This is a genomic window from Mycobacterium sp. DHQP2018-32-09, from assembly GCF_058148405.1.
On sequence record NZ_JBYVYK010000004.1, the window covers coordinates 57,672 to 113,748 of the forward strand.

The window sequence follows — 56,077 nt, forward strand, 5'->3', positions numbered from 1 at the left end:
GGATCGAGATCAGGTAGCTCAGCAGGAACGTCGACACCGAGATCGAGAGCACGACCCCGAACACCGCCGCCGCGGATCCGCTGACCTGCATGGCCGCCAGCATGAACACCGTGCCCACCACACCCGAGAGCAGGTTGACCCGGACGGGGGTGCCCAGCTTCGGGTGGAAGCGCCCGAAGAAGCCCCGGAAGAACGCTCCGTCGGCAGCCGCCATCGCCTGCATGCGATCGCTGATGATCATCCACGCCGACCCCTGCGTCATGAGCACGAGGGCGAAGACGATGCCGGTCAGCGTCAGCATGAACGGCGCGGCCGAACCGTATACGCCGTACACGGTGGCGACGGCCTCCATGAGTCCGCCGATGCCCGTGATCTGCTCGGCCGGCACCACGAGGAGGATCGCCGCGATCGGGAGCAGGTAGGCGGCCGCCGCGATCGCCGCGGACCGGGCGATCGCGACGGGCACGTCGCGGGCCGGCTTCTTCATCTCCTCGGCGGCGCTGTTGCCCGATTCGAAGCCCAGGTAGGAGAACAGCAGCAGCGGCGTGACGCCCAGCAGACCGGCCAGCGTCGGCGAGAAGTCACTCGCGGTCAACCCGGCGAAACCGTGGCGCGCGGCGTAGATGCCCGCGGTCACGATGAAGCTGGCCAGGAACAGGATCTTCATGATGGCGCCGAGGTTGGGGATCCACTTGCCGTGCTTGAGGCTGACGACGGCCGCCAGCACCGTGAGCCAGATGAACACCACCTTGAACGCGTAGTCGGTGCCCGAGCCGTGTTCGAACGGCGTGACGTACTGGCTCCAAACCTCCGCGGCGATGAAGGTGCACGACCCGCCGACCCAGACCGGCTGCGTCACCCACGTCAGCAGGGCCGCGATGGCGGCCACCGGTCTGCCGAACGCGCGCCGCACCCAGACGTACACACCGCCCTCGTCGGTGAAGGTGCTGCCGATCTCGGCGAAGATCAGTCCGTAGGGCACCAGGAACGTCACCGCGAGGACGAGGGCCCACGTGAACGTCTGACCGCCGAAACTGGACACCTGGCCCAGCACTTCGATCGACACCACCGCGGCGACGATGAGGAAGATGACGTCGAGCCGACCCAGCGACTTCTGCAGGTGCTGGGTCTCGCTGGCGGCCCGCGCGGTTCGTTCGTTCGCGCTGACTTCGATTGGCTTGTCTGCGGCCATCTTTCATGCCTTTGCTGTCGGGTGGTCGGGACGCTGATCTGCTCCCGCGAGATAAGACACTGAGGCCCGGGTGCGGTGAAGTAAAGACGTCTTTTCCCACCTAGGAGATCGAATTCATCGATACCGCATCGGATCCGAATTCCGTTGTCGGACATGATGATGGACCCGTAGCCGCGTGCGGCTACGGGTCCATCTCCTCGAGGGTCAGCGCACGTGCGGGGCCACGTCGGAGAGCACGTCGTCGAGCACGCGGCGCACCCGGTCCACCAGATCGTCGATGTCGGATCGGGTGAACACCAGCGGCGGGGAGAACTGCACCAGGGGCGTACCTTCGTGATCGACCGCGGTGCGGCACAGGACGCCTGCGGCCATCAGCGCCGGCGCCAGGATGGTCTGCACGAAGTCGGTGGCCGCCGGCTCCGCGAGCCAGGCACGGCGCTCCTTGTCGGTCACCAGCTCCAGCGAGTAGTGATAGCCCAGACCGCGCACGTCTCCGACGAGGCGATGGTCTGCCAAGGTGTCCAACCGAGACCGGAAGTGGGCCTCGTTGCGGGTGACGTTGCCCAGCACGTCTTCTCGCTCCATGATCGCGATGTTCGCCAGGGCCGCCGCGCACGCCGCCGGATGCCCGCCGAAGGTCAGCCCGTGCAGGTACATGCCGTCGGGTCCGCCGTTGACGGTGTCCAGGATCGCGCTGGTGGTGATCATCCCGCCCAACGGCGCGTGGGCCGACGACACCCCCTTGGCGAAGGTGATGACGTCGGGCCGGACGTCGAAGCGCGTCGACCCGAACCACTCCCCCAACCTGCCGAAGCCACAGATCACCTCGTCGGCGACCAGCACGATGCCGTAGCGGTCGCACAGTTCGCGGACCCCGCGGTGATAACCCGCGGGCGGCACCAGGGAGCCGCCGGCGTTCTGCAGCGGTTCCAGGAAGATCCCGGCCACGGTGTCGGGCCCCTCCTGCACGATCAAGGTCTCGATCTCGTGCAGGAGCAGCTCGGTGAACTGCTGCTCGGTCTCAGCGGCGGGGCGCCGGTAGCGCTTGCTGTTGGAGATGTGCCGCACCCCGTACATCAGCGGCTCGAACTGCTTGCGCAGGTTGGTCATTCCGTTCAGCGACAGTGCGGCGTGCGACGTGCCGTGGTAGGCGGCGCGACGTGACAGGAACTTGATCCGGCCGTAATCGCCGCGCGCCTGGTGGTACTGCCGGATGAGCTTGACCGCGGCTTCGTTGGACTCACCGCCGCCGGAGGTGAAGTACACGCGGTCCAGTCCGGGAGGGGCCAGTTCGGCGATCTTGGCGGCCAACCTCACCGCGGGCGGGTGGGCCACGCCCCAATTGGTGTAGTACGGCAGCTCGGCGAGTTGATCGCGGACCGCCTCGCCGATCTCGGCGCCGAAGCCGTAACCCACGTTGACGCAGAACAATCCGGCCAGCGCGTCGACGTACTCGCGGCCGTCGGCGTCCCACAGATGGCTGCCCGCGCCGCGCACCATCACCGGCGGCGGGGTGTCGGAGGTGTAGGCGGTTCCCGGCGTGAAGCTCATCACCAGGTGGCGCTGCGCCAGGCGTCCGAGGTCGGCCCCCGTCGTGGACGGCGCTGCGGGGTCGCGCGTGGGATTCTCGGTGGGGTTCTCGATGGTGTCGGTCATGTCGGGTGTCGTCCTCTCTGGTGGTGATTCAGGGTCGGAGTTCGCGTGCGACGTCGTCGACGATCGCGCGTTGGTAGTCGACGACGCGCGCCGTCGGCTGCTGGGCGATGAAGGTGTCCTCGAACGGGTCGACCACCGCGGTGCGGATCCCGGCCAGCGTCTCGACGATCGCCAAACCGCAGAAGGGCACCGCGGATTCGGCGTAGCCGCCCTCGTGCACGGCGACGACGCGGCCGTCACACGTGCGGTCGGCGACGTCCATCACCAGCCGCGTCATCTCCCGGTAGGACCCCGAGTACAGCAGCTGCCGCGCCAGCGGGTCGACGGCGTTGGCATCGAGGCCGCTGGCCACGATGATCAGGTCCGGGTCGAACGCCTCCAGGGCGGGCACCACGATCTGACGCATGGCGTGCAGGTGGGTCTCGTGTCCCGATCCCGGGGGCAGCGGCACGTTGAGGTTGAACCCCAGGCCGCGGCCCACCCCGCGTTCGCTCGTGGCACCGCTGTCGACGGGGAAGCAGTTCTCCTGGTGCAGTGAGATCGTCAGCACGTCGTCGCGGTCGTAGAAGACGTGCTGGGTGCCGTTGCCGTGGTGGACGTCCCAGTCGAGTACCGCCACCTTGCCGAGGCCTCGCCGCGCCTTGGCCGCTTCGATCGCGATGGCGATGTTGGCCAGCAGGCAGAAGCCGAGACCCTGGTCGGGCAGGCAGTGGTGGCCGGGAGGGCGGGACAGCGCGTAGGCGTTGCGGCACGCCCCGTCGAGGACGTCGAGCACCGCGCGGGTGGCCAGCCCGGCGGACAGCGCCGCGATCTCGAAGCCGCCGTGGGAGAACACCGCCTCGGGGCCCATCGTGCCGCCGGAACCGGCGCTCAGTTCCCGGAAGCGCTCGACGTACGGGAGCGGGTGCACGCGCAGGATGTCCTCGAGCGGCGCCGGTTCGGCGCTGGCGACGGCGAGCCGGGCGGTCAGGCCGGACACGTCGAGCAGCGCCTTGAACCGGCGCTTCGACTCGGGCGATTCGGGTGCCCCGCCGGCGGCCATCGGCTGCAACCAACCGCCTACCGGGAGGAACAGCACCGCCTCACCCGCGCTGTGCCAGAGGCAGCGCTCGTCGTGGTAGAAGCCCGTCGGGGCGATCCGATCGCCGTCACGTTCCACCGTCACCGTCACGTTCCTCACATTCTCTGCGCTTAAGCGCAAAGAATGCACCCGCAACGGAGCGGCGTCAACCCCACCGGGGCGCTACGGGCGCATGAACGCGGGTCGAGTCAGAGATCGGCGCCGGTGACGGCGCGGGCGTAGCTGCGCAACAGGTCTTCGGCACCGGCGCCGGTGAGCGAGGAATTGCCCCCGTTGAGGTGCATGCCGAACGCGTCCTCCAGCGCCACGAAGTTCTGCGCGATCGCGAGCACGGGCTCGCCGAGCGTGAAGTCGCCCGTCGCACGACCGGCTTCGAGCACCGCGACGTAGAGCGACACCTCGCGGTCGAACAGCAGGGTCAGCAGCGTCCCGTGCGCCGGATCGCGACCCGCGTTGACGGCCAGTTCGAACAGGGCCCGATTGAGCCGGTCGTCGCCACCCGCGGGCAGGCCGGTCGCGATGAGGTTGGCCAGTCGGTCGATGGGCCGATCCAGCTTGTTGATCGCCTCGAGCCGCTGCCAGTAGTAGCGGTCGACGGCGGTGCGATAGACCTCGTCGATCAGCTCGGCCATGTCCGGGTAGTAGTACGCCACCAGGCGCGGCGAGATGTCGGCGGCCTCGGCGACGTCCTTGACGCGGACCGCGCCGACGCCGCGCAGGGCGATGACGTCGATGGCGGCGGCGACCAGTTGCCCACGACGCGCGTCCTGGTTGCGCACCCGCGCCATCCCGTGCCCCTCTCGCCGTCCGACCGCTTCGAGCGTACGACACCGGCCGCCGGCGCCTCATGGCTCCGTTGTTTGCGCTCGACCGCAAAGTCGGATGACGTGGGGGGACGCCGATTGTCCCGCGGGCCGCCCGGTGGGGTAGAGTCGCCGCCGTGATCGACGGCATGCGCGCCTATTGGCGCTTTATCTCGGCTCCGGGTGAGCCGTTGATGAAGCGTCGCACCGCCTGACGCGATCAGCACCCGGAGCCCGAGCAGTGACCATTCGGTCGCTGCTTTCGTCATGTCAGGGCTCGACATCGTCTCGCGCGGGTCCTGAACCTCAACCAGGAAGCCGCGACGTCATGACCCTCATCAGCGATACCCCCTCGACTACGAGCAGTGACACCACGAGCAGTGACACCAGCACCTCCGATCGGCGCATCGTGTCGTCGCGATCGCTGCCCGCGCCCGAGCGCATCCTCGCCGAGTTGCCCCTGAGCCATCGGCTCGCCGAGTCGGTGCAGGCCCACCGCGACGAGATCGCCGAGATCCTCGCGGGGCGCGACGATCGTCTGCTGGTGGTGGTCGGTCCGTGCTCGGTGCACGATCCGGTGGCCGCCATCGACTACGCCCGTCGCCTGGCACCGCTGGCGCAGCGCCACGCCGCCCGCCTCAAGGTCGTGATGCGCGTGTACTTCGAGAAGCCGCGTACCACCGTCGGATGGAAGGGCCTGATCAACGACCCCGGCATGGACGGCAGCTTCGACATCGAACGTGGGCTGCGCACCGCCCGGTCGCTGCTGCTCGACATCAACACCCTCGGGCTGGCCGTCGGGTGTGAGTTCCTGGAACCCACCAGCCCCCAGTACATCGCCGACACCGTCGCCTGGGGCGCCATCGGCGCGCGTACCACCGAGTCGCAGATCCATCGTCAGCTGGCGTCGGGTCTGTCGATGCCGGTGGGCTTCAAGAACGGCACCGACGGCAACGTCGGCGTGGCCGTCGACGGCGTGAAGGCGGCTGCGGCACAACACGTCTTCTTCGGCATCGACGACTTCGGTCGCGGCGCCATCGTGGAGACGGCGGGCAACCCGGACTGTCACGTGATCCTGCGCGGCGGATCGGCGGGTCCGAACTTCGGCACGGCGGAGGTGGCAGCGGCCTGCGCGACGCTCGCCGCCGCCGGGCTCCCCGACAACGTCATGATCGACTGCTCGCACGCCAACTCCGGCAAGGACCACGTGCGCCAGGCCGGCGTCGCCCTCGAACTCGCCGACCGCATCGCCGCGGGCGAGACCGGGATCAGCGGCCTGATGCTGGAGAGCTTCCTGGTCGCCGGGGCGCAGTCGCTGGGCGGCGACCTGGTCTACGGGCAGTCGGTGACCGACGCGTGCATGGACTTCGGCGCCACGGCCGACATCATGGAACGGCTAGCCAAGGCCCGCTGACGGCGCCCACAATGCGCCGGCGACGCGTTCGGCCGTGCGGATGCCGGCGCCGAGGTCGATGGTGGCAAGCAGTAACTCGGCGTCGGCGGCCGCGCCGACGCGGGGAGCCTGCGCGGCGACCGCGCCGTCGGGCGCGATGATCCGGCTCTTGCCCAGCAACTGCCCGCCGCACTGGTTCGCCATCACCCACCATTGCCCGTTGGCCAGCGCGTTGGCGGGATAGAGGACGTCCCACCAGGATTCGGTCTCGACCTCGTAGGCGCAGGGCGCCACGACGACGCGCGCGCCGAGATCGTGCAACCGGCGCGCGTAGCTCGGGTGGTCGCCGTCGAAGCACGTGGCGAGGCCGACGGTGCCGATCCCGTCGACGTCGACCGTGGTGGCGCGCTCCCCCGCGCGGAACACCCGATGCTCCCCGAGCGGGGTGTAGAGGTACACCTTGCGGTGCGCCGCGACGAGCCGGCCGTCGGGGGCGTGGACGACGGCCGTGTTGTAGAGGGCAGCATCCTCGTGGGCATCCCCGTGGGCATCCCCGTGGGCACCGTCACGGGCACTGCCGGCCCGCTCGGGGACCGTACCGGCGAACAGCCACACGGCGTGTTCCCGGGCCGCTTCGGCCAGCGCCCGGCCCCGCGGGCCGTCGAGTGGTTCCGCGGCCGCCCGCGCGTCCTGCGCGACGGTCCTCGGGTCGTAACCGCAGGGCCACAGCTCGGGGAGCACGACGAGGCCCGCGCCGCGGGCGGCGAGTTCGGCCACGTACCGCAGGGCGTCGTCGAGGTTGCGCTGCGGATCGCCGCACCGCGCCTGCCACTGCGCGATGCCGATGGTCACGGTGTCCGACACGGCCGCCAGTATCCGCCGCGGCACGGCGCGGGCAAAGCGCGCTTCTCCGATGCCGGAGTGCGATTCCTCCGATGCAGGGCCACGCCCGCCACCAGCCGTGACGCCCGCCGGGGCCCCGAGGAGATATCGTCGTCACGTCATGCAACCGCCGCACGTTCCCGGCCTCAGCGCGACCGGTACGGAGGACGTGCCGCGATCGCGCGGGCCCCGTCACCGCCTGCCGCCACCGGCCCGGCGGCGTCGCCTGCTGACCGCGGGACGGACGGCCGTGGCCGTCGTCGCCACCGCCGTCGTCGCGGCGACCGGGGTGGGCTGGCAGGGTTATCACGACCTGGCCGGTGGCATCACCACGTCGCAGGCCCTCATCGGGGCGCCGGTCTCCACCGGTGACGACCAGAACATCCTGATCATGGGCTTGGACAGCCGGCTGGACCAGCATGGCAACCCGCTGCCGCAGGAGATGTACGACGCCCTGCACGCCGGCGACGAGACCGTCGGCGGTTACAACGCCAACGTGCTCATCGTGCTGCACATCCCCGGCGGCGACGGTCCCATCACCGCGGTCTCGATCCCCCGCGACGATTACGTCACGCTGCCGGGGTGCCCCAGCGGCGAGTGCCAGGGCAAGGTGAAGCAGGCCTACGGGCTGGCCTACCAGCAGGCCATGGACGACATGGCCAATCGCACCTCCGGCACCGGTTCCGGCCAAGGTTCCGGCACCGGATCCGGCGCCGGTGCCGGCGCAGGTTCCGATGCGACCGGCCCCGAGTCCACCGCCGACGAGCAAGCCGCCCGCGAGGCCGGCCGCAAGGCGCAGATCGCGACCGTGCACCATCTGCTCGACGTGCCCATCGACCACTTCATCGAGGTCACGCTCGGGGCGTTCTTCCAGATCGCCGCCGTGGTGCAACCCATCACCGTGTGCCTCAACGCCGATACCCGCGACGACTTCTCGGGTGCCGACTTCCACCGCGGCGTCCAGCAGATCGACGCCGCTCAGGCCATGGCGTTCGTGCGGCAGCGCCGCGACGTCAACGACGCGTTGTTCACCGACCTCGATCGCACCCGCAGGCAGCAGGCGTTCATCGTGTCCCTGGTGTCCGCCATGCGCGACGGCGGCGCACTGTCGAGCCCCGCCGCGCTGCGCAACCTCGCCGACGTCGCCAAGCAGAACGTCGCGGTCGACGCCGGCCTGAACCTGGTGCACTTCGTCGACCAGGCGTCGTCGTTCGCAGGCCGCAAGATGTCGCTGTACACGTTGCCCATCGGCGAATTCGGCCAGGACCCGCTGGGGCAGGACGTCAACATCATCGACGTCCCGACGATCCGGGCCATCGTCCACGACCTGTTCACCACCGGGACGGCCACGTCGTCGACCGCTCCCGCACCACCCCCGCCGTCGGCCGAACCGGCGATCGTGGACGTGGTCAACGCGACCACGCACGCGGGACTGGCCACGTCGGTCTCCGACGACCTCGCCAAGCACGGCTTCATCCGCGGCGAGGTGAGCACCGGTCAGATCCTCGCCGAGGCCACCACGATCCAGTACGGACCTGGCGCCGAGCACGCCGCCACCGCGGTCGCCGACCGGCTGGACCTTCCGGTGACCGCCGCAGCCTCCGAGACGATCCCGGTCAACACCGTGCAGGTGACGCTCGGGGCCGACTTCCCCGCCGCCGACTTCCCGGCCGACGGCGCCACGACGTCGCCGCGCGCGCCGGTGGAGACCCCGGCACCCGTCGACGCCACCGCGGCAGGCGCCAACGCACCCGCCCCGACCGACCTCACGGCGATGTCGGCGGCCGGCATCCCCTGCGTCCGCTGAGATCTACCTCAGCAGGCCGCGCACCACGTCGGCCAGGGCGACGCCGAGGTCGTGATTGTTCTGCTCGGTGAAGTGAACGCCGTCGACGCCGTCGGTGGCGATCACCGAACCGGCGTCGAAGAACGGCACGCCGACGAAGTCCGCCATCGCGCCGTAGACGCGGGCCAGCTCGGAGGTCTTCTCGCGAGCGCCCTCGAAGATCAATTGGAACCACGGATGCGGCAGGGCCGCGACGGGCGGCGGTGCCACGACGAGTACCTGGGGCGCCGGGTACGTGGTGCCCACGCCGCCGGCACTGGTGAGCACCTGAGTCACCAGCACCGACATGCCCAGGGCCACGTCCAGCGGCGTCCGCCGCAGGTAGGCCTTGGTGTCGTTGGTGCCCAACATCAGGATCACCAGATCGAGTGGAAGCTGGCTGGCCAGACACGCGGGCAGGTACGCCGACCCGTTCAGCCGGGGGTCGGTGGGGTCGTCGGCCGTGGTGGTGCGGGCCGACAGGCCTTCCTCGATGACGACGTGCCCCGGTCCGAGTTGGTCGGCCAGCACGCCCGTCCAGCGCTGCTCACGCGAAAACCGTTGTGTCGGAGCGCCTTCGGCGACGGTTATCCAGCCCCAGGTGAGCGAGTCGCCGTAACAGAGGATGCGCCTGTCGGCCACGGTGGGCTCCCATCGGATCGAGCCGCCCGCGTCACCCGGGCGGGTCCGCCTCCACCGTACGCAGCCGGTGCCCTACTTCGGGTGGTTGCCGGGCAGGTTGCCCGGGGCGGGCGTGGGAAGACCCGGTGCGGTGACGTCGGGGGTGAAGAGGTTGCCGCCGGTGGGGTTGATGCTCTTCTCGGTGGGCGACGGGGCGGGTGCCGACGACGGCGCCGTGGTCGTCGTGGTGGTGGTCGTGGTGGTGGTCGTCGTGGGCTCGTTGCCGCCGCCCCCGCTGGAGCAGGCCATCAGAGCCGTCGAGATCGACGCCACCAGAAGCAGTCCGCCGGCTGCACGCTTGCGCTGCACCGCATTCATCATCGACATCCCTTTCTCGGAGCCGGCCCCCTCACAGATCCAGCCGGCCCGTGAAGTCTAGAACCACCGGGTCCACTCTGCGTCGTCTGCCATCGTCTTGCCCGCCGGCTCAGGTGACGGCGGCCAGCGTCGCGTGCACGGCGTCGGCGACGGCCGTCCGCGCGGACGCCAGGTAACCCCGCGGGTCGACGGCGGCGGCGTCGCCGGACAGGTACGCCCGCACCGCGGCGGTGAAGCGGACGTTCAGCAGCGTGCCGACGTTGATCTTGGTCATGCCTGCGGCGATGGCGCGGCGCAGGTCCGCGTCCGCCACGCCCGACGATCCGTGCAGCACCAGTGGCACCCCGACCGCGTCCCGCAGCCTGCCGATCAGCTCGAAGTCGAGGCTCGCGGTGCGCGACTGCATGGCGTGGGTGCTGCCGACCGCCACGGCGAGCGCGTCGACACCGGTGGCGGCGACGAAGGCGGCGGCCTGGGCCGGATCGGTCCTGACCCCTGGCGCGTGGGCGCCACCCTTGCCCCCGACCTCACCCAATTCGGCTTCCACGAACAGGTTTTGGGCTCGGGCCCAGTCGGCGGCGGCCCGGGTCGCAGCGACGTTCGCGTCGTAGTCGAGGCGTGAGGCGTCGAACATCACCGAGCTGGCGCCTGCCTCGGCGCAGCGGAACAGCAGGGCGTCGTCTTCCACGTGGTCGAGATGCACCGAGACGTCGACGGCGGCCTCGGCGGCGACCGCGGCGGCCGCGGTGGCGATGGGCCGCACCGCGCCGCCGTGGAACTTCACGGCGTTCTCGCTGATCTGCAGGATGACCGGGCGTCCGGCGCGCTCGGCGCCGGAGACGATGCCCTCGGCGTGCTCGAGGCTGATGACGTTGAACGCCAACAGCCCGGCGCCGCCCCGGTGGGCGGCGCCGACGAGGTCGGCGGTGGTCGCGAGCGGCATGCGTGATCCCCCTGTGCGGCTTGACGGCGGTGTCGCTTGACAGCATTCCAACGAAACGCAACCCTATCCATGGAAATCCAACCAGACAAACGTCTCCCCGAAGGGTCCCCATGGCCACCACGCTCTACGTCGGGGTCGACGTCGGCACGACCACCAGCAAGGCCGTGGCGTTCGACGACACCGGAGCCCCGGTGGGTACGGGCAGTGCCCGGACACCGTGGCGTGTCGTGCCGACGGGTGCCGAACTCGACGCGCACGCCCTGCTGGCCGCCGTCCGCACCGCCATCGCCGCCGCCCTGGCGGCGAGCCCGCCCGGGCCTGTCGGTGGCCTGGGCGTCACCGGAATGGCCGAGGCCGGCGTGCTGCTCGACGGGCGCGGCCAGGCCCTGGCCCCGGTGGTCGCATGGCATGACACCCGCGATGGCGCCGAACTGACCGACCTCGTCGAAACCGTTGGGGCGCAAGCATTCTCGGCGAACACCGGACTACCCGCCCGGCAGCAGTGGTCGCTGACCAAGCACCGCTGGTTGCTCGCCAACGTGCCCGAGTCCCGACGCGCGGTCCGCAGACTCAACGTGCCCGAGTGGATCGTGCGCGGCCTCGGCGGCGACGAGGCCACCGAGCAGTCGCTGGCGTCGCGCACCGGGTGGCTGCGCCTCGCCGAGCGCGACTGGTGGGCCGACGCCCTCGCGTGGTCGGGCGCCGCTGAATCGCTCATGCCGCCGCTCGTCACCGCGGGCACGCCGCTGGGACGCGCCGACGACGAGATCCCCCGGCTCGGGGGCGCCGTGCTGACGGTCGCCGGCCACGACCACCAGGTCGCCGTCATCGGCTCGGGGGCCGCCGGCCCCGGCGACGAACTCGACTCGTGCGGCACGGCCGAGGCGCTGGTGCGCACCATCGCGCCCGGATTGGCCCCGGACGCCGTCGCCGCACTCGCCGCGGCGGGCATCACCACCGGCTGGCACGCCGCCGCACGTCAGTGGTGCCTGCTCGGAGCCACCCAGGGCGGGCTCGCCCTGGGACGCGTGCTGGCACTACTCGGCAAGGACCGCGACGACGTCGAGGCCCTCGACGCGCAGGCGTTGACGCTGGCCGAGCCGGGGCTGCGCGTCGTGGCGCCGCCCTTCGGCACGCTCGACGTCGTCGGCGTCACCGACGGTGCCGGGCCCGCCCAGCTGTGGCGGGCCGCGCTGGAGACCGTCAACCAGCAGGCCGCCGAGATCCACGACGCCATGACGGCCGTCAGCGGGAAGCACCGCAGGCTGGTGGTCACGGGCGGCTGGTCGCGCAGTCGCGGCTTCCTGGAGGTGAAGCGCCGCAGGCTGGGCGAGTTGGTCACGATCGACGTCGACGAGGCGGGGGCCCGCGGCGCCGCCATGCTGGCCGCGCAGGCGGCGGGCGCTCGGATGCCCGCGTGACCGCCGATCCCGGCGCGCAGCGCACCCCCTACGCCGACGAGCGTCGCGCGCGCATCCTCGCCGAGCTGACCGACGCCGGCCGGGTCGACGCCGTGCGCCTGGCGGCGGCCCTCGGCGTCACGAACGAGACCATCCGCAAAGACCTGATCGCGCTGGAGGCCCAGGGCCTGCTGCGTCGGGTCCACGGCGGCGCCGTGCCGCTGCGGGCGCTGGCCTTCGAGCCCGCGGTGACCAGCCGGACCGAGTTCGCGACCGAGAAGGCCGCCATCGCGCGGGCCGCGCTCGCCCACGTGCCCGCCGACGGTGCGGTGCTCGTCGACGCGGGCTCCACCACCGCCAAGCTGGTCGACGTCTTCCCCGGCGATCGCGACCTGACGGTCTACACCAACACCCTGCCGATGGCGATGACGCTGCTGACGCGCCCCCGACTCACGGTGTTCACCCTCGGCGGTCGGGTGCGCACCACCACCTTCGCGGAGGTCGACGACTGGGCGCTGCGGGCGCTCGCCGAGATCAACGTCGACGTGGCCTTCCTCGGTACCAACGGCATCTCGATCGAACGCGGCCTGACCACGCCCGATCCGGCCGAGGCGGCGGTGAAGCGCGCGATGTGCGCGTGTGCGGCCAAGCGCGTCCTGCTCGCCGACCACCGCAAGTACGGGGTGGTCCACGGCACCAAGCACGCGGACCTGACCGACGTCGACGTCTGGATCACCGACGGTGGCCTGCCCGGCGACGAGCGGTCACGGCTGCGCGACCTCGGCGTCGAGGTGCAGGCGACGTGATCGTCACCGTCACGCCCAACCCCAGCGTCGACCGCACCGTCGTCCTCGACGAAGTACGCCTCGGCGAGGTGAACCGGGGTCGACGCAGCTGGAGCGAACCGAGCGGCAAGGGCGTCAACGTCGCCCTCGCCCTGCACGCCTTCGGTCGTCCCGTGCGCGCCGTCCTGCCCGCGGGCGGCCACGTCGGTGCGCTGCTGCGACGGCTGCTGGCCGAGCGTGGCCTGGCCGTCGACGTCGTGCCCATCGCCGGCGAGGTACGCAGCAACGTCAGCCTGGCCGAACCCGACGGCACCGTCACGAAGATCAACGAGGCGGGGCCCGCGCTGACCGACGACGAGGCACGTCACCTCCTGGACGCCGCGACCGCCGCCGTCGTCGATGCCGCATGGCTGGTCGGCGCAGGCAGCCTGCCCTCCGGGCTGCCGGCGTCCTGGTACGCGGAGCTGGTCGACGCCGGCCGCAGGCACGGCGCGCGCGTGGCCGTGGACTCGTCGGGCGCCGCGCTCGCCGAGGCGCTGGCGGCGGGCCCCGACCTGGTCAAGCCGAACGCCGACGAGCTGGCCGAGCTGACGGGCACCGCGGCGCGCACGATCGGCGACGTCGTCGCCGCGGCCGAGACGCTGCGACGCCGGGGTGCGGGCGCGGTGTTGGCAAGCCTGGGCGCCGACGGTGCGGTGCTGGTCGACGCGGACGGGGTGCTGTGGGGTCGGGCCCCGGTGACCGACGTGGTGAGCACCGTCGGCGCGGGCGACGCGATGCTGGCCGGATTCCTCAGTGTCGCGGGCGACCGCGCGCAGCGCCTGTCGGCGGCGCTGCGATGGGGGGCCGCCGCGGTGCGCCAGGAAGGAACCCTGTTGTCGGACAAGGCGTTCGACGAACCGTGCGAAGTGATCACCAGCGCCGCACCCGATCTCGCGTGGCCGCTGCGCGTTGACGTCAGCGCGCGTTGAGGATGCCGCCGAACAGGCTCCACACGCTCTGGCTGACCGACCTCGGGACGTGGTCGGGGTCCATCAGGTCGTTCTCCGCCAGCGGGCTGGCCTCTGCCGACACCATGTACTCGGTGAAGCGGCGCAAGGACCGGCCGGCTCCCCGCAGGGCCTCGACCGCGGCCAGGAACGACCCGCGCTCGGCCATCGCGGCGCGGAACTCCTCGACGGACACCCCGAGGTGCTCGGAGATCAAACCGTCACGCACCCGGGCGATCTCGGTCGCGACGGCGGCGTCGTCGACCTGGTCGCGGGCCTCCAGCGCCACGTCGCACTCGCTGTCGAAACCCTGCGACCGGTTGTTCAGGTTGGACGAGCCGATGCGCAGCAGCCGGTCGTCGGCCACGACCACCTTCGAGTGGACGTACACCGGCGTGCCGCCGGCGGCGACCGGCCAGTAGACGCCGAGACGGCCATGCGCGTCGGCCGCCCAGAGCGCGGTGACGAGACGTTGCCGGGCGCTGTCCATCGACTGCCGCTCCAGCGGGCTCTCCGAACTGCGGGGCAGCACGATCACCACTTCGGGGCCCTCGGGCTCCCGCAGCCGGGCAGCGACGGCCTCGGCCAACCGCCGGGCCGCCAGGTACTGGTTCTCCAGGTAGATCACGTCGCGGGCGGCGGCGATCGCGGCCAGGTTCAGCGCTTCGATCTCGCGCACCTCGGCCCGCTTGGGCAGTTCGGGCAGCGTGCGCGCCACGCCGATCGCGACGCGGCGCAACGAGGGCTCGAGGCGGCGCGGCCACGTCCCCTGCCGGTTCTCCAGGGGTTCGAGTGACTCACCGGTGGCCGTCCACCAGCGATCCCGCGCCACGGCGGCCAACGCCTCGGCGGCCGCGCCGTCGACGGCCAGGGCCACCTCGTGCCGCGGCCCGTACGGCGTGCCGAGGGACTGCCGCCGCTGGTCGCGGCTGGCGTGCACGCTGGTGTCCCACCGGTCCAGCGTGAGGTCGATGCCGCCGCAGAACGCGACGGAATCGTCGATCACCACCAGCTTCTGGTGATGGACCGCGCCCAGGGGGTGGGCACCGTCGACCTCGAGGTGCAGGCGCTTGGCGCTGAGCCGGTTCAGCACGTTGACCGGGGTGAGACCGAACCACATGCCGTCGAACGCGGGCAGCAGCCGCAGGTTGGACTTGAGGAGATAGATGTCGAGTTCGGGCCGTTGCCACAGCATCCACTGCAGCAGGGCGCCCAGGTAGTTGGGCCCCGCCAGGGTGCGACCGCCGCGCTCCATCGCCGTGCGGGAGTCGAAGTCCCAGCCGATCAGCAGGATGCGGCGTTCCGCGCGCAGCATGGCGGCCTTGACGAACAGGAGGTAGTCGGCCCCGTCGACGATGGTGGCGAACCGGTCGGCGACCGCGATGTCGCTGCACGTGCGACCCGGCACCAGGACGGGGCCGGCCTCGGGATCGGCGACGGGATCGGCGACGAGATCACGGACGGGGCCGGCGACGGGGTCGTCCGACGTCGCACGGTCGGGGCCTGCGCCAGGCATGGAGCGTGTCTACCACAGCGTCCGGGCGGGCGGAGCAGACACGAGACCGACGACACGTAGCGGAAATCGTGCACAAGCCGCCCCGGTGCGCCACCAGCGCGACTACGGTCGGCGCATGAACGCGCGTGATGAGGACGGCCCGGCGCTCGCGATCGGGCGGCGGGTCCGGCTGCACGACGGCACCGGCGAGATCGTCGAGGACTTCGGCGAGTTGGCGGGCACCGAGGTGGTCGTCGACTCGGACATGACGGCACGGGCGCGGCGCTGGGCCGTGCGGTTGGACGACGGCACGTTGCAGTTCGTCGACGACGACGACCTGGAACCGCTTCCCTAGACCTACTGACCACGGGCGTCGTCGAGCGCTCAGCGCGCGGGGCGGGCCACCTCGTCGAGGTCGCGGGCGGCCCGCCGCTCGACGAACAGCGGCACGTAGTCGCGCACCGTGCTGTCGCCGAACGTGGCGTGATGCCGATGCACGATGGCCGTCACCTCGTCGGTGGGCACGCCGGCGTAGCGGGCCGACAGCCGCTCCACGACGCTGCCGATGGCCGTCCATTCGCTTGAACCGACCTCGCTAGTCATGGGTCCGTACTCAACCAACAGTTCACGCCGACGTCAACGGGAGTTCACTCGCCCGCGGGCTCGTAGGCGCCGAGTGGGAACCTGACGACGCCGAGCGCACCGAAACCGTCGCCAGATTCCCACTCGACCCGCGTCGACGCCGGGCCGGCGATTACCTCCGGATGGTGGTCGACGGATCGGCGGCCAGCGCCGACCCGGCCGCCACCGCGGCGAGTGCCACGATGCCGCCGACGATGCCCAGCGAGCCGGCCCCCATGGCGAAGGCACCGACACTCACGGTCAGGGCGACGGCGCTGACGATCATCAAGCTCACCACCATGCGCATGGGCCTTGGCTACCCCCACACGCGGCGGTCAACCCATTGGCAACGTTTTCACATCGTTATCAATGTTTGTCTCAGATGTCACACGGGTAACTTTGATAACAGCGCGCGCGAACAACCACATCGAGAAAGAATCGAATGGGAGATCGCCATGAACACAGTGCTCTACTTCAGCAGCCACGGCGCCGTCTACGAGACGAGTGCCTATGCCGAAGCGGACATCCACCGGCTGGTCCGCGATCAGGGGTTGCAGTCCCTGACCAGCGCGGACCGCCAATTCGACTTCTGGTTCAGCCCCGCCACACCGGGATGCCAGCGGCGGGCGAATCTCGGGGCCACCGAACTCCTGCTGGCCACGACGCGGTTCACCTCCAAGACCGTCCCGCTGCTGCGCGGCTGCGTCGTGGTGGCAACCCACGACGGCGACGGCCAACTCGACGGCCTGAGCTGGCGGCAGCTCGACGTCCTGACCCAGCGCATCCGGGCCCTGACCACCCGCGACAAGCGCGCATTGGGCAAGCGCATCTTCCGCGACAACCGCACGCTGGCCGCCCAGCAGGCGGCACGTCAGGCGGCGAAGAAGGCCGTAGCGGAGACTACCGTCGCGCCGGTCACCGCTGCACCGGTCACTGCTGCACCGGCAACTGCAATGCCCAAGGCCGGCCCGGCCCGGCCGCGACCACTGGTCGAACACTGACGCGAGTGTCCTGGGCACGGCACGTTCCTCTGACGGTCGCGCCCGGTCCAGCCGGCGCCGGGAAGGATTCCACCGTCCGGCGCAGGTAGCAGTAGACGACCTGTTCTCCGACAGGACCGATCTGGGCGAGGCAGAGGCCCTCCTCGACGCGCACCACCCCAAGACGTCGAGCACGGGCGACCCGCGCACACCGCGGGTCCGGATCGCCCTCGGCTGCATCGCGTGTGCCCGTGCCGGGTGCGATCCGGCGACGTGCCCGAGGACCCGAAGGAACCCGAGGACCCCGAGGACCCCGAGGACTGCGTCGGCGGCGAGCCCACCGACGTCGTCGCCGCGGGTGACATGGCGCTGCCGTCGCCACCGGATGTTCGGCACTGCGTGTTCGGTCCCGCCTGCGGGAGCACGTTGCGAACCCCGAAACACCCACGGGTGCGGTGCGTTTCACGGTCATCGATCGATCGTCGACGGCGCCGAGGCGCAGCCGACGTCTGCCGTGCACCATCTGCACCATCTGGTCTCCACCGTGCTCGACCCGCCTCCCCTGCTCACCGGCAGCGGCGCGCAGCACCTCGCGGCCGGCGCCGCCAACGCCGCGACGGAGCACGCCACGCCGTGACGCTCGGACGCGGCCCGGCCGACCTCGCCGCGCAGCGGCGGATTCCGGCCCTGCCGTGCAGCGGCGAATCCGGCCCTGCCGCGCAGCGGCGAATCCGGCCCTGCCGCGGAGCGGCGAATCCGGCCCCGCCGCGGATTCGGGCACAGAGGACCTCGGTCCCTATTGCGGCCCGACACCGCCGCAGACCATGGAGCGCATCGAGGCATGCCGCGCCATCCATGGAGGACGAGATGTCCAGCACCGCAACCGCCGTCCTGGTGATCGCCGCGCTGCTGGCCGTCCTGCTGCTGGCCGCGGCGGCCGTTCGCGTGGTGCGGCAGTACGAGCGCGGTGTGCACTTCCGACTGGGTCGCGTGATCGGCGTCCGCCAGCCGGGACTGCGACTCGTGATTCCCGCGGTCGATCGGCTGTGGCGGGTGTCGCTGCGCATCGTGACCATGCCCATCCAATCCCAGGGCATCATCACCCGCGACAACGTCAGCGTCGACATCGCCGCGGTGGCCTACTTTCGCGTCGTCGACGCCCAGAAGTCCGTGTGCGCCATCGAGAACGTGTCCGCCGCCATCGATCAGATCGCCCAGACGACGCTGCGCAACGTGGTCGGTCAGCACTCGCTCGACGAGGTGCTCTCGGAGACGTCGATCATCAACGGGGCCATCCGCGCCATCCTCGACACCACCACGCTCGAATGGGGCGTCGAGGTGACGCTGGTGGAACTCAAGGACATTCAGTTGCCGGACAGCATGAAACGAGCGATGGCCCGCGAGGCCGAGGCCGAACGGGAGAAGCGGGCCAAGATCATCGCCGCGGAGGGCGAGGCGCGGGCGGCCGCGGCGCTGGGTGATGCGTCCGACACCATGATGCGGCATCCGCTGGCACTGCAACTGCGCAACCTTCAGACGCTCGTAGAGTTGGGTGTCGAGAAGAACACCACCGTGGTGTTCCCGGCGCCCGTGATGAGCGCGATCGGCGAACTCACCACCTTCCTGGCCCGCGAACGGCGTGCCGGTGCCGACGAGCATGCCGGGACCCACGAAAGCATGTTCCTCACGACGCAATAGCGCCTCACGACGCGGGAGCGCCACCCACCACCCGAGAGGAGATCGCCATGTTGGACAAGGATCGCAGTACCGCAGGAGCCACCACCCGAACGCTCGCCCGCATCCTGGGGCCGTTCGTCACCGTGTTGGCGGCCGTGGGGATCGCCCGCGGTGCCAGCATGGGTGAACTGCTCAAGGCGTTCGAATCCTCACCCGTCTGGTCGTGGGTGGTGGGCGCCTTCGTTCTGCTCATCGGAATCACCGTGGTGGCCCTGCACTCTCAGTGGCGCGGCCCCACCGCCATCGTGGTGTCGGTGCTCGGCTGGCTCATCGTGATCCGCGGGTTCATGCTGCTGGCGTTTCCCAACGTGGTCACCACGATCGCGACCCGAACCCTCGGTGTCCAGACCTTCTGGCAGTTCGTCATGGTGCTGATGATCATCGTCGGCGTCTACCTGTCGCTCATGGGCTGGATGCCGGAATCCAGGTCGGCGCGGGGCGCTGCGTCCTCGGTTCGCCCCCCTCGGGCTGCGTGACCCGTCGGGCGGCGGCAACGACCATGCTCGCCAACGACATTCGGGCCGTCACGCGCCGTCACGGCCCCTTCGCCTCGGTCTACTTCGACGGCTACGACCCCACCGACAGCGGTGAACTCACCGAGGTGCTGGTGCACCGCGTCGTGCGGGAGTTGCGGCGTCTCGGATGCGATCAACGCCTGACGAACGTCGCGCGGGCGGCCGTCGACGAACGGCCCGGGTGGGCCGGCTCCCGGGGTCGCGCCGTCATCGCGACCGCGGCGGGCGTGGTGGTCGACGCCCCGGTGCGGGCCGGATGGCCGGCACCCCTGGTGCGGGTGTCGCGTCATCCGTTCCTGTTGCCACTGCTCACGGAGCGGCTGCCCGGCCATCTGTTCGTCGCGGTCGATCGGCTGGGCGCCGACGTCGTGCTGCATCGCGGCGACACGGTGTGGGCCGAGACGATCGAGCCCGAGCGTGACGACGTGCACGTGCCTGCGACCGCCGGCTTCAACGGCGTGAACGATCTGCATCCGCGCATCGCCGAGGCCATCCGCATCAACACCAGGGCGGTGGCCGACCGGGTGGTGCACCTCGCCGATCACCCCGACGTGGACGTGGTGGTCGTGAGCGGACCGGTCGAACCGCGATCCGATCTGGTGGCGGAGTTGCCGCCGCGCATCGCCGCGAAGGTGACACCCGTGGCGGGTGGTCCGCGAGGGCGGCGGGCCACGGAACGCGAGCGTCGGACCGAGGTCGACGCGGCGTTGCGCGCGTGCCTGGATGACCGCATGTCCGGACTCCTGAGCCGTTTCGAGCGCGAGCGGGGCGAGGTTTCGGGTCTGGCCGTCCAGGGACTGGACGACGTGTGCGCGGCGCTACGCGTCGGCAACGTCGACACGTTGCTCGTGGGAAAGGTCGGCGACGCAACGGTGTTCGCGGGCACCGGCGCCATGGTGGCGGCCCAGCCGCAGCCCACGCACGGTGGCGAGATGGCCGCGGCGCGCGCCGACGAGGCCCTGCCCTTCGCCGCTCTCGCCGGCGGTGCCGACGTGGTCGACGTGGGCGATTCCCTGCACGTGACCGACGGCGTCGCGGGCGTGCTCCGGTATCCGACCGCCTCACCGCCTTCATGACGGCGGGCGCGGCGCGCCTGCTGTCCCCGCTCGAGGTGGCGATGCTGGCGGCGGATCGGTGGCGGCCCGTGAACATCGGCGCGGTGCTGATCGTCGCAGCGCAGACCCCGCGGGCGGCGTCCGACCTCGCGACGACGCCGGCGCCGCTGGGCAGCGGCACGCCGTCGGATCCGCGGTTGTCCGCGCATCCCCACCGGGGCTGGGACACCGCGGGGCTGTGGACGTGGCGCCGTTCGCCCGTCTTCGACGCCGCGCAGCACGTCCGCCGGGTCACCCTGCCCCCCGGCCGGGCAGAGCTGTGGCGCTTCGTCGCTCGGCAGCATTCCGCCAGGCTCGACCCGGCGAGCCCGATGTGGGAGTGCTACGTCGTCGACGGTTTCGAGTCCGGTCGGCTCGCGCTGTACGTCAAGGCCCAGCATGCCCTCGTGGACGGCGTGGGTGGTTTGACCCTGCTGTCCGACTCCCTGCTGTCCGACACCATGCTGTCCGACACCCTGCGCAGGGCGCCCGAGACCACCCCCGACGGCCGCGATCCGGGGCCCGCACGCGCGCCGCGTGGCGGGAGTTCGGCCTCGGCGAACGCCCCGCGCGGCACGGCGGCGACGGTGAGCGCCGCGCTCTCGGGTGCCCGGTCGGCGGGGCGCCTGGTCGGTGGGGCGGCGATGACGGCGGCCGCCCACGTCCTCGGGGATACGTCACCGTGGCCACTGGCCGCGCCCGTGATGCGGTTCAACCGGCGGGTGGGACCGGACCTCGTGGTCGCCGGTGCGCACTGGCCGCTGTCTCGGATCCACGAGGTGCGCCGGGCTGCCTCCGTGACCACCCACGACGTCGTGACGGCCGCCATCGCCGGCGGGCTGCGGGCGTGGCTGCTCGAGCGCCGGGAGTTGCCCCGTCGGTCCCTGGTGGCGATCTGTCCGATCTCGGCACCCATCGAGCGCGCCCTGGGTTCCCGCGCCCCGGGCAACGACTTCGGGGCGTGGCTGTGCCCCCTGGCCACCGACGTCTCCGATCCCGCTCGTCGACTCGACGTGATCCACCGCTCGATGCGGCGGGGCAAGCGGCTCGTCGCCCAGACCGGCCGAGGGTCGATGATCCTGCTCGCCCCGAGCATCGCCGCCACGCTCCTGCCCCCGCTGCTGACCCCGTCCGCCTGGTATCCCCGGGCCGCGCGCGGCAGCCTCACCGGGTACAACCTCGCCATCTCGCACGTGACCGGGCCGTCCACCACCCAATGGTGGCGCGGTTCACCGGTCGAGCGGATCACGCCGATCTCGGCGGTGTTCGACGGCCAGGCGGTGAACGTCACCACCTGCACCTACGACCAGCACGTCGACGTCGGGTACGTCGCGGCACGAGCGGCCGTACCCGACGTCGAGCGACTGGTCGAACTCACCGAACGCGCGCTGGACGCGCTCGAGGTGGCGTGCCATACGACGTCGCGGCGGCCCGCGCGCCCAGTCGTCGACGACCGCGTGCCGGGGCGATGATGGCGACCTACGCCGTCACCGGGTCCGCCTCCGGCATGGGCCGGGAGGTCACGCGGCGGTTGTGCGCGGCCGGGCACGAGGTGATCGGCATCGACCGCGAGCACGCCGACGTGGTCGCCGACCTGTCGACACCCCGGGGACGGCGTTCGGCCGTCGACGGAACGCTGTCCCGCGCGCCGCACGGTCTGGACGGTGCGGTGCTGGCGGCCGGGGTGGGACCGGGAGCCGGGCGTGCCCGCAGCATCGTCGAGGTCGACTTCTTCGGCGTGGTCGAGCTGCTGGCCGGGTGGCGCCCGGCGCTCGCCCGCACCACCGCCTCCACCGTCACCTCCAAGGTCGTCGTGTTCGGCAGCAATTCCGCGACGACGACGCCGTTGGTTCCGGCGCGGACGGTGCGGGCGCTGCTGGCCGGCGACGCCGAGGGGGCCGTGCGCACGAGTTGCCACTACCGCGCGTTGCAGCCGTCCATCCTCTACGGCGCCGCCAAGCTCGCCGTGAGCCGATGGGTGCGCAGGCAGGCGGTGACCGACGCATGGGTCGGCGCGGGCATCCGGCTCAATGTCCTGGCACCAGGCGCGGTGGACACTCCCCTGCTGGCCGAGCAGCTGTCCACGCCCGGGCAGGCGAAGGTCATCGCCGCGTTCCCGATTCCGGTCGGCCATCACGGCGACGCCGGAGATCTCGCCGAGTGGGCGCTGTTCATGCTCTCACCGGCGTCCGAGTTCCTCTGCGGCAGCGTGGTGTTCGTCGACGGCGGCTCTGACGCATGGCTCAGCGGCGACGACTGGCCGGCGGCTCCACGCGGGGCGCAGGTGCTGCGGTACCTCGACCGCCTGCGCGTCTGGCGCGCTCGGGGGTGGAGATGACGTCGCGCGCAAGAACGGGACCTTCGACCCTCGCGCGGCCGCCGGCAGGCGTGCGATGCTGCCTGCACCCGTCCGGACCGCCGGCCACGCCTTGGGGGGAGGGCGGAACGAACCACCAGTCGGTGTCCGGGCGGGGCTGGTGGTTTCCACCGCACGATGAGGGTCATAGGTCCCTAGCGAATCGTGGAGGTCGCGCCGAGTATGGCGTGGGTGGAGCAGCGCCAACCGTTGCAACGGCGACGTCCGCTGCATCTCGTCCCCCCACATCGGGAACGTTCACGTCCATGATCGATCACCCGCGGGAATTCAGCGCCGCCGGCTGGTTCCGCAGCTCGGCAGCGCCCTTGGCCATCATCGACCAGGAACACCGGTTCCGTGCGGTGAACCGCGCGTACGAACGGGCAACGGGCTTCGGCGAGGAGCAGTTGCTGGGCCGCTCCGTCGCCGACGCCTTTCCCGACAATCCAGCCGCACCCGGGGTCCATGCCCTGGCCCGCGCCACGGACTCCTTCGAGCGGATCCTGCGCGGCCTCGGAAAGCACTTTCTGGGCGTACAGCGCTATGACCTGCCGGATCGCGACATCCCGGGACGCTTCGTGAATCGGGTGTGGGCGGTGTCGAACTCGGCCATCACCGATGGTCGCTCGACCGTCGCAATCCTGCATCGGGCCGACGACGTCACCCCGGTGGTACCGCCGGCGGCAGACGGTATCGACAGCGCTGCGGTCGCGGCGCTGGAGGCCGTCGCCGTCCGGCTGGGGTGCCAGTTCCCGGCATTGACGCCTGCCGAAATCCTTGGTGCGCTTGTACATTCACACGCCGTTGTGCTCAACACCGTTGGCTTCCCCGACGCCGAGCGCGCCGAGGCACTGGCGCGGCTGCGCCTGGAGGTCCGCGCCGGTCATCCCGCACTGCTCCTACCGCAAAGGACCGACCTACGCATGGCGGGAAGCCCGTGACGGCAGCACCCGCACACCCCGACGCCCACCGTGGCGAGCGCTGGCGGCAGCTGGGCATGCGGGCACTGCTGGTGATCACCGTCGCGGCGTTGGCGGGCGGCGGCATCGCATGGCTGGTGGGATCGACCGGTGCCGCCCACGCCTGCTGGATCGCGGGCACGGTCACCGCGCTGATGCCGGCCATCGGTTGGGTGGTGGCGGGCCTGCGGCGCAAGCACTTCGGCGTCGACGTGATCGCCGTGCTCTCGCTCGCCGGCACGCTGGCGGTTGGCGAGTACGCGGCCGGCGCCGTCATCGCGGTGATGCTGGCCGGCGGGCACGCCCTGGAGGCCGCCGCCGAGCGGCGGGCGACCCGCGACGTGCGGGCGCTGTTGCAGCATCAACCCCGAACCGCGCGCCTGCTGTGCGGAACCGACGTGCACGTCGTCCCGCTGGACCAGGTGGACATCGGAAATCGGGTCGTGGTGGGCTCCGGCGAGGTGGTGCCGGTCGACGGCCGGCTCACCACCCGTGCCACGCTCGACGAGTCGACCCTCACCGGCGAACCGCAGCACGTCCATCGGTCCCCGGGCGAGCGCGTCCGCAGCGGCGTGGTGAACGCCGGTCCACCATTGCAGCTGGACGCCACGGCGAACGCCCGCGACAGCACCTATGCGGGGATCGTGCGGCTCGCCAGGCAGGCCAGCGCCGCCAGCGCCCCGGTGGTGCGGCTCGCCGACCGCTACGCGGCCTGGCTGCTGCCGCTGACCCTGATGGTGGCGGGGGTGGCATGGGCGGTCAGCGGATCGGCGGTGCGGGCCGTGGCGGTCCTGGTGGTGGCCACGCCCTGTCCGCTACTGCTGGCGGCACCGGTGGCGATCGTGTCCGGCATGTCCCGGGCGTCCCGCCTGGGCGTGGTGGTGCGCAGCGGAGCTGCACTCGAAACCCTGGGCAGGGCGCGCACTCTGGTACTCGACAAGACCGGAACGCTCACCTCGGGTCGGCCTGCCGTCGTGGACGTCCTGACCGCTCCGGATCACGACGCGAGGGAGATATTGGCCCTGGCCGCGGCCGCAGATCGGTTGTCGCCGCACGTGTTCGCCGGGGCGATCGTCGACGAGGCCACCCGCCGTGGACTCGACATCGTCACGCCGGTCGACGTCGTCGAGACCGCCGGGTCGGGTGTCTCGGCCACGGTGGCCGGCCATCGCGTTCAGGTGGGGCAGGCGCGCGGCGATCAGCTGGACGCGCGCTGGGCCGCAGCCGCCGCCCAGCGCGTCCGGCTGCTGTCGGCGGCGACGGCCTGGGTGCTGGTCGACGGCGTCTGTCAGGGCGCCATCGTGCTGCGGGATCCGATGCGGCGCCAGGCCCCCCGGACGCTGATGCGATTGCGCGCGGCGGGGCTGTCGCGGATCGTCATGCTCACCGGTGACCAGGCCATGCCGGCTCGCGAGATCGGCACGATCCTCGGCCTCGACGACGTGTACGCCCAACTGAGCCCCCGGGACAAGGTCGCCCACGTGCAGCGGGAACGGGACCGCGCGGTCACGGTGATGGTCGGCGACGGTGTCAACGACGCTCCGGCGCTGGCGAGCGCCGACGTCGGGGTGGCGGTGGCCGGCCGAGGCGCCACGGCGTCCTCGGAAGCGGCGGACATCGTGCTGACCACGGATCGGTTGGACCGGCTGGCCGATGCGATGGACGTGGCGCGGTGGTCGCGGCGCATCGCCGTGCAGAGTGCGGTGACGGGGATGGCGCTGTCCGCGCTGGCGATGGCCGTCGCGGCCGTGGGCTGGCTCCCACCCGCCGCGGGCGCCCTGGTGCAGGAGGGCATCGACGTCGCGGTGATCCTCAATGCGCTGCGGGCACTGCGCCGACCGCCGGGGGCGGCGGTCGAGGTACCGGACGACACCGAGCAACTGCTGCAGCGCTTCGCGACCGAACACGCTCGGTTGGCGGACTCGGTGGGTGCCCTGCGCACCGCCGCCGACCGGCTGCTCGTCGATCCGAGCCCGGTGGCCGTCGCCGCGGTGCGGCGCGCCTACGGTTTGCTCGTCGAGCGCATCCTGCCCCATGAGGACGCCGAGGAGGCGCTGTTGTACCCAGCCTTGGCCCGGTTGCTGGGCAACGCCGAATCCACGGTTACGATGAGCCGAGGTCATGCCGAGATCCGCCTGTTGGCAGACCGGATCGGAGCGCATCTGACACTCCTGGAAAGCCGGCAGGCGATCGATCCCGAGCAAACCGCCGATCTGATGGGTAGTCTTTACGGCCTGCACGAACTGCTACGCCTGCACTTCGCCCAGGAGGAGGAGGCATACTTCGCCCTGGCAAAAGCGTGACGCCACACCGTGTCCGGCGCGTCACGCCGGAATGCGAACCGTTGCCGGTTCACGAGCTTTTGGCGAATACATGGCGTACCCTGCCATCGGGGGCGACAAAGGGGCGACGGGGGTATGAACACGACGGATGAATCGGCGTTCGCCCGACTCGGCAATCGCGATCTGGTGGCCGGCATCCGGCGCCAGCTCGACGAGCTGTCCGCCGCGCGCGACCAAGTCGACCGGCTGCTGCAGTTGGTCGTCGGCCTTACCTCCGACCTGGAACTCGACGCCACCCTCGATCGCATCATCGACGCCGCGATGGTGCTGACCGGCGCACCCTACGGAGCGCTGGCCGTGCGCGCCGACGACGGCAGCCTGGTCTCGTTCATCCACCACGGCATGTCGACGGAGTCCGTCGCGGCCATCAACGAAATGCCCGCGGGCAAGGGGCTTCTCGGATTCCCGCTCGAGGGTGCGGGCGCCCTGCGGCTCGACGAACTCACCACGCATCCTGCCTCGGCGGGATTTCCCGAGCACCATCCGCCGATGCATGCCTTCCTGGGGGTGCCGATCACGATCCGAGGCAGCGGATTTGGCAGCCTGTACCTCACCCACGACACACCCGGTCGCACGTTCTCCGACGTCGACGAGGTGTCGGCGCGGGTGCTCGCCTCCGCCGCCGCGGCCGCCATCGACAACGCCAGGCTCTTCGAGCGGGTGCGCACCACCGGCGAGTGGATTCAGGCCAGCCGCGAGATCTCCACCGTCTTGCTCTCGGATACCGAACCCCCCGAGGCGCCCATGCGGTTCATCGCCCAACGCGCCTGCGAGCTGGCCCGGGCCGAGCAGGCCATCGTGCTCGTGCCCGTCGCACCCGAGCCGGCAGGTGCACCGCCGTCGTCGCTGGCGGTTACCACCGCGGTCGGTAGAAATGCCGAAGCGGTTTTAGGACAGCAGATTCCGGTCATAGGCACCACCAGCGGTGAGGTGTTCACCACCGCCCAGCCCGTCATCACCCAGTCGTTCCGGCACGCCATTCCCGCCTTCACCGACGCGGGGCAGCGCTCGGCGATCGTCATGCCGCTGTGCACGGACGAGACCGTGCTCGGGGTCATGGTGGTGGCTCGGCGTCACGACGACGTCCCCTTCGACGACACCCAGCTGGGACTGCTCGGCGACTTCCTCGGCCACGCGACCATCGCGATGACGCTGGCCGCGACCCGCAAGCGCGAGGCCGAACTCACCTTGGTGGCCGACCGCGAGCGCATCGCGCACGACATGCACGACCACGTGATCCAGCGATTGTTCGCGGCAGGCCTGGACCTGCAGGGGACCATCGCCCGATCACCGTCGGCCGAGGTGAACGCGCGGCTCGCGCGCACCATCGACGACCTGCAGGCCACCATCGAGACCATCCGGTCGACGATCTTCCATCTGCAGGCGCCGATGGCGGGGGTGGACGGCTTCCGCGAACGCCTGGAGCGGGTGGTCACCAGCCTGACGCAGGACCGCGGTCTCGCCACCGGCATGCACTTCACCGGGCCCCTCGGTTCGGTCGGTACCGTCGTCGCCGACAACGCCGAGGCCGTCACCGCCGAAGCGGTGAGCAACGCCGTGCGGCACGCCAACGCGTCCCAGGTCGACGTCGCCGTCACGGTCGGCGACGTGTTCTCCCTCGAGGTCACCGACGACGGTCGCGGCATCCCCGCGGAGGACCATCGGGTCAGTGGCCTGGCCAACATGCATCGCCGCGCCGAGGTCCTCGGCGGGACGTGCACCATCGCCCCGGCTCCAGGTGGCGGCACGCGAGTCGAGTGGATCGTGCCGTTGATCGCCGAATGACGTCCCGATGGTTCGCGAAGGACCTACGGCCCCCGCGCGGGTGACGGAGGGCCCTGCGGTCCACGGCGTGGCGGCTGCTTGGCTGGACCGAACCAGCTTGGGAGACGACATGCACGAAGACCGGTTGACGGCGCTGGACGCTGGCTTCCTTCAGGCCGAGGATTCCGACGGCCACGCCAGCCTCGCCGTGGCCGCCCTCGCCATCGTCGAGGGTCCTCCACCCAGCTTCGCCGACGTCGTGGCCACGCTCGAGCAGCGCACCGCCGACCTGCCGCGGTGCCGGCAGGTTCTTCAGGTGCCCCTCTTGGACATCGGGCCGCCGCGATGGGTCCCCGCCACCGCGTTCGACGTCAACCAGCACGTCCGTCGGGTGGCCGTCGCCGGCCCAGGCGACGATGTCGAGCTGTTCGACCTAGTGGCCGAGCTGATGGAGCGCCGGCTGCACCGGTCCCGGCCACTGTGGGAGTCGTGGGTGATCGAGGGGCTGGCCGGCGACCGCTGGGCGATCCTGACCAAGGTGCACCACTGTGTCGCCGATGGGATGTCGGCGATGGCGATGCTCACCGACATGTGCGACCCGGACCCGATCCCCGATCACCGTGTGCCGAGTTCTCCGCAGCTGGAGGCCACCCACGGTGACGCGGCGAGCCTCGTGACGAGAGCGCGCTCACTGGTGCGGACGGGCACCGCCGCCGCGCAGAGCACGCTGCGCATCGTGCGGGGGGCGGCTCAGGTCGTCGGCGGCCTGGCGTTCCCGACACCCCAGTCGATGGCGGGTCCGCTCGGCGATCTGCGACGCTTCAGCGCGGCCCGCGTTTCCCTGTCCGACGTCCAGCTGGTGTGCCGCCGCTTCGACGTCACGGTCAACGACGTGGCGCTGGCGGCCATCACCGAGGCCTTCCGCACGGCCATGTCCGCCCACGACATGACGTTGCGGGCCGACTCCATGCGGACCTTGGTGCCGGTGTCGGTGCGGCCCGCCGACGCGTTGCACACCCCGGACAATCGGGTGTCCCTGCTGCTGCCCCTGCTCCCGGTCGACGAAGCCGACCCGGTGCAGCGCCTCCGCAAGGTGCACGGCCGGCTGGCGACGGCCAAGGCCGGCGGTCAGCGGCAGGCCGGCTCGCTGGCGATGGCCGCGGCCAACCTGGTGCCCTACCCGGTGATGGCCGCCGCCGTCAGACTCCTGACCCGCCTGCCGCAGCGCGGTGTGGTCACGGTCGCGACCAACGTCCCCGGGCCGGTCCGCCGCGTGCGGGTGTTGGGCCGCGAGGTCGTCGAGGTGATCCCCGTTCCGCCCATCGCGGTCGGCCTGCGCACCGGCATCGCGATCATGAGCTATGCCGACCAGCTCGCGTTCGGGGTGCTCGGTGACTACGACGCCGTGATCGGTGCCGAGGAACTCGCTCGCGGTGTGCAGACCGGTCTGCAACGCCTGGTGACCATCGCCGGCGCCGCGCGACGCAGCCGACGCTCGGGCAACCTGCTGCTGCTGCACGCCTGAGCACCCGGCAGGTCAGTCTCGCGCGGGCGCACCGGTGTAGTCGAAGTACGACGCCACCTCGTCGATCGGGCGGCGCGGGGTGGCCGGGAGCGGATCGGCGTTGACCGGAGCCCAGCCCACCCGGAGCAGCATCTGCGGGTACTCATCGCCGTCGAAGACGGATGCGCGCAATGCCTTTCGGGCATCAGCGATTTCGAGCGGCTCGGTGAGCGGGCAACTCGCCAGCCCCTGGGACGTGGCGGTCAGCAGCGCCAAGCTGGTGGCCTCGCCGGCGCGCAACCTGGCCGCGGCGTCGTCGGCGTCGGTGCCGAGCACCAGCAGCACCCCGCGATCGTCCTCGGCCCGCGCACCCGGGGGTTGGTCCAGCTGGCCCCCCGTGAACGGCCGGTCCGGCCCGGCGGCGTCGATCGATCGCGGGGTGTTGCGGGCAGGCACGCCTGCCGTCGAGGCGTGCCGACCGCTCCAGGCCGCCAGTTCGGAGAGGTATTCCCGATCGGTGCCGTGACTGCGGGCGGCGGTGCTGAGGATGCGGCGGACGTCCGGGGTCAGTTCGATGCGACGCAGCCGCACGCCACGCTGGGCCACCCGCGCCCCGATGAGACCAACGTCGGAGGCCGACACCGGCCAGCTGCTGAACAGCCGACGATCGCTGCGCCGCAGCGGAATCGCGGCCGCCAGGGCCACGTCGAGTTCCGTCGGGGCGCACCGCGACAGCTCCAACGCCGCCAAGTGGGACGGGTCCGCGGCGTTGGGCAACCGGGTGACCCGGCCGCGCCAGCCCAACGCGCTCAGGGCGACCAGCGCATGGTGTAGACAGATGCCGCAACTGAGCAGCAGGTCCCGCTGGTCAGGATCGGTGTGCGGCAGCACGCGATCGGCGTCGGAGTACAGATGCACGCTTCGGTCGCCGATCCGCCACACCCATGGTTGGCTGTTGTGCACCGACGGCGCCCTCGTGGCGAGGCTCAGCGCCGTTCGCATCGTGTCATGGTCCGGAAACTGAGCACTCATACGGATTTCGCCTTCCCTCACGGTCAACTGTGAGTTTCGTGACGGGGAACCGACAGGGTCCGAAGTCCCCCACACCGCACCGCGCGGGCGGCAGTGCCGCCCCGGTCACTTCCGCACCAGCAGCACCGAACAGCGCGGGTAGCCGACTATCGGATGACCACTCAACACCGTTGTCCCCAATAGCTTTTCGGCGTCCCGTCGTCCCACGACCGCGAGCCCCAGGTTGGGCCCGGGCGCCGCGGACGGCCCGCCCGATCGGCCGTATCCGGCGGCGACGGTCTGGACGGCCACGTCGGGAAAGCGGCGCACCCAGCTCTGGCGCCGACGGTCGACCATGCGTACGCCCGCGTGACGCAGCCGCGCCTCCTCCATCGCCGTGCGCACCACCTCGTCGTTGTCCGGGCTGTCGTCGAGGACCACCGCGACCACCCCCGTTCCCACGCCGTAGAACCCGGTGCGCACGATCGCCACCGGGCACCCGGCCCGTGCCGCCAACGCGGCGGCCACCGGACCGAACAGTGGCCGGTCGGAGGCGACGGGATCCGTCGCACCGATGCACGCCAACGCCGCGCACGCAGACTGCTCCACCAGGACAACAGCCGGATCACCTGGAAGACAGCATGTTTCGACGACCACCTGAGCGCTGACGCCGCGGGCCACCCCCTCGGCGCGCTCGCATTCCTCGCAGCCGCCGGCGCATCGACCTTCGACGTGGACCACGCGCAGGGGTACGCCACGCGAGACCGCCTCGGGCACCGCCCACGACACGGCGTTCATCGACGCCGGAGAACCGTCCACCCCCACCACCACCACCGGCCCGGCAGCGGGCCCGTAGCCGGTGCGTGTCGTCGTCACGGCGTCTGCGCGCCGACCGCCCCGCGGCGGGCCAGCGTGGCGACGTCGATCGCCCGGAGCAGGTCACCCGACGTCACGATGCCGATCAGTCGGCCATCGTCGAACACCAGTGCGCGCGTGGGCGAGGCCCCGGCGCCCATCCGGTGCCACACGCTGGTCAGGGACTCGTCGGGTCGCGCCCGCACCACGTCGTCGAGCGGCACGGCGACGTCGCCGACGAACGTGTGGGACCTGCGCTCCGGGGGCACCCGGCGCAGTTCCCGCAGCGACACCAGGCCCGTGACACCGCCGTCGCGGTCCACCACCGGATAGCTCGAGTTGCGGAGCTTCAACAGGTAGTTCTGGACGAAGTCCTCGACCGTGATCCATCCCGGCGCGACGTGGGGGCGTGCGGTCATGACGTCGGAGATCACCACGCCGTCGAGATCCCGCCGCAGCCGCACGCTCCACTCCTGCTCCCGTGCGGCGAGGAACAGGAACCACGCGATGAAGATCATCCAGACACCCGCCACCACTGAACCCGTGACGAACTCGAGGAGTCCGACGACCGCCAGCGCGACGGCAATGGCGGCACCTGCGCGGGCGGCGACGACGGTGGCCCGCGTGGCGTCGCCGCTGCGCTTCCACAGCATTGCCCGCAGGATCTGCCCGCCGTCCAGGGGTGCGGCGGGCAGGAGGTTGAACAGGGCGAGGAAGAGGTTCATCCCCGCCACCCACCAGGTCACCGCCACGACGATGGTCGGGACCCGCAGCGCCTGCAACGACACCGCCAGCGCCGCGCCGCAAAGTGCCAGCGCCACGCTGGTCAGCGGGCCCGCGACCGCCACGCGGAAGGCCGCGCGGGCGGTCGGCGGATCGTCGCCGAGCACCGCCACGCCGCCGAACAGCCACAACTGGACGTCGCGCACCCCCAGGCCGCAGGTGCGGGCCACCACGGCATGGGTCAGTTCGTGCGCGAGCAGCGATGCCAGTAGGAGCACCGCACCACACGCCCCCGCCAGCCAGTACACCGCGGTGGCCTGCTGCGGGGCGGCCGACGGCAACGTGGTGGCCAGGCTCCACGTGAACAGCCACAGGATGACCAGCACGCTCCAGTGCAGCCTGACCGTGAAGCCCAACAACCGCCCCACCCGGATGCCCTCGTCCACCGTCGCCTCCCCTTGCTCGTGCGGTGTCAGGACCCCCGCGCCACCAGCACCGGCCGTCGAGCACCGTGCGCGACGGCCGTGCTCACCGACCCGAGCAGCGCCCGCGTCGGTCCGCCGCGGCCGTGGCTCCCGATGACCAGCAGTTGCGCTCCGGCGCCGTGGGCCAGCAGCCGCCGCGCGGGATGGTCCTTCTCGACGAACTGGCGCACCGTGACCTCAGGACGGCACTCCGCCCACCCGGCGAGCCGCTCGGAGAGCGTCTCCTGGGCCCACTCGTCGAGGTTGCCCCAGTAACCGTCGACGAAGTCGTCGGTGTGGTCGATCCACACGTGCACCGCGTGCAGTTCCACACCGCGCCGCGACGCCTCGTCGAAGGCGATCGCGGTGGCCGCCTCCGATGCCGGCGACCCGTCGATGCCGACCACCACGGGAGCGTCGGACGGATAGGTCAGCGTCGGGTCCTCGTCGTGGACGACGGCGACGGGGCAGTTCGCCCGGTGGATCAGACCCGTGGACACCGACCCGAGCAGCAGACCGGAGACACCTCCCAGCCCGCGGCAGCCGACGGCCATCACCTCGGCCTCGTCGGACAGCTCCACCAACGCGGGCACGAACGGTGCCGTCGCGAGCCGATGGCTCACCGGGATGGGTGGAGTCGCGGTGATGGACTCTGCGACCCAGGACAGGGCCTCCCCGACGATCTTCTCGGCGTGGCGGTCACGTTGCGCCCAGTAGCCCGCGTCCAGCGGCGCGTCGATCCACGACAGCATGGTGGCGGTGGGCATCACGTGCACCACCGTCAGCGGCACACCGCGCAACACCGCGTCCCTGGCGGCCCAGTCCACGGCCGCGTGCGACTCCGGTGAACCGTCGACGCCGACGACGACGCCGAGCCGCCGCCGACTGCTCGCAGGTGTCGCTCCCATGTTCGTGCTCCCTAGTTCCGCGCCCGTGCCGTCGACGGGGTCGTCACCGTCGATGGTGCGGAGTCGGCCTCGCAGCAGGTCAGAGCCGAAGGTCCCGATCGTCGCCGCCGCGCACGGTGACGAAATCCCCTAGCCGCTGCGCGCCGGCGGTCCCTAGCGTCGCGGTCACGCACATCCGGGGAAGGACGTCACGATGGACGATTCGGATGCACTGCCCGTGGTCGTCGGCATCGATGGATCTGCGGCCGCCCTGCACGCCGCGCAGTGGGCGGCGCGCGATGCGGCCGCCCGAGACACGTTGCTGCGCCTCGTCTTCGCGGCCAGTTCCCCGCGAACCCAGGGGGAGCCGTCGATCAGCGACGCGGACACGTACTTCGGCGAGGAGGTGCTGCGCGAGGCGGCCGCTGCGGTCGAGGCAGGGGGCGAGCCCATCAAGGTGACCACCGACGTGATCTGGGGGCCGCCGTCGAACGTCCTGGTGGCCGAGTCCCGACGGGCGGCGTTGACGTGCGTGGGCACCGTCGGCATCGGCGCCCTCTCGCAGGCCATCGTGGGATCGACCGCGATGAGCGTGGCGCGGCGCGCCCACGGTCCGGTGGCCGTCATCCGGCCGCCGCTGGCCGACGAACACGCGCACTTCGTCGCGGTCGGCGTCGACGAGTCCGCCCCGATGGCCGCCGTCGACGTCGCCGCCAGGACGGCGCGCGCCCACGGCGCGCCGCTGATCGCGGTGGGTCTGGGCTGCAACGCCTTTGGCGTGAACTCCGTCGAGCGCACCGAGGCGCTCGTCGAGGACGTGCGACGGCGCTACCCCGACCTGCGCATCGACCTGATCGGGGCACGTGCCGGGTTGACGGAGTTCCTCGCCGAGAATCGCCACGACCTGGCCCGCCGCTACGCCTGGCCGCGCTCCGCCGTGGGGCACCCCCATCCGGTTGCGGTCGTGGACGACGCCGATCACGTGCTGGCCCTGGTGGGGCCCGCCGACCACGCCGTGCGACCGCACGCGTTCTGCTCGGTCGTGGTCTGGCATGGCTGACGCGCCCGAGCCCACCGAGTACGGCGTCGCCGTCGCGATCGACTGGTCGTCGTGCAGCACCGCGGCGCTCCGGTGGGCTGGTGCCGAGGCCGCGCTGCACGGGTGCACGCTGACCCTGGTGCACGTCGTGGCACCGGTGGTGTTCGACACCCGCGACCCCCGATTGCGCATGAGGATCGAACGCTGGCTGGAGCATCGCGGCCGCTCGCTGCTCGCCGATGCGCGGCAGTCCATCGAGACGGCGGGCGAGGTCCCCGCGGAGCGCATTCGCACCGAACTGCTCTTCGACGCGCCGGTGAAGCGGCTCGCAGAGCTGTCCGAGAAGGCCTCGATGATGGTGGTGGGCAGCAGGTTCCACGGTTCGCTCGGGGGCCGCCGGCTGGGTTCGGTGAGCGCCGGGCTGGCGTGCCAGGCGCACTGTCCGGTGGTGGTGGTGCACGACTTCGAGCAGTACCGCTTCCAGCTTCCCGTGCTCGTCGGCGTCGACGGGTCGCCGGCCTCGGAACGCGCCGTCGCCGTCGCGTTCGACGAGGCCTCCCGGCGTCGCGTCGGGGTGATCGCGGTGCACGCGTGGAGCGACGTCGGCGTCTTCCCGCTCCTCGGGATGGACTGGCAGGAGCACCGCCAGGAAGCCGACGAGGTGCTCGCCGAACGCCTGGCCGGCTGGCAGGAGCAGTATCCCGACGTCGCGATCGAACGGCACCTGTACTGCGACGTCCCCGCCCACCATCTCCAGCGCGAGTCCCGGCGTGCCGGCCTGGTCGTGCTGGGCAGCCACGGGCGCGGCCAGGCGGCGACGCTGGTGTTGGGTTCGGTGGCCACCGCCGTGGCCGAGAGCGTCGACACGCCGGTGATGATCGTGCGCGGCGAGCCCGACTCGCGCCGCACCTGAGCCCGGGAGGACGCGATGGCAGCCCGGGGCGCGGTCATGGCGAGAAGCCGGGGCCTGCGTGGCGCGGTGGCGAGCCGAGATCTTGGACGTTTCCAAGATTCACCCGGCACGCTCACGCCCGTGATCGAGCATGACGGCGCCTTGGCTCCGAAGCTGTTGATCGTCGAGGACGATCGCGCACTCACCGAACTGCTCCGCGAGCTGTTCGGCGCCGAGGGGTACGTCGTGACGGTGGCCCAGGACGCGCAGCAGGGGCTCCATCGTGCCCTCACCCAGGACTTCGACGCCGCGATCATCGACCGCGGCCTCCCCGGCCGCGACGGGGCGGAGCTGGTCGCGGTCCTGCGCGCCGACGGCATCGCGACCCCCGTCATGCTCCTGACCGCGAAGGGCACGCTGGCCGACCTCGTCGAGGGCCTCGACGCCGGCGCGCAGGACTACGTGGTGAAACCCTTCGAGGTGCCCGAACTGCTCGCCCGGGTGCGCGCCCTGCTGCGTCGGCCCGACGGCGGCGCCGTGGTGCGGGCCGGCGGACTGTGCCTGGATCGGGTGTCCAACACCGTGGCCGTCATCGGATCCGACCCCGCCACCGTGACGTTGACCAAGCGTGAGGCCGCGCTGCTCGCGGTGTTCATGACCGCACCGCACCGGGTGTTCACCCGCCGCCAACTGCTCGGCGCCGCGTTCGACGGCGTGGAGACACCGGGCACCGTCGACACCTACGTGCACTATCTGCGGCGGAAGTTGGGTCAGCAGGTGATCCGGACGCTGCACGGTGCCGGCTACCGGTTCGGTGGTCGGTGACGCCGCCGCCGCGGCCGCCGCCCCACGCCGTCGTGGCGCGGGCCGGCCGTTCCATCGCCCTCCAGGTCGCGGGTGCGCTGGCCATGGTGCTCATGGTCGTGGCCGCCGTCGCCTCCGCCTCGGAGGTGGGCGTGCGGGACCGGTCGGCACCGGCGCAACCGACCGATGCGGCCGCCGGCCAACTGTTCTGGTCGCTCGGCACGGCGCTGGCGGCCGGCGCCCTGGCATCGCTGGCCGCCGTCGTGGTGCTCACCCGCAGGATGGTGCGGCCCCTCGCGCAGGCGCTGGCGCTGCAGCGCCGCTTCGTCGCCGACGCCTCGCACGAACTGCGCGCTCCGCTCACGGTATTGCACACGCGCGCACAGATGCTGGCGCGGCAGGCGGCCGAGACCGGGGCCACCGGACTGGCCGACCAGGCCGCCCGCCTGGCCGACGACGCACGCACGCTCGGCGAGGTGATCGACGACCTCCTCGACGCGGCCGCCACCGCGGCACCCCACTCCCACCTCGCCGACGTCGTCGACGTCGCCGCGGTGGTCGCCCAGGTCTGCCAGACGATGGCACCGGTCGCCCAGCTCGGGGGCGTCACGCTGGTCGCCGACGCGACACCGCAGGCACCCGTCCGCGGCTCCGCCACCGCGCTGCGCCGCGCGGTCGTCGCACTCGTCGACAACGCGCTGGCGCATCAGCATCCGGGGGGCACCGTGCGGCTGCGGACCGCGCGGGCGGACGATCACGTGACGATCGCGGTGATCGACGACGGGCCCGGCGTCGACGCGATCGAGGCCGACTCGATGTTCGCGCGCCACGTCCGGGGTCGACATCCGCCACAGGACGGCGCGCGGCGATCCCACGGGATCGGGTTGGCCCTGGTGCGTGAGATCGCCCGATCCCACGGTGGCGAGGTGTCGCTGACCGAAACACCCGGCGGCGGTGCGACGTTCGCCATGCTGCTGCCCCGAGCGGGCCGGCCGCCCGGGGCTAGTCGTCGATGGGCCGGGCGGACCTCGCGTCGTCGAGACTCGCGTCGAACCGGAACCGCCTGCCCGTGACCCCGAGTGGGTCGATCCGGATGTAGTGCTCCTTGGTGGGCGCGGTCCACGGCGTCAGTCGCGCCCGCCGCGCCGCGTCCAGCTCCTCGTCCGAGTGCAGCACCCGTGCCCTGCCCTTGACGATCACGCTCCACCCCTCGTCGGAAGCGTGGTCGTCGGCTTCGAACAGCACGTTCTCGTTGATCACCGCGCTCACCAGCTTGGTGCCCTGGGCCGTGCGCACCAGCACCTTGCGGCCCAGTACCGCGAAGTTCACCGGGAAGATCTCCGGCCGGTTCTCCACGCAGGTGACGAGCCGGCCGACCGGGACGCTCGAGAGCAGTTGCCAACACTCGGGTTCGGACAGTATCGACACGAGCGCGGTTGCGGGACCATCTCGAATGTCGGGCATGGTCGAAGGCTAGGACGGACGCCGCCCGGGCCGCGACGCCGAACGTCCCCACGAGGAGGGCCGAAAGTCCCTGCGCCGTTGTCGGTCAGTGACCTTCGGCTCTGGTATCGCCGTGCCCGCGAGCCCAGCATCGATGGTGCAGGACCGCCCATCAGAACGGGGACACGATGACGCGCACCACCAGCAGGCCCGCCGACAGTAGATTCGACGTACTGGCGTGGGGCTTCCTGGGTTCCGACTTCGCCACGACCGACTATGCGCACTGGCCGCTGGAACGGCGGGTCGACGCCTACCTCGCCCATCACGGCCCCACCCTGGTGCGCGACGACGGGGCACTCTTCGACGTGCTGGTGGACCGGGTGATGTGGAACATCGAACCCGCTCGTCGCCGCGGCGTCCTCAAGAGCATCGGCTCCCGCCCCGAGAGGACGACACGTGTTGCACGGTGAACGGCGCACCGGCGTCCTGGTGGGCGTCGACGGATCGGTCGAATCGGACGCCGCGATTCGGTGGGCCACGCACGAGGCCATCACACGCCACGAACCGCTGACCCTGCTGCACGTCGTCGTGCCGGTGGTGGGCAGCTGGCCGTTGCCGTCGGCTGCCGCGGGAATCACCGAATGGCAGTTGGAGAACGGCGCCATGGTGCTACAGGCCGCGCGCAAGGTCGCCCACTCCGCGGCAGCGCACTGCGAACCGCCGACGATCGACACCGAGCTGCGGCACGGTTCGGCCGCAGGAACCCTCGTCGCCCTCTCGCGGGAGGTGTCGGTGACCGTCGTCGGCACGCGGCGGGTGGGAATGGTGCGGCGAGTGTTGGAGGGCTCGGTGAGCCGTCACGTCCTGCACCACGCACACGGGCCCATCGTGGTGGTCCATCCCGGTGAGGCGGACGACATCGACGTCACGTCCCCAGTGGTCGTCGGCATCGACGGCTCCCCCTCCTCGGAGCTCGCCATCGCCTGGGCATTCGACGAGGCGTCACGCCGCCGGGTCGACCTGATCGCCATACACGCCTGGACCGATCTGGTGCTGCCCGCCGACATGACCCTGGACGAGCAACCAGGCCAGGCCATCCTGGCCGAGTGTCTGACCAAGTGGCAGGAGTGCTACCCCAACGTCACCGTCCGACGCCGTGCGGTGGTGGACGATCCGGCACGCCACCTGATCGAGGCATCCCACGATGCGCAACTGGTCGTCCTCGGCAGCCGGGGACGCGGCGGCTTCGCGAGCATGCTGCTCGGTTCGGTGGCGGCGCGGGTCGCCATCGAGGCGGCCGCACCCACCATGGTCATCCGACCCCGGTGATCCAGCCCCGCTGATTCGGCACGTCCGGTGTCCCGCATCGGTCACCGGTCGTCCTCCCACGCCCGGCGGTAGGCCGCGACGGCGGTGGGCAGGGTCGGGAAGAGGTGATCGGCGCCGATGCGATCGAGCACCCCGGCGGCCTGCAACGCCTCGCGGAGGTCCTGCTTGACCCGCGCGAGCACCAAGACGATCCCGCGGCTGGACAACTGCGTCCGCAGCCGCTCGAGCGCGTCGAGTGCGGTCATGTCCACCTCGACGTTGGCCTCGACGTTGAGCACCAGCCAGTGCACCGGAGGCTCGGCCAGGTCCACCGCGGCCAGCGCGCGGCGCCGAAAGTCCTCGGCGTTGGCGAAGCACAGTGGCGCGTCGTAGCGGTACACGATCAACCCCGGGATCACCGTGGCCTCGGGATAGTCGTCGACGTCGTGCATCCCGGGAAGCCCTGGCACGAAACCCTGCACGCTGTCGTGCGCCCTGGCCAAGCGGCGCAACAGGTCCAGTATCGACAGGGCGATGGCCGCCAGCACGCCGGGCAGGACCCCCACGACGGCCACGGCGACCGCCGTGATCACGGCGAGGACGAACTCACTGCGACGAAATCGCGCCAGTCGCAGGAACTCCCGCACGTCGACCATCGCGACCGCCGCATACACGACCAGGGCGCCGAGCACGGCGCTGGGAATCGCCGCGATCACCCGTGTGCCCAGCACCGCCGTCGCCGCGACGAGCACCAGTGCCATCAGCGAGTACACCTGCGTGCGGGCACCGGACAACCACGCCAGCGCGGTGCGGCTGCCGCTCGAACTGACGGGAAAGCCGTGGGTCAGACCGACGGCCACGTTGCAGACCCCCAGCGCGCGCAGTTCGGCGGCGACGTCGACCTCCTGACCCGCCTTGGCCGCGAACGCCCGGGCCGTGAGCACGTTGTCCGAGAACCCCACGATCGCGATCCCCAGTGCCGGCAGCGCCAGGTCCCGCACCGCCTGCGCCGGTATCGCCGAGATGCCCATCGTCGGCAACCCGACCGACAGTGCCCCGACGACGTCGATCCCGTGCCGGGCGGCACCCACCACGGCGACCGCGCCCGTGACACCCGCCAGTGCGACCAGGGGTGCAGGCCACCGCGGCGCCCAGAGACGCAGTGCCGCCATGGTGGCGAGCGTCGCCGCCGAGACGACGATGGTGGGCCAGTGGGGCCCGGCGGTGGCGGCCAGGAGCGACCGCAGCTGGGCCACCAGGTCCTCGCCGGACGTGGGCACCTTGACCAGCCGGCCGAGCTGGCTGACCACCATCACGACCGCGATCCCGCTGAGGTAGCCGACCAGCACCGGTCGCGACAGCAGGTTGGACAGGAAGCCGAGTCCGACGAGCCCCGCCATCAGGCACACCGAGCCCACCAGGACGGCGAGCACTGCGGCGTACACCGCCTGCTGCGCGACGTCACGCAGCGCCAGCGGTCCGAGCACCGCAGCCGTCATCAGTGCCGTGGTGGACTCCGGACCCATCGACAACTGCCGGGAGGACCCGAGCACGGCGTACACCGCGAGCGGGGCCAACGCCGACCACAGTCCCGCGCTGGGCGGCAACCCGGCGAGCGTGCCGTAGGCGAGGGCCTGGGGCACCAGGTAGGCGGCCACGCTCAGTCCGGCCTGGGCGTCCGAACGCAGCCAACCACGTTGGTAGCCTGCGATGTTCGCGACCCCGGGCAGCCAGCGCCGCCAGCTCGTCGCGGCGCCCTGGGACGGCATCTGCGAGCTAGGAGGGCGCACCCGGTGTCGAACGGCCGGCCCCGGACCTACGTCGCATGGCCGGCGATCGCCGTCTGGGCACAGATGGCCTTGACGAAGTCGACGATCGCGTGTTCGGGCAGGTGCCGCGCGATGTCGGCCTCGGTCACGATGCCGACCAGGCGGTGCTCGGCGATCACGGGTATCCGGCGCACCTGATGCTCCTCCATGATCAGCAGCATCTGCTCGATGCCGGCATCGGCGGCCACCCAGTGGACGAGCCCCTGGGTGATCTCGGCGACGGTCGTGCTCGCGGGATCCTTGCCCGCGGCCACGACCTTGACCGCGATGTCGCGATCGGTCACCATGCCGTGCAGCCGGTCGTCGGGTCCGCAGATGGGCAGGGCACCCACGCCGAGGTCACGCATCGAGCGCGCAGCCTCGAGCACCGACGCCGATTCGTAGACGCAGGTGACGTTGGGATTCATGATGTCTCGAGCAGTGGTCATCGTCGACTCCTGGGCACGTGAGCGTTTCAGTGGTGTCCCGAGACGCTAGCCGTCGGCACCGGGGGCGACGAAGGGGCGAAGGGCCCCCGTGACCGTGACGCGCGCCGCGGATCACGGGCCCAGAGACCCTATTCCGGAGTTGCGGGCGCCGGGCAGCATCGCCCCATGACCGCAGAGAAGACCATGGTGCGCGACACGATTCGAGTGTTCAACAAGCACGTCCTGAACCCCGTCATGCTGCTCGTCGCCCAACGCAAGCATTCCTACGCCTCGGTGATCGACCACGTCGGCCGCCGCTCGGGCCGTCACTACCGCACACCGGTCGTCGCCGACCGCGTGGTCGACGGGTTCCTGATCCCCCTGCCCTACGGCGACCGGGTGGACTGGCTGCAGAACCTTCAGGCCCACGGCGAGGGCACGATTCGGCACGCCGGACGGACGTGCACCGTGCGCAACCCGGTGGTCGTCGACGCCGCCGTCGCCGAGGCCGAACTACCACCGCGGCGACGGCGCCAGTTGCACCGTTTCGGGGTCAAGTCCTTCGTTCACGTGGACGTGGCTTCCGGTGACGGGTCCGGCACCGACGCGGCGTCGGCCGAGGACGGTTCCGGCGGCGAACCGTCGGCGTCCTCCTGACGCACGATCAGGATCGAGCAGCTGGTGCCGCGCAGCGCCCTGCGCGCCCGCCGGCTGGTCAGCTGTCCGATCGATCCCTGCCTGCCTGCCCCGACGACGAACATCTGGTCGACGGCGGCGCTCTGTTCCAGCATCGTCGCCAGATCGTGCGGCAGCGGCAGGACGCACAGTTGAACGCCGACCGGCTCGTCGTCCCGGTCGGCGAGGTACTCGTCCATGCGCGCACGCAGGTTGGGCACGCTGCGCTTGGAAGGCTTGCCCTTGGACGGCAGCGACGCCGACCAGGTGGTGAGCGCGAGCACGGGGGCCTTGCGCCACACCGCTTCGTCGAGGGCCGTCCGCAGCACCGCGCGGGACTCGGCCGTCTCGTCGAGCACGGCGACCACCCACCGATGGAACGTCGGTGGCCGCAGGTGACGTCGTCGCACCACCGCGAGCGAGCAGGGCGCCATCCCGACGAGCGTGCCGACCGTCGCGCCCCGCCCCGCCGGTGCCGAGTCCCCGGCACCCTTGTGCCCCACGCACAGCAGCGCCGCCCGCCGCGCGGCGTTGGCCAACTCCAGCGCCGGATTGCCCTGAAGGATCTCCGATTCGAGTTTGGCGGCGGGCACGTGCCGCGCGACCGCCTCCCACGCGGCGTGCACGACCTCGTGCGCGTGCTCCATGCCGCGCTCCAGGTCGTCGACGACGGCGGGATCGACCACGTGCACCAGGTCCAGCGCGGTGTCCCTGGCGACGGCCTCGTCGGCTGCCCACACGGCCGCACGCACGCTGGTGCGCGATCCGTCGATGCCCACCATCACCGGATACGACGCGTCCATGATGTACCTGCCCTTCGTCATGGCGTCGGCGTGGACGCCCGGCGTGACGTGACCCGACGGTTGCCGAGCCCGATCCCGCGCGCCTGCCCGGGGCCGGCGCGCGACGTGGTGGTGAATCCTCCTGCGCGCCGGTGTATCCGGTGGCGATGCGTGCGTACCGGCCCGGACGCCGGCCGCGTGCGCCGGGCGATGTCGCGAAAGAACGCGGCCTTGGTGACCTCTGCGAGCAGCAGGTAGATCACGACCAGACCCGCCAGCACGAGGAAGAACTGCCACGGCAGCCGGCTGAACCCCAGCACCGACGACCACGGCGAGACGGTGATGGCGACGCCGATGACGACGGCCGCGAGGGCGCACACCGTCAGCGCCGTCGACGCGCGGCTGGCGAAGAACGGGACCCGCCGCGTGCGGATGGCGAACACGATGAGCGTCTGAGTGGCCAGTGACTCGATGAACCACCCGGTCCGGAACTCCGCGGGCCCCGCGTGCAACACCGCGAGCAACAGTCCGAAGGTCAGGAAGTCGAACAGCGAGCTGAGCAATCCGAAGCGGACCATGAAGTGCCGGATGAACTCCACGTCCCAGTGCGACGGCGCCCGCAACTGGTCCTCGTCGACGCGATCGGACGGAATCGCCAGCTGCGAGCCGTCGTAGAGCAGGTTGTTCAACAGGATCTGGCTGGGCAGCATCGGCAGGAAGCTCAGCATGGCCGAGGCCGCCGCCGCACTGAACATGTTGCCGAAGTTGCTCGACGTGCCCATCAGCACGTACTTGATGGTGTTGGCGAAGATTCGCCGCCCCTCGGCGACGCCTGCGGCCAGCACGCCGAGGTCCTTCTCGAGCAGGATGACGTCGGCGGCGTCCTTGGCGACGTCGCTGGCGGTGTCGACGGAGATCCCGACGTCGGCGGCGTGCAGGCCCAGCGCGTCGTTGACCCCGTCCCCGAGGAAGGCCACCGCACGTCCCCGGCTGCGCGCCGCGGTGATCAGATCGGCCTTCTGCTGCGGCGACACGCGCGCGAACACCGTGTACCGCTCGAAGGCCTCCGCCATCCGCGCGGTTCCCATCCGGGTCAGCTCGTCGCCGGTGAGCACTCCCGTGACCGGCAACCCCAGCTCGTCGCACACCCGGGTGGCGACGCGCGGGTTGTCCCCGGTGGCCACCTTGACCTCGACGCCGAGACCGGCAAGCCGTGACAAGGCCTCGCGCGCAGCTGGTTTCGGCTCGTCGCTGAAGCACAGGAAACCGCAGAGCCGCAGGTGAACCTCGTCGGCGGCCGTGGCACCGGTCATGCCGTCCGCCGGTTTGCGCGCCACCGCGACGACGCGTCGGCCCGCCTCGAAGAGTTCGTCGAGGACGGCCGTGGCCGTCGCGGGCGGGTCGTCACAGAGGGCGAGGACGCGTTCGGGGGCACCCTTGACCACCAGCCACCGTCGGCCACCGTCGTCGACGAGGACCGAGGTGGCTCGGCGTTGGTGGTCGAACGGCACCACCGCGACGCGATGGGCATCGGCCAGGACGGCTCGCGCGTCCACCGCCTCCGACAGCGCGGCATCCAGGGCGTTGCTGCCCCGTTCGCCGCGCTCGGCCTCGATCTCGGTGGCCAGCAGGCCGGCCCGCAGCACGTCCGGGCTGCGGGCACCGGTGGCGTCCACCGCGTCGAGGAACGTGATGTGGCCATCGGTGAGCGTGCCCGTCTTGTCGGTCACCAGGACGTCGACGTCGCCGAGGTCTTCGATGCAGACCAGGCGTTTCACCAGCACCTTCATCGCGGTGAGGCGCCGCGCGCCCGCCGCCAGGCTGGTGCTGACGACCGCGGGCAGCAACTGTGGCGTGATCCCGACGGCGATCGCGAGCGCGAACAGCGCCGTCTCCAGCAGCGGGCGCCGCAGCGCCAGGTTGATCGCGACGATGCCCACCATCAGGGTCAGCGCCACGCCGAGCAGCAGGTACGAGAACCGTCGCAACCCGATCTGGAAGGCGGTGTCGGGTGCGCGGGTGCCCAACCCCGCGGCGATGCTGCCGAACTCGGCGTCGGCACCCACCGCGTAGACCACTCCCGTCGCCTCACCGTCGGCCACCACGGTGCCCATGAACGCCACGTTCGAACATCCCTGCAGGTCCGTCGCCGCCACGGCGCCGACCGCCTTCTCGACCGGTAGCGCTTCCCCGGTCAGCACGCTCTCGTCGCACTCCAGACCGGACGCGGTGAGCAGACGCAGATCCGCGGGCACCACCTGACCGACGTCGAGCGCGACGACGTCGCCCACCGTCAGCCGGGTCACGTCGACGCGGACGTACTCGCCGTCGCGCAGCGTGGTGACGTGATGGCGGAGCCGGTCGTGCAGTGCCACGGCGGTGCGCTCGGCCCGGTACTCGTTGCCGAACGTGAGAGCGATGCTGGTGACGAGGATGACGCCGATGATGGCCGCCTGGTTCGGGTCGCCGACGAAGACCGACATCGCCGCGGCGAACGCGAGCAACAGCAGCAGCGGACTGCGCAGCTGATGGCCGAGCAGGGCGAGCGCGTTGACGCGTCGCTGCGCAACGACGTTGGGGCCGTTGACTTTCAGCCGCTCGGCGGCCTGCGCGGACGTCAGCCCGTCCGCGTTGCCGCCGACGCGCGCGAGGACGTCGGCCGTCGACATGCGCGCGGCGTCGAGGGCGTCGAGTCCGCGGGGCCGGGCGGTGCGCGGGCGGCGCGCCAGTACGTCGGTCATGGCCGCGGCCCTCAACGCCGACGCGTCCCCGACCGCATCCCGTCCAGGATCAGCCGGTGTTCGGCGGCTGCGACGGCACGGCGGGTGTCCGCGGCGGCATCGGGTTCCACCGAGATGGAGGTGATGCCCATCGCCACCAGCCGCTCGGCGAACTCCGGGTCCGTCGACGGCCGTTGCCCGCACAGTGACGCCGTGATGCCGCGTCGTCGTGCGATGGCGACGATGCGCTCCACGGCGTCGAGCACCGCGGCGTCGGCCTCGTCGAACAAGTCGGCGCACGTCTCGGAGTCGCGGTCGACGCCCAACATCAACTGGGTGAGGTCGTTCGACCCGATGGACACGCCGTCGACGCCCATGTCCACGTAGGCGGGCAACCAGTGCACCACCGACGGCACCTCGGCCATCACCCAGCGGTGCAGACCCCGCTGGCGTCCGAGTGGGCTCGCGTCCACGAGGTCCAGACAGCGTTCCAACTCCCACCGCGTGCGGACGAACGGCAGCATGATCCCCACGTTGGGAAAGCGCTCGCGAACCCGCGCCAGCGCCTGGCATTCCGCGTCGAACAGGTCGGGTTCGTGCAGGTAGCGATAGCATCCGCGGTACCCGATCATGGGGTTGCGTTCCACCGGTTCGAACTCCTCACCGCCGGCGAGGGCCCGGAACTCGTTGGTGCGGAAGTCGGTGGTGCGGTAGACGACCGGTCGCGGCGCGAACGGCTGCGCCACCCCCTCGATGGCCGTCGCCAGGCCCGCGACGAGCGCCTCCTGCTCGTGGTCGGCGATCATCCGACGCGGATGCCGACCTCCGAGCGCGGAGGTCAGCATCAGTTCCGCCCGCAGCAGTCCCACCCCGTCGACGTCGAGCAGCGCTGCCCGCCTGGCGGTTTCGGGCAGGGACACGTTCACGTACACCTTCGTGGCGGTGGGTACCGACGGCACCGATGGCGCCGGCGTGCGAGCCTCCGTCGCGGTGGGCGCCGTGCGGGCGGCAGGACGCAGCCCCGCCGTCACCGTGCCGGCATCCCCGTCGACGGTGACCGACATTCCCGTCTGCACGATCGAGGTGGCCGAGCGCGCGCCGACCACACAGGGGACACCGAGTTCGCGGGCGACGATCGCCGCGTGACAGGTCATGCCGCCGGTCTCGGTGACCAGGGCGGCCGCCCGGCGGATGGTCGGCAGCCAGTCGGGGGTGGTCATGGGCGCGACGAGGATCTCGCCGTCCTCCAGTTCCACGCCGTGCGCCGGATTGCGGAGCACCCGGGCGACACCGCTGGCGATTCCCGGTGCCGCGGCGAGGCCGTGCGCCAGCACCTGCGCCTCGGCGGGGCGACACGGTCGCCCCGCCAACGTGGTGATGGGACGACACTGCACCAGCCAGACGGTGCCGTCGTCGACGGCCCACTCGACGTCCTGGGGGCACCCGGCGTGGCGTTCGGCCAGGAGCGCGAGCCGGGCGACGCGTCGCGTCAGCGGATCGTCGAGCACCGGTGAATCCGCCTGCTCGGCAGGCAATTCGACGGTCTGGTCGTGGCCGTCGTCCCCGCGAACGATCTTGAACGTCTTCGTGCCGAGGTGCCGTTGCACGGTGTCGAGGGTGTCCTTGTCCACGACGTAGGTGTCGGGCTGCACGGTCCCCGACACCACCACCTCGCCCTGCCCGAAGGCGGCCTCGATGACCACCTTGGTCGTGTCCCCGGTGGCCGGGTCGGCCGTGAACGCGACCCCGGCTCGCTCCGCGGCGACCATGCACTGCACGACCACGGCCATCGCGGGTGGGCCGCTGATGCCGCGGCTGGCGCGGTACGCGACGACCCGCGGCGTGAACAACGATTCCCAACACCGGATGACGGCGCGCAGCACGTCCCGCTCACCGCACACGTTGGTCTCGGTGCGGTTCATCCCGGCGAAGGACGCCTCGGCGCCGTCCTCCCCCGTGGCCGACGAGCGCACGGCGACGGTCGCGCCGGGTCCCAGTGCGCGATAGGCCGTCACGATCTGTTCCCGCATGGCCTCGCTCAGCTGAATGTCGTGGATCCGGGCCTGCATTCGCTGACACAGTTCGGCGCACTTCCACGACGACGCGACGTGCGCGACCGCGTCGTGGTGCAGGTCCCGGATCACCTCCGTGGCACCGGCGTCGGCGAGCGCGTCCTCGTAGCAGCGCCGCAGCACCACGAACCCCGGCGGCACCGGCAGCTCGGCAGCCACCAACTCACCGAGATTGGCCCCCTTGCCGCCCGCGTCCGCGGCGTCGGCGAGGCGCAGTGCGGCGATGTCGCGGACGTAGACCGGCGTGGGCGCAGCGGGTGCCGGCGCGGCCGACGCCGCGGGTCGTGCCGTCGTGGTCATCGCGCCGCCTCCCCGTCGCGCGCCGCCACCGGACCGGACGAGCGCGTCAGCACCACCTTGAGCGCCCCCGTCACCGACGGTTTGCCGAAGACGTCGTAGGCGGCCTCGAACTCGTCGAGCCCGAACCGGTGCGTGATCATGGCCGTGGTGTCGAGTTGACGGTTGGCGGTCAGCCCGATCAAGGTGGGGGTCGAATGCGTGTCCACCAGACCGGTCGTGATGGTCAGGTTCTTCGCCCAGATGCGTTCCAGGTGCAGCGTTGCCGGACTACCGTGCACCCCGATGTTGGCGACGTGCCCGCCCGGCCGCACCGCGTCGACGGCGTCCTGGAAGGTCTCCGGCCGTCCGACCGCCTCCATGGCCACGTCCGCACCGAGGCCGCCCGTCAGTCGCTCGATGATCGCCATGCCGGCGCCGGCCATGGACGTGGCGACCAGATCGGCGCCGAATGCGCGGGCGGCCTCCAGCCGGGGTTCGGCGGGGTCGACGACCAGGACGTGGCTGGGGCTGAACAAACGTGCGGTGAGGACCGCCGCCAGCCCGATGGGCCCGGCGCCGACGATCACCACGACGTCACCGGGTCGGACGCCGCCGGCCAGCGTGCCCACCTCGTAGGCGGTCGGCAGGATGTCGGCCAGCATCAGCATCCGCTCGTCGTCGAGACCGGCCGGCACCGGGTGCACCGAGTGGTCGGCGAACGGGACCCGGACGTATTCGGCCTGGGTGCCGTCGACGTGGTGGCCCAGCAGCCACCCGCCTCCGCCGCGGCACTGGCCGTAGTGCCCTTCCCGGCAGTATGCGCAACTGCCGCAGGACGTGATGCAGGACACCAGGACTCGATCCCCCACCGCTACGGTGCGCACCGCCGGGCCCGTCTCGATCACCGTGCCCACGGCCTCGTGCCCGAGCACTCGGCCGCGCTCGACCTCGGGGACGTCACCGCCGAGGATGTGCAGATCGGTGCCGCAGATCGTCACCGCGTCGACGCGCACGATCGCATCGGTGGCGGATTCCACCTGCGGGTCCGCCACGTCGGTCCACGACCTCCGACCGGGACCGTCGAACACCAAGGCCTTCATGATGGGTCCTTTCCCACGTGGTTCAGACGGCGAGGCAGCAGATGGCCACGGCTTCGGCGACGGAGTCCCCGAGTGGCCCGGCGGTGTCGATCCGGTTGGCGGTCGGCCATTCCGGCGTCGCTCGCCGAAGGGTCGCGGCGATCTCGGGGGTCACCTCCGACGGATCGTCCGACGGTCGGGAGCGAATCCGCCGAACGGCTTCGTCCGCGTCGATCGAGCACATCAGTTCCACGGCCGCACAGTGGTTGCGGTCGGCCATCTCGACGGCGCGCCGCCGCTGTTCGGGATCGCGCCACGAGGCGTCCAGGACGACGGTGTGTCCTCCGGCCAGCAGCCGCGCGCCGCGATCGAGCACCTCCTGGTACACCCGGTCCACCGAACGCGGGTCGTAGCGGCCGGAATCCAACGTTCCGGGCTCTCCCCGAACCTCGCCGGAGGCCACCAACTCGCGCCGCACGTCGTCGGTCGAGATCCGCACGCCGTCGAGGTGTGCGGCCAGTTCCCCGGCCAGCGTGGTCTTTCCGGAGCCGGGTCCGCCGCCGACGAGGATCAGCTGAACTGCCGCGGCGCGCAGGTGGACCACGGCCAGCTGGACGTGTCGACGGGCGTCGTCGGCCGCCGCCGGATGTCCCTGGGCGACGCGGATGCAGTCGACCTTGGCCCGGACGACGGCGCGGTAGGCGACGTAGAAGTGGGCCAGCGACGTGGGTCCGTCGTCGGCGGCGTGGCGCCGGTATGCCGCCATGAAGGCTGCCGCGAGATCGGCGCGTCCGCGGTACTCGAGGTCCATGGCCAGGAACGCCGCGTCGTCGAGGCCGTCGACGTGGCGCAGTCGCTCGTCGAATTCGAGGCAGTCCAGCACCACGGGGCCTTCTGGCATGCAGAACACGTCGTCGGCCTGCAGATCGCCGTGCCCGTCGACGATCCGACCCGCGGCGATCCGAGACGTGAACAGGGGCGCCCGTCCGCGCAGATACCGTGCGGCCAGTCGTCGGACGTCGGCGAGCCACCATGCCGGAACGATCGCGGTCTCGCGATCCAGGACGTCGAGGTTCTCCGTCCAGCGCTGCCCGACGACCGCGGAACGGGCGTCGGCGCTCACGGCGGGTGAGCGCACCGCGCCTGCGTGAAACCGGGCCAGCGCCTGCGCCAGTGCGGACACCTGGTCGTCGGCGGCCTCGTCACCCGTCAGCAGGGCCGCCAGGCTGCGATCGGCGGGGTACCTGCGCATGACGACCACCGGCTCGTCGGCCCCGCCGCGCGGCGAGGCGAAGTGCCCCACCCCCAGGTAGGCCTGCGGCGCCATCCTGCTGTTGAGCAGAACCTCTCGGGCACAACATCGTTCGCGAGCGGCGACGGTTCGGTGATCGAGGAAGTCGGTGCGGATCGACTTCTTGACCTTGTATGCCAGTTCCCCGACGAGGATCACCAGTCCGGTGTGCGTCTCGCGGACGTCGGGATGCAGCGCGGGCACGGCCGACACCGTGTCCTGGGGGCCGGTGGGTGCTACGCGCATGGTGGTGATCGTGCCGGTGCCGACGGCCGGGTCACAGCGGTCATGGGGCCCCTGGGCGTGCCCGAAGGTCCCTGCGGGACGGGGCCGAAGTGCCCTGCCGTCGTCCCCTACCCCGGCGGGTGACCGGCGGGCACCCTGCGATCAGCACCGTCGAGAAAGGCTGCCATGCGCAAGACGTCCGTTCCGGCCGCGGTGATCGAGCATGCCGTGCACCTGGCCTGCCGCGCCCCCTCGTTCCACAACAGCCAGCCGTGGACGTGGGTGGTCGCCGACGACGAGATCCGGCTCTTCGTCGACGCCGAGCGGATCGCGGCGACCGACCGCGGTGGCCGGCAGGCGCTGATCAGCTGCGGCGCCGCGCTGGACCATCTGAGGGTCGCCTGCGCGGCCGCCGGCTGGGAGGCGCTGGTGGACTACTACCCGAATCCGAACAACCAGGGCCACCTCGCCACGATCGACTGCGTGCCGTTGCCGCACGTCACGGACGCCCACCGCAGGCGTGCCGACGCCATCCGCCGCAGGCGCTCCGACCGGCTGCCGTTCGCCGCACCTCGCGGGTGGGCCGACTTCGAACCCGTCATGCGGCGCGCCGTCCACACCGACGTGTCCGCCGTCGACGTCGTGCCGCCGGCCGATCGCCTGGACGTCGCCCGTGCCTCGGCACTGGCCGAGACCCTGCGGGACTACGATTCGGCCTACCACGCCGAATTGGACTCGTGGACGTCACCCTTCAGCGTCGGCGAGGGCATTCCGCACAGTGCGCTGCCGTCCGCCCAGGAGAGTGCCCGGGTGGACGTGGGTCGGCACTTCCCCGTGACACACGGTCTCCCCCGGCGCCCGGACGTCGCCGAGGACCGGTCGACCATCGTCGTGATCTCGGCGCTCGACGACGTCCGCCGCGACGTGCTCGGCTGCGGTGAGACGCTGTCGGCGGTGCTGTTGGAGGCGACGCTGGCCGGTTTGGCCTCCTGCACGCTGTCGCATCTCACGGAGGCGCGCGCCACCAGTGACGTCATCACGGCCATCACCGGGCGACCCTTCCCCGAGGTACTGGTCCGGCTGGGCAGCGTCCCGGCGGACGACGAGGTCCCGCCGCCGACGCCGCGCCGCCCGCTATCCGACGTCCTGCACTTTCGCTGACACGTCACCGCGGCGCTGCGCGGCGTCGCGCATGGCGGTCAGCGTGCTTCGCACCACCAGCGCGGCGACCGGCCCCGCCGCCTCGGCCAGCACGAAGTCGCCGGGATGGCGCAGCGCGATGCGCACCCGCACGATCACCCTGGCCCGGTCCTGCCACCGGGATTCGACGACCCACGCCGTCGTCAGGTCGCACGGCAGCTGCGTGGCCCGCAGGACCAGCGACCGTCCGGGGTCGACGGCGTAAAGCGACATCGGCACCCTCGCCACCACGTGATCACGGATCGACACCGTCAGCAGCGCCGCGGCGGGCGCGGTCGAGCCGTCCCCGGCAGGCTCGGGGGCACGGGCATCCTCCAACCCGACGGCGTGCAGCAGGCTCGCCCACACGGCGTCGGCCGTGGCGTCGATCCATTCGGCCGAGGTGGTGCACGCGACCGGATCCCGAATCACCTCGTCCCCGGGAAGGTGGGCATGCTCCTCCTCCTTCGTGGCCCCCCAGTTGCGGTAGTAGCGTCGGGCGATCCACAGCAGGCCCACCGCGATGAGCACCGTCGGCATCCTCGTCGTCATGGACACGACCCTGGCGCGCAACGGGTCTGGCGGCTAGGGGCTTTCTACCCGGTCCCGTGCAGTGCAGAGCCGGCGCGGGGGACCAATGCCGAGGGCTGCCAGGACCTTGGGCCCTGCCGGCGGACGCCGAACCCCACCTAGCCTTGGGGTGACTGCCGTCGAGAGGCCCGGTTCGGCTGTCCCGAGGCCTCCGGGTTCCTGCTCACTGCCTCCTCACCGCTTGCTCACTGCCTTCCCCACTGCCTTGGAGTTCCCATGCGCCACAACGATCCTCCCTCACCGGCCGTCGTGGTCGGCATCGACGGCTCCCGCCGCGCGGTGGACGCGGCGCTGTGGGCGGTCGAGGAGGCGGTCGAGCGCGACGTACCGCTGCGGCTGGTGTACGCCATCGAACCGTCGGCCACCCGCGCCGGCACGTCCGCCGCCTGTGACTTCGCCACGGCGGAGAGCGCCGTCAGGCACGTCGCGATGGCCATCGAGTCCACGAACCGACCGGTCAAGATAGAGGTCGAGATCATCCAGGGTTCTCCGGTGCAGGCGCTGATGACGGCGTCGCGCGGTGCCCTCATGGTCTGTCTCGGTGCCCTCGGCGTGAACCACGCCCTGGGCAGACGGGTCGGTTCCACCGTCACCGGCCTGGTCGCGCACGCCCACTGTCCGGTGGCGATCGTGGGCTCGGCCGGGCATCGGCCGGGACGGCGTTACGTCATGACCTCCTGCCACGACGGCCCGGACGACGCGGCGGTCGTCACGCTGGCGGTCGAGGAGGCCGTCTTGCGGCAGGCGCCGTTGCGCGTGCTCACGCGTTGGCATCCCAGTTTCACCGACGTCCATGACGGCCGCTCGTTCGCCGAGGGGGCGCGCCAGGCCGCGGGACGGCTGGAGAGATCGCTGCACCGCCACCGTCAGCGCCATCCCGGCCTCGACATCGAAGCCGTGGCCATCAAGGAGAACCCGGTCGACTACTACACCCGCCACGCGCAGTCCATCGACGTGGTCGTGGTGGGACACGGCGTGCACGACGAGTTGTCCCGGCTGCTGGGTCCCGAGCCGCGCCCACCGCTCGACGCCGCCCACGTCACGGTGCTGATCGCCGAGCGGCACGGTGCACTGTGAGCTACTCCCGCGAGTTCGGCTGCCACGCCGACGAGACCGCGTCGGCCGCCACCCGCGACGGTCACCCACCGGCGTCCGGGCCGGAACGCGTCACGGTCTTCCTCGTCGACGATCACGAGGTGGTGCGGCGTGGACTCATCGACATCCTCAGCGCCGAGCCGGGTTTGACGATCGTCGGCGAAGCCGGGACCGCTGCGGCGGCCATGGACCTGATACCCGTGCTGCGCCCGGACGTCGCGGTGCTCGACGTGCGGCTCCCCGACGGCAACGGGATCGAACTGTGCCGCGACCTACTCTCGGTGGTTCCGGATCTGCGGTGCCTGATGTTGACGTCGTTCACGTCGGACCAGGCCATGCTCGACGCCATCCTCGCAGGTGCCAGCGGCTACGTCCTCAAGGACGTCAAGGGGATGGACCTGGCGCACGCCATCAAGGTCGTCAGCACCGGTCGATCCCTCCTGGACAACCGCGCCGCGGCGGCGTTGATGGCCAAGCTTCGCAGCGCGGCACAGCGATCCGACCCGCTGTCCGGGCTCACCGAACAGGAACGCACCCTGCTGGACCTCCTCGGGGAGGGGCTCACGAACCGGCAGATCGCCGCCCGCATGTTCCTCGCCGAGAAGACCGTGAAGAACTACGTATCGCGGCTGCTGGCCAAGCTCGGGATGGAGCGGCGTACCCAGGCAGCAGTCTTCGTGTCCAAGCTGGACCAAGCGTCCGCAGGCTCCCAGGAGGCCCGATGACCAACTCGACGACGCCACCGATCGTGGTGGGGATCGACGGTTCCGATGCCGCCCACCGCGCGGCGCTGTGGGCGGCCGACGAGGTCGGCCACCGGCACGCCGCGCTGCGCCTGGTCTGGGTGGTGCGTACCGACCTGTCGGGAACGCCGACGGCGTCCGAGTACCACCACGCCGTGGACACCGCGAAACACGCGTTGCACGCCGTGCAGGCGGACGTGGCCGCCGCGGCACCCGACGTCGACGTGGAGGTCTCGATCCAGCAGGGCTTTCCGGCGGGCATCCTGCTGGCCGAGTCGCGCGACGCGACGATGCTCTGCCTCGGGTCCTCCGGCATCGGACATCTGGGCGCCGCCTTCCTCGGTTCCACCGTCGCGGAGGTGGCCGCCCACGCGGACTGCCCGGTGGCCATCGTCGCGTCGACGCGGGACTCCGCTCGGTCCACCCGCGAGGCATCCTGGGTCGTGTTCCCGGCTGATCCGTGGACCAGCGACGACCGCGCCGCCGCCGCGGCCATGCAGCAGGCCGAGGTGCTGCACCGGCCCGTGCTGGCATTGGGTACACGTCACCCGAACCTCGGCCTGGTACCCAGCGACACCCTCAGCGACATGGCGGCACGCTGGTCTCTGGCGCATCCCGGCATCCGCGTCCACCCCGTCTGGACCGACGGCGACCTGGCGGGCTTCGTGAAGGCGAACCCCGAGTTGAACGCCCTGGTGGTGATCGACGAAGCCCACGCGGCCGACGTCGCGGCCCTGATCCGTGCCGGCCACGCGCATGCCGCCGGGGTCGAGTTCGTGGTCGTGGTGTCCCGGGAACACGCGCACGAGCGACCTACCGAACGGACCGCCGCGCCGCGGTGACGTCCGGCGTTCCCGCCCGTCCCGCCGGCCGATGCAGTGGCCGCGGAAGTAATTCCAACGCCAGCAGCGCCACCAGCGCCACCGGGAGACGACCGAGCGACACCACCACGAAGCGGCGCCGCCCGAAGGAGTGGAACTTGCGCAAGTAGTCATACAGCGAGCCGAGTCCGATCACGGGATCCAGGACGTGGCTGGCGATGCGGGCGATCCGCAGACCCCACGAGCGGGGCCGCTCGTCGAAGAGTTCGGGAAACGGCGCGAAGGCCAGGGACAGTCGGCTGACCCCGTGCCCTCGACACCACTCGATGGTCTCGACGGTGAGGCGCTCCTCGACGCCGTTCGGGGCATCGGGCCGACGCCAGCCGTTGTCGAGGCTGACGTCGCTCCCCCCGCCCGCCTGGGCATAGCGCTGAAAGCCCACCACCCGCCCCGTGCGATCGCGACCGAGCGTCAGGAACACGCCCGGATAGCGACCGTCGAGCAGATGGTCCAACGTCATGGAGAACCCGCGGTCCATGCGACACCGCCGGTGAGACGCCCGCAGCACGGCGCACAGCTGCGCCAACAGCTCGGGTGTGACGTCCCGTTCGGACACGATCTCCGCGGTCACGCCACAGCGCCGGGTCCTCGCGACCGCCTGCCGCAGGTTGCGAAACGCCCTGCCGACCATGCGGAAGTCGGCCACGTCGATCACGACGTCGCGACCGAACGGGATCGCCATGGGTCTGCGGCCGACGACGCGCTCGTCGCGCCACAACTCGACCGCCGCTTCCCCGCAGCCCAGGACCACCGGGTGCCAGCCCCGTTGCCTGCAGGCGTCGGCAAAGCGGTGCACCAGGCGCGGAAAGGCCTCGGCGTTCCCGATCGGGTCACCGCTGACGACGGCGCAGCCGAAGGTCACGCGATAGGCGATGGCCGCCCCGTCGACGACGATCACGTCCTTGCGCTCCGACATCGCGAAGGGGGCAAGGGGATCGTCGTGGGTCGACGCGATCAGGGGCCACGCCCGCCCGCCACGCCCGCGGATCGGTCGGCGGCGCAGCGGCCCGGACCATCGCGTCGACCACGAGGACGACGACGACGGTGAGCACGGCGAAGACCGCCACGCCCGCGACGGTGGTTCCGCCGCTCGACGCGGACCCGGCTAGGGCAGCAACGGTAGCTGCCACAATGACTCGTCGACGTCGAGTTGCCACAGCCGACCGGCGTTGAGCCGCACGATCCCCAAGGCCCCGCCGATCAGGATGGCGGCCAGCGGAACGGCGCCCAGGACCGCCGTCGCCACCGCGGCCCGCACGTCGGCGGGACCGGCGGTCATCACGTCGAACCACGAATCACACAGCAGCAGAATGCCGGTCGTGAAGGCGAAGAACACCAGGAGTTGGCGGTGCCGCCACGCGAGCACCGCCGTCGCCGCCATGAACGCGACCAGCAGGCAGTCGAAACCGACCCAGGCCACGGTCCAGTGCCGCACCACGTACGTCGGCGGCAGGCTCACCGCCAGGTAGGCGATCCAGGGGATCATGA

Annotated in this window: 54 protein-coding genes (2 of these 54 only partly in view); 28 read left to right on the forward strand and 26 right to left on the reverse strand. The window is 71.4% G+C overall.

The window, feature by feature from the left end; translation table 11 throughout:
- The 4 genes from AC30CM_RS03505 to AC30CM_RS03520 all read right to left on the reverse strand — a co-directional run.
- A protein-coding gene (locus tag AC30CM_RS03505) for an APC family permease (RefSeq protein WP_490115435.1) crosses the window boundary here: on the reverse strand, positions 1-1,192 show its 5' portion. 362 nt of this gene lie to the left of the window's left edge; only the first 1,192 of its 1,554 coding nucleotides appear in the window; it begins with the start codon at positions 1,190-1,192; its stop codon lies beyond the left edge, outside the window.
- A gap of 204 nt (positions 1,193-1,396) precedes the next feature.
- Positions 1,397-2,848, reverse strand: coding sequence for an aspartate aminotransferase family protein (locus tag AC30CM_RS03510; protein WP_490115436.1), 1,452 nt, complete (start codon positions 2,846-2,848; stop codon positions 1,397-1,399).
- A gap of 28 nt (positions 2,849-2,876) precedes the next feature.
- Entirely contained in the window at positions 2,877-4,013 is a 1,137-nt protein-coding gene (locus AC30CM_RS03515) for a class II histone deacetylase (protein WP_490115437.1), read from the reverse strand.
- A gap of 104 nt (positions 4,014-4,117) precedes the next feature.
- Positions 4,118-4,717, reverse strand: coding sequence for a TetR/AcrR family transcriptional regulator (locus AC30CM_RS03520; RefSeq protein WP_490115438.1), 600 nt, complete (start codon positions 4,715-4,717; stop codon positions 4,118-4,120).
- A 343-nt stretch (positions 4,718-5,060) separates the two neighbouring features.
- Between AC30CM_RS03520 and AC30CM_RS03525 the strand changes: the two genes are divergently transcribed.
- Positions 5,061-6,146 (forward strand): 3-deoxy-7-phosphoheptulonate synthase, encoded by a 1,086-nt coding sequence (locus tag AC30CM_RS03525; RefSeq protein WP_490115439.1) that lies wholly within the window; start codon positions 5,061-5,063, stop codon positions 6,144-6,146.
- Here AC30CM_RS03525 and AC30CM_RS03530 read toward each other — a convergent pair.
- A complete protein-coding gene (locus tag AC30CM_RS03530) occupies positions 6,129-6,989 on the reverse strand; it encodes a carbon-nitrogen hydrolase family protein (RefSeq protein ID WP_490115440.1) in 861 nt (286 codons plus the stop codon). The genes AC30CM_RS03525 and AC30CM_RS03530 overlap by 18 nt on opposite strands.
- Positions 6,990-7,233: 244 nt before the next feature.
- Here AC30CM_RS03530 and AC30CM_RS03535 point away from each other — a divergent pair, with 244 nt between their 5' ends.
- A complete protein-coding gene (locus tag AC30CM_RS03535; protein ID WP_490115507.1) occupies positions 7,234-8,814 on the forward strand; it encodes an LCP family protein in 1,581 nt (526 codons plus the stop codon).
- A gap of 3 nt (positions 8,815-8,817) precedes the next feature.
- On the opposite strand, the gene AC30CM_RS03540 is transcribed toward AC30CM_RS03535, so the two are convergent.
- From AC30CM_RS03540 to AC30CM_RS03550, 3 genes are all read right to left on the reverse strand, one after another.
- Positions 8,818-9,474: an SGNH/GDSL hydrolase family protein gene (locus AC30CM_RS03540; protein WP_490115441.1), complete on the reverse strand. Its 657-nt coding sequence runs from the start codon at positions 9,472-9,474 to the stop codon at positions 8,818-8,820.
- Between the two features lie 72 nt (positions 9,475-9,546).
- Positions 9,547-9,831, reverse strand: coding sequence for a hypothetical protein (locus AC30CM_RS03545; RefSeq protein WP_490115508.1), 285 nt, complete (start codon positions 9,829-9,831; stop codon positions 9,547-9,549).
- A 109-nt stretch (positions 9,832-9,940) separates the two neighbouring features.
- Positions 9,941-10,774: a class II fructose-bisphosphate aldolase gene (locus tag AC30CM_RS03550; protein ID WP_490115442.1), complete on the reverse strand. Its 834-nt coding sequence runs from the start codon at positions 10,772-10,774 to the stop codon at positions 9,941-9,943.
- 110 nt (positions 10,775-10,884) lie between these two features.
- Between AC30CM_RS03550 and AC30CM_RS03555 the strand changes: the two genes are divergently transcribed.
- From AC30CM_RS03555 to pfkB, 3 genes are read left to right on the forward strand one after another with little or no spacing between them, the layout of a single operon-like run.
- Positions 10,885-12,195 (forward strand): FGGY-family carbohydrate kinase, encoded by a 1,311-nt coding sequence (locus AC30CM_RS03555; protein ID WP_490115443.1) that lies wholly within the window; start codon positions 10,885-10,887, stop codon positions 12,193-12,195.
- Complete coding sequence (locus AC30CM_RS03560; protein WP_490115444.1) at positions 12,192-12,980, forward strand: DeoR/GlpR family DNA-binding transcription regulator; 789 nt, start codon at positions 12,192-12,194, stop codon at positions 12,978-12,980. The genes AC30CM_RS03555 and AC30CM_RS03560 overlap by 4 nt, the downstream gene beginning before the upstream one ends.
- The gene (pfkB, locus tag AC30CM_RS03565) at positions 12,977-13,930 is read left to right on the forward strand and encodes a 1-phosphofructokinase (RefSeq protein ID WP_490115445.1); all 954 of its coding nucleotides are present in this window, start codon (positions 12,977-12,979) and stop codon (positions 13,928-13,930) included. Before AC30CM_RS03560 ends, pfkB begins: the two co-directional genes overlap by 4 nt.
- Here the strand turns inward: pfkB and AC30CM_RS03570 are convergent.
- Positions 13,917-15,464 (reverse strand): phospholipase D-like domain-containing protein, encoded by a 1,548-nt coding sequence (locus AC30CM_RS03570; RefSeq protein WP_490115446.1) that lies wholly within the window; start codon positions 15,462-15,464, stop codon positions 13,917-13,919. The genes pfkB and AC30CM_RS03570 overlap by 14 nt on opposite strands.
- A 115-nt stretch (positions 15,465-15,579) precedes the next feature.
- On the opposite strand from AC30CM_RS03570, the gene AC30CM_RS03575 reads away from it, so the two are divergent.
- On the forward strand, positions 15,580-15,798 hold the full coding sequence (locus AC30CM_RS03575; protein WP_490115447.1) for a hypothetical protein: 219 nt from the start codon (positions 15,580-15,582) through the stop codon (positions 15,796-15,798).
- Positions 15,799-15,827: 29 nt separating this feature from the next.
- Here the strand turns inward: AC30CM_RS03575 and AC30CM_RS03580 are convergent, their stop codons facing one another.
- Together AC30CM_RS03580 and AC30CM_RS03585 are read right to left on the reverse strand one after the other, a co-directional pair.
- Positions 15,828-16,046, reverse strand: coding sequence for a three-helix bundle dimerization domain-containing protein (locus AC30CM_RS03580; RefSeq protein ID WP_490115448.1), 219 nt, complete (start codon positions 16,044-16,046; stop codon positions 15,828-15,830).
- A gap of 151 nt (positions 16,047-16,197) precedes the next feature.
- On the reverse strand, positions 16,198-16,371 hold the full coding sequence (locus AC30CM_RS03585; protein WP_490115449.1) for a hypothetical protein: 174 nt from the start codon (positions 16,369-16,371) through the stop codon (positions 16,198-16,200).
- 148 nt (positions 16,372-16,519) lie between these two features.
- On the opposite strand from AC30CM_RS03585, the gene AC30CM_RS03590 reads away from it, so the two are divergent.
- The 11 genes from AC30CM_RS03590 to AC30CM_RS03640 all read left to right on the forward strand — a co-directional run bounded on the left by AC30CM_RS03590 (position 16,520) and on the right by AC30CM_RS03640 (position 29,336).
- Positions 16,520-17,065 (forward strand): hypothetical protein, encoded by a 546-nt coding sequence (locus tag AC30CM_RS03590; protein WP_490115450.1) that lies wholly within the window; start codon positions 16,520-16,522, stop codon positions 17,063-17,065.
- Between the two features lie 493 nt (positions 17,066-17,558).
- Positions 17,559-17,681, forward strand: coding sequence for a hypothetical protein (locus tag AC30CM_RS03595; protein WP_490115451.1), 123 nt, complete (start codon positions 17,559-17,561; stop codon positions 17,679-17,681).
- 230 nt (positions 17,682-17,911) lie between these two features.
- A complete protein-coding gene (locus tag AC30CM_RS03600) occupies positions 17,912-18,742 on the forward strand; it encodes a slipin family protein (RefSeq protein WP_490115452.1) in 831 nt (276 codons plus the stop codon).
- Positions 18,743-18,789: 47 nt separating this feature from the next.
- Positions 18,790-19,257, forward strand: a complete 468-nt coding sequence (locus tag AC30CM_RS03605) for a hypothetical protein (RefSeq protein WP_490115453.1) — start codon at positions 18,790-18,792, stop codon at positions 19,255-19,257.
- Positions 19,258-19,280: 23 nt separating this feature from the next.
- Entirely contained in the window at positions 19,281-20,372 is a 1,092-nt protein-coding gene (locus AC30CM_RS03610) for an Rv2629 family ribosome hibernation factor (protein ID WP_490115454.1), read from the forward strand.
- Positions 20,369-21,862, forward strand: coding sequence for a wax ester/triacylglycerol synthase domain-containing protein (locus AC30CM_RS03615; protein WP_490115455.1), 1,494 nt, complete (start codon positions 20,369-20,371; stop codon positions 21,860-21,862). The genes AC30CM_RS03610 and AC30CM_RS03615 overlap by 4 nt, the downstream gene beginning before the upstream one ends.
- On the forward strand, positions 21,862-22,728 hold the full coding sequence (locus tag AC30CM_RS03620; protein ID WP_490115456.1) for an SDR family oxidoreductase: 867 nt from the start codon (positions 21,862-21,864) through the stop codon (positions 22,726-22,728). The genes AC30CM_RS03615 and AC30CM_RS03620 overlap by 1 nt, the downstream gene beginning before the upstream one ends.
- Before the next feature lie 284 nt (positions 22,729-23,012).
- Positions 23,013-23,687: a PAS domain-containing protein gene (locus AC30CM_RS03625; RefSeq protein ID WP_490115457.1), complete on the forward strand. Its 675-nt coding sequence runs from the start codon at positions 23,013-23,015 to the stop codon at positions 23,685-23,687.
- A gap of 56 nt (positions 23,688-23,743) precedes the next feature.
- Complete coding sequence (locus tag AC30CM_RS03630; protein WP_490115509.1) at positions 23,744-26,008, forward strand: heavy metal translocating P-type ATPase; 2,265 nt, start codon at positions 23,744-23,746, stop codon at positions 26,006-26,008.
- Between the two features lie 114 nt (positions 26,009-26,122).
- Positions 26,123-27,832: a sensor histidine kinase gene (locus tag AC30CM_RS03635; protein WP_490115458.1), complete on the forward strand. Its 1,710-nt coding sequence runs from the start codon at positions 26,123-26,125 to the stop codon at positions 27,830-27,832.
- Positions 27,833-27,941: 109 nt separating this feature from the next.
- Positions 27,942-29,336 (forward strand): wax ester/triacylglycerol synthase family O-acyltransferase, encoded by a 1,395-nt coding sequence (locus AC30CM_RS03640; protein ID WP_490115459.1) that lies wholly within the window; start codon positions 27,942-27,944, stop codon positions 29,334-29,336.
- Positions 29,337-29,348: 12 nt separating this feature from the next.
- Here the strand turns inward: AC30CM_RS03640 and AC30CM_RS03645 are convergent, their stop codons facing one another.
- The 4 genes from AC30CM_RS03645 to AC30CM_RS03660 form a co-directional block, all read right to left on the reverse strand.
- Positions 29,349-30,347, reverse strand: coding sequence for an Acg family FMN-binding oxidoreductase (locus AC30CM_RS03645; protein ID WP_490115460.1), 999 nt, complete (start codon positions 30,345-30,347; stop codon positions 29,349-29,351).
- Between the two features lie 105 nt (positions 30,348-30,452).
- Positions 30,453-31,202 (reverse strand): universal stress protein, encoded by a 750-nt coding sequence (locus AC30CM_RS03650; protein ID WP_490115461.1) that lies wholly within the window; start codon positions 31,200-31,202, stop codon positions 30,453-30,455.
- On the reverse strand, positions 31,199-32,350 hold the full coding sequence (locus AC30CM_RS03655) for a site-2 protease family protein (protein ID WP_490115462.1): 1,152 nt from the start codon (positions 32,348-32,350) through the stop codon (positions 31,199-31,201). Before AC30CM_RS03655 ends, AC30CM_RS03650 begins: the two co-directional genes overlap by 4 nt.
- A gap of 26 nt (positions 32,351-32,376) precedes the next feature.
- Positions 32,377-33,276: a universal stress protein gene (locus tag AC30CM_RS03660; protein ID WP_490115463.1), complete on the reverse strand. Its 900-nt coding sequence runs from the start codon at positions 33,274-33,276 to the stop codon at positions 32,377-32,379.
- 193 nt (positions 33,277-33,469) lie between these two features.
- Here AC30CM_RS03660 and AC30CM_RS03665 point away from each other — a divergent pair, with 193 nt between their 5' ends.
- From AC30CM_RS03665 to AC30CM_RS03680, 4 genes are all read left to right on the forward strand, one after another.
- Positions 33,470-34,315, forward strand: a complete 846-nt coding sequence (locus AC30CM_RS03665; protein WP_490115464.1) for a universal stress protein — start codon at positions 33,470-33,472, stop codon at positions 34,313-34,315.
- Positions 34,308-35,207, forward strand: a complete 900-nt coding sequence (locus tag AC30CM_RS03670) for a universal stress protein (protein WP_490115465.1) — start codon at positions 34,308-34,310, stop codon at positions 35,205-35,207. Before AC30CM_RS03665 ends, AC30CM_RS03670 begins: the two co-directional genes overlap by 8 nt.
- 120 nt (positions 35,208-35,327) lie before the next feature.
- The gene (locus tag AC30CM_RS03675) at positions 35,328-36,011 is read left to right on the forward strand and encodes a response regulator transcription factor (protein WP_490115466.1); all 684 of its coding nucleotides are present in this window, start codon (positions 35,328-35,330) and stop codon (positions 36,009-36,011) included.
- Entirely contained in the window at positions 36,008-37,063 is a 1,056-nt protein-coding gene (locus AC30CM_RS03680; protein WP_490115467.1) for a sensor histidine kinase, read from the forward strand. Before AC30CM_RS03675 ends, AC30CM_RS03680 begins: the two co-directional genes overlap by 4 nt.
- On the opposite strand, the gene AC30CM_RS03685 is transcribed toward AC30CM_RS03680, so the two are convergent.
- Positions 36,993-37,454 carry a pyridoxamine 5'-phosphate oxidase family protein gene (locus AC30CM_RS03685; RefSeq protein WP_490115468.1) on the reverse strand — a complete coding sequence of 154 codons (462 nt, stop codon included), beginning with the start codon at positions 37,452-37,454 and terminating at the stop codon, positions 36,993-36,995. The genes AC30CM_RS03680 and AC30CM_RS03685 overlap by 71 nt on opposite strands.
- Positions 37,455-37,621: 167 nt before the next feature.
- On the opposite strand from AC30CM_RS03685, the gene AC30CM_RS03690 reads away from it, so the two are divergent.
- Both AC30CM_RS03690 and AC30CM_RS03695 read left to right on the forward strand, forming a co-directional pair.
- Complete coding sequence (locus AC30CM_RS03690; protein ID WP_490115469.1) at positions 37,622-37,903, forward strand: hypothetical protein; 282 nt, start codon at positions 37,622-37,624, stop codon at positions 37,901-37,903.
- The gene (locus tag AC30CM_RS03695; protein WP_490115470.1) at positions 37,890-38,762 is read left to right on the forward strand and encodes a universal stress protein; all 873 of its coding nucleotides are present in this window, start codon (positions 37,890-37,892) and stop codon (positions 38,760-38,762) included. The genes AC30CM_RS03690 and AC30CM_RS03695 overlap by 14 nt, the downstream gene beginning before the upstream one ends.
- Positions 38,763-38,803: 41 nt before the next feature.
- On the opposite strand, the gene AC30CM_RS03700 is transcribed toward AC30CM_RS03695, so the two are convergent.
- Together AC30CM_RS03700 and AC30CM_RS03705 are read right to left on the reverse strand one after the other, a co-directional pair.
- On the reverse strand, positions 38,804-40,510 hold the full coding sequence (locus tag AC30CM_RS03700) for a SulP family inorganic anion transporter (protein WP_490115471.1): 1,707 nt from the start codon (positions 40,508-40,510) through the stop codon (positions 38,804-38,806).
- Between the two features lie 47 nt (positions 40,511-40,557).
- Positions 40,558-40,998 (reverse strand): CBS domain-containing protein, encoded by a 441-nt coding sequence (locus AC30CM_RS03705; RefSeq protein WP_490115472.1) that lies wholly within the window; start codon positions 40,996-40,998, stop codon positions 40,558-40,560.
- Positions 40,999-41,163: 165 nt separating this feature from the next.
- On the opposite strand from AC30CM_RS03705, the gene AC30CM_RS03710 reads away from it, so the two are divergent.
- On the forward strand, positions 41,164-41,634 hold the full coding sequence (locus AC30CM_RS03710) for a nitroreductase family deazaflavin-dependent oxidoreductase (RefSeq protein ID WP_490115473.1): 471 nt from the start codon (positions 41,164-41,166) through the stop codon (positions 41,632-41,634).
- On the opposite strand, the gene AC30CM_RS03715 is transcribed toward AC30CM_RS03710, so the two are convergent.
- Genes AC30CM_RS03715 through AC30CM_RS03735 form a run of 5 tightly spaced genes read right to left on the reverse strand, consistent with a single transcriptional unit; the run spans position 41,544 to position 50,121 of the window.
- Positions 41,544-42,476, reverse strand: coding sequence for a universal stress protein (locus tag AC30CM_RS03715; RefSeq protein ID WP_490115474.1), 933 nt, complete (start codon positions 42,474-42,476; stop codon positions 41,544-41,546). The two genes, AC30CM_RS03710 and AC30CM_RS03715, sit on opposite strands and share 91 nt — an antisense overlap.
- Positions 42,473-45,175: a magnesium-translocating P-type ATPase gene (gene mgtA / locus AC30CM_RS03720; RefSeq protein WP_490115475.1), complete on the reverse strand. Its 2,703-nt coding sequence runs from the start codon at positions 45,173-45,175 to the stop codon at positions 42,473-42,475. The genes AC30CM_RS03715 and mgtA overlap by 4 nt, the downstream gene beginning before the upstream one ends.
- Positions 45,176-45,186: 11 nt before the next feature.
- Entirely contained in the window at positions 45,187-47,526 is a 2,340-nt protein-coding gene (gene ppsA / locus AC30CM_RS03725; RefSeq protein WP_490115476.1) for a phosphoenolpyruvate synthase, read from the reverse strand.
- The gene (locus tag AC30CM_RS03730) at positions 47,523-48,605 is read right to left on the reverse strand and encodes an alcohol dehydrogenase catalytic domain-containing protein (protein ID WP_490115477.1); all 1,083 of its coding nucleotides are present in this window, start codon (positions 48,603-48,605) and stop codon (positions 47,523-47,525) included. Before AC30CM_RS03730 ends, ppsA begins: the two co-directional genes overlap by 4 nt.
- 22 nt (positions 48,606-48,627) lie before the next feature.
- The gene (locus AC30CM_RS03735) at positions 48,628-50,121 is read right to left on the reverse strand and encodes a bifunctional aminoglycoside phosphotransferase/ATP-binding protein (RefSeq protein ID WP_490115478.1); all 1,494 of its coding nucleotides are present in this window, start codon (positions 50,119-50,121) and stop codon (positions 48,628-48,630) included.
- Between the two features lie 165 nt (positions 50,122-50,286).
- Between AC30CM_RS03735 and AC30CM_RS03740 the strand changes: the two genes are divergently transcribed.
- Positions 50,287-51,261 carry an Acg family FMN-binding oxidoreductase gene (locus tag AC30CM_RS03740; RefSeq protein WP_490115479.1) on the forward strand — a complete coding sequence of 325 codons (975 nt, stop codon included), beginning with the start codon at positions 50,287-50,289 and terminating at the stop codon, positions 51,259-51,261.
- Here the strand turns inward: AC30CM_RS03740 and AC30CM_RS03745 are convergent.
- Positions 51,235-51,831: a hypothetical protein gene (locus tag AC30CM_RS03745; RefSeq protein ID WP_490115480.1), complete on the reverse strand. Its 597-nt coding sequence runs from the start codon at positions 51,829-51,831 to the stop codon at positions 51,235-51,237. The genes AC30CM_RS03740 and AC30CM_RS03745 overlap by 27 nt on opposite strands.
- Before the next feature lie 255 nt (positions 51,832-52,086).
- On the opposite strand from AC30CM_RS03745, the gene AC30CM_RS03750 reads away from it, so the two are divergent.
- The 3 genes from AC30CM_RS03750 to AC30CM_RS03760 are packed head-to-tail and all read left to right on the forward strand — an operon-like array spanning position 52,087 to position 54,550.
- Entirely contained in the window at positions 52,087-52,947 is an 861-nt protein-coding gene (locus AC30CM_RS03750) for a universal stress protein (RefSeq protein ID WP_490115481.1), read from the forward strand.
- A complete protein-coding gene (locus AC30CM_RS03755) occupies positions 52,944-53,690 on the forward strand; it encodes a response regulator (protein WP_490115482.1) in 747 nt (248 codons plus the stop codon). Before AC30CM_RS03750 ends, AC30CM_RS03755 begins: the two co-directional genes overlap by 4 nt.
- The gene (locus AC30CM_RS03760; protein ID WP_490115483.1) at positions 53,687-54,550 is read left to right on the forward strand and encodes a universal stress protein; all 864 of its coding nucleotides are present in this window, start codon (positions 53,687-53,689) and stop codon (positions 54,548-54,550) included. The genes AC30CM_RS03755 and AC30CM_RS03760 overlap by 4 nt, the downstream gene beginning before the upstream one ends.
- Here the strand turns inward: AC30CM_RS03760 and AC30CM_RS03765 are convergent.
- Together AC30CM_RS03765 and AC30CM_RS03770 are read right to left on the reverse strand one after the other, a co-directional pair.
- Positions 54,522-55,592 (reverse strand): phosphatidylglycerol lysyltransferase domain-containing protein, encoded by a 1,071-nt coding sequence (locus AC30CM_RS03765; protein WP_490115510.1) that lies wholly within the window; start codon positions 55,590-55,592, stop codon positions 54,522-54,524. The two genes, AC30CM_RS03760 and AC30CM_RS03765, sit on opposite strands and share 29 nt — an antisense overlap.
- Positions 55,593-55,694: 102 nt before the next feature.
- On the reverse strand, positions 55,695-56,077 hold the 3' portion of the coding sequence (locus AC30CM_RS03770) for a hypothetical protein (protein WP_490115484.1). The gene runs 166 nt beyond the window's last position; the window shows 383 of its 549 coding nt (coding positions 167-549); the start codon falls outside the window, past its right edge; it ends in the stop codon at positions 55,695-55,697.

Excerpts from the sequence above, each read along its gene's own strand:
- AC30CM_RS03510 (WP_490115436.1), bottom strand. The coding sequence starts at position 2,848 with ATGACCGACACCATCGAGAACCCCACCGAGAATCCCACGCGCGACCCC.
- AC30CM_RS03520 (WP_490115438.1), bottom strand. The coding sequence starts at position 4,717 with ATGGCGCGGGTGCGCAACCAGGACGCGCGTCGTGGGCAACTGGTCGCC.
- AC30CM_RS03525 (WP_490115439.1), top strand. The coding sequence starts at position 5,061 with ATGACCCTCATCAGCGATACCCCCTCGACTACGAGCAGTGACACCACG.
- AC30CM_RS03545 (WP_490115508.1), bottom strand. The coding sequence starts at position 9,831 with ATGAATGCGGTGCAGCGCAAGCGTGCAGCCGGCGGACTGCTTCTGGTG.
- AC30CM_RS03550 (WP_490115442.1), bottom strand. The coding sequence starts at position 10,774 with ATGCCGCTCGCGACCACCGCCGACCTCGTCGGCGCCGCCCACCGGGGC.
- AC30CM_RS03555 (WP_490115443.1), top strand. The coding sequence starts at position 10,885 with ATGGCCACCACGCTCTACGTCGGGGTCGACGTCGGCACGACCACCAGC.
- AC30CM_RS03570 (WP_490115446.1), bottom strand. The coding sequence starts at position 15,464 with ATGCCTGGCGCAGGCCCCGACCGTGCGACGTCGGACGACCCCGTCGCC.
- AC30CM_RS03575 (WP_490115447.1), top strand. The coding sequence starts at position 15,580 with ATGAACGCGCGTGATGAGGACGGCCCGGCGCTCGCGATCGGGCGGCGG.
- AC30CM_RS03580 (WP_490115448.1), bottom strand. The coding sequence starts at position 16,046 with ATGACTAGCGAGGTCGGTTCAAGCGAATGGACGGCCATCGGCAGCGTC.
- AC30CM_RS03585 (WP_490115449.1), bottom strand. The coding sequence starts at position 16,371 with ATGCGCATGGTGGTGAGCTTGATGATCGTCAGCGCCGTCGCCCTGACC.
- AC30CM_RS03590 (WP_490115450.1), top strand. The coding sequence starts at position 16,520 with ATGAACACAGTGCTCTACTTCAGCAGCCACGGCGCCGTCTACGAGACG.
- AC30CM_RS03600 (WP_490115452.1), top strand. The coding sequence starts at position 17,912 with ATGTCCAGCACCGCAACCGCCGTCCTGGTGATCGCCGCGCTGCTGGCC.
- AC30CM_RS03605 (WP_490115453.1), top strand. The coding sequence starts at position 18,790 with ATGTTGGACAAGGATCGCAGTACCGCAGGAGCCACCACCCGAACGCTC.
- AC30CM_RS03610 (WP_490115454.1), top strand. The coding sequence starts at position 19,281 with ATGCTCGCCAACGACATTCGGGCCGTCACGCGCCGTCACGGCCCCTTC.
- AC30CM_RS03615 (WP_490115455.1), top strand. The coding sequence starts at position 20,369 with ATGACGGCGGGCGCGGCGCGCCTGCTGTCCCCGCTCGAGGTGGCGATG.
- AC30CM_RS03620 (WP_490115456.1), top strand. The coding sequence starts at position 21,862 with ATGGCGACCTACGCCGTCACCGGGTCCGCCTCCGGCATGGGCCGGGAG.
- AC30CM_RS03625 (WP_490115457.1), top strand. The coding sequence starts at position 23,013 with ATGATCGATCACCCGCGGGAATTCAGCGCCGCCGGCTGGTTCCGCAGC.
- AC30CM_RS03630 (WP_490115509.1), top strand. The coding sequence starts at position 23,744 with ATGCGGGCACTGCTGGTGATCACCGTCGCGGCGTTGGCGGGCGGCGGC.
- AC30CM_RS03635 (WP_490115458.1), top strand. The coding sequence starts at position 26,123 with ATGAACACGACGGATGAATCGGCGTTCGCCCGACTCGGCAATCGCGAT.
- AC30CM_RS03640 (WP_490115459.1), top strand. The coding sequence starts at position 27,942 with ATGCACGAAGACCGGTTGACGGCGCTGGACGCTGGCTTCCTTCAGGCC.
- AC30CM_RS03645 (WP_490115460.1), bottom strand. The coding sequence starts at position 30,347 with ATGAGTGCTCAGTTTCCGGACCATGACACGATGCGAACGGCGCTGAGC.
- AC30CM_RS03660 (WP_490115463.1), bottom strand. The coding sequence starts at position 33,276 with ATGGGAGCGACACCTGCGAGCAGTCGGCGGCGGCTCGGCGTCGTCGTC.
- AC30CM_RS03665 (WP_490115464.1), top strand. The coding sequence starts at position 33,470 with ATGGACGATTCGGATGCACTGCCCGTGGTCGTCGGCATCGATGGATCT.
- AC30CM_RS03670 (WP_490115465.1), top strand. The coding sequence starts at position 34,308 with ATGGCTGACGCGCCCGAGCCCACCGAGTACGGCGTCGCCGTCGCGATC.
- AC30CM_RS03685 (WP_490115468.1), bottom strand. The coding sequence starts at position 37,454 with ATGCCCGACATTCGAGATGGTCCCGCAACCGCGCTCGTGTCGATACTG.
- AC30CM_RS03690 (WP_490115469.1), top strand. The coding sequence starts at position 37,622 with ATGACGCGCACCACCAGCAGGCCCGCCGACAGTAGATTCGACGTACTG.
- AC30CM_RS03700 (WP_490115471.1), bottom strand. The coding sequence starts at position 40,510 with ATGCCGTCCCAGGGCGCCGCGACGAGCTGGCGGCGCTGGCTGCCCGGG.
- AC30CM_RS03705 (WP_490115472.1), bottom strand. The coding sequence starts at position 40,998 with ATGACCACTGCTCGAGACATCATGAATCCCAACGTCACCTGCGTCTAC.
- AC30CM_RS03710 (WP_490115473.1), top strand. The coding sequence starts at position 41,164 with ATGACCGCAGAGAAGACCATGGTGCGCGACACGATTCGAGTGTTCAAC.
- AC30CM_RS03715 (WP_490115474.1), bottom strand. The coding sequence starts at position 42,476 with ATGACGAAGGGCAGGTACATCATGGACGCGTCGTATCCGGTGATGGTG.
- mgtA (WP_490115475.1), bottom strand. The coding sequence starts at position 45,175 with ATGACCGACGTACTGGCGCGCCGCCCGCGCACCGCCCGGCCCCGCGGA.
- ppsA (WP_490115476.1), bottom strand. The coding sequence starts at position 47,526 with ATGACCACGACGGCACGACCCGCGGCGTCGGCCGCGCCGGCACCCGCT.
- AC30CM_RS03730 (WP_490115477.1), bottom strand. The coding sequence starts at position 48,605 with ATGAAGGCCTTGGTGTTCGACGGTCCCGGTCGGAGGTCGTGGACCGAC.
- AC30CM_RS03735 (WP_490115478.1), bottom strand. The coding sequence starts at position 50,121 with ATGCGCGTAGCACCCACCGGCCCCCAGGACACGGTGTCGGCCGTGCCC.
- AC30CM_RS03740 (WP_490115479.1), top strand. The coding sequence starts at position 50,287 with ATGCGCAAGACGTCCGTTCCGGCCGCGGTGATCGAGCATGCCGTGCAC.
- AC30CM_RS03745 (WP_490115480.1), bottom strand. The coding sequence starts at position 51,831 with ATGACGACGAGGATGCCGACGGTGCTCATCGCGGTGGGCCTGCTGTGG.
- AC30CM_RS03750 (WP_490115481.1), top strand. The coding sequence starts at position 52,087 with ATGCGCCACAACGATCCTCCCTCACCGGCCGTCGTGGTCGGCATCGAC.
- AC30CM_RS03760 (WP_490115483.1), top strand. The coding sequence starts at position 53,687 with ATGACCAACTCGACGACGCCACCGATCGTGGTGGGGATCGACGGTTCC.